This window comes from Collinsella aerofaciens, from assembly GCF_028209625.1.
Classification (GTDB): Bacteria; Actinomycetota; Coriobacteriia; order Coriobacteriales; family Coriobacteriaceae; genus Collinsella; species Collinsella aerofaciens_AM.
Genome location: NZ_JAQLDU010000007.1, coordinates 1 through 56,624 on the forward strand (window position 1 = coordinate 1; position 56,624 = coordinate 56,624).

Here is a 56,624-nt window from a genome sequence, read left to right on the forward strand (position 1 = left end):
TGCGCCAGCGCGTAGTAGTAGGTCGACCTCCTGAGCCCCGAGCACTCCAGCAGGTGGCGCAGGGAGTGCCCCTCCGCCCGCAGCGCCCCCACCGCCTCGGCCGCCGCCCTGGTCAGAGCCCGTCCCGCTCGACCAGGGCGCGCAATTTTTTTAGGTAGGCGACCTCGGCCTCGAGCCTGCGGCAGCGCTCCTCGAGCTCCTGCTCGCGGGTGCGGGCCCGGGGTTTCGACCTCGACCCCCTCGGTCTGCCCTTCGGGCGGGGCCGCAGCGCCTCGGCGCCGCCCTCGCGGTAGAGCCTGCACCAGCGCTCCAGCGGGGATTTCGACCTGATCCCGAACTCGGCCATGGCGTCGGCCTTCGCCATCCCGCCGTCGACCACGGCCGACGCCGCGGCGACCCTCTGCTCGAATGTGTAACTGGATTGTTTCCCGTCCATGGACAGCAGCGCCTCGCTTCCGAACGCCCGGTATACCCACTGCCATTCTCTCACGGTCTCGCGGGGGACGGACAGGGCCTCGGCCGCCGGCTTGCAGCCGACGCCGGCGTCGAAGAGCTCGACGGCCCGCCTCCTGGACTCCAGGTCGTGCTTCACCCTGAGGTCTATACTCATGGAAAACCTCCCATTTCCCGATGTCCAAGAAATGGGAGGCAGTTCACTGTCCCCTTTGTGGTGGTTTGAGCGTTAAAAGTGAACGTATCGCTACTTGGAGAGCTCGTCAGCGAGGGCCTCGATCTGAGCGCGCGAGGCGTCGTTGAGCGAACCCAGGACGGTCACCTTGTTCTGCGTCAGGGTGATGTCCTTCATACCCTCGAGCTCCTTGGTCATAATCTTGGCAGCTGCGGGCGCCCAGGAGCCGCCCTCGACGAGCGCCACCGTACGGTTCTGATAGGCATGTTCGGCGAGCGTGTGGATGAAGGTGCTCATGAACGGGAAGATCTCGCCCTGATAGGTAATGGAAGCGAGTACCAGACGGTCATAGCGGAACGCGTCCTCAACGGCCTCGGCCATGTCGTCGCGAGCCAAGTCAAAGACGGAAACCTTCTGGCCGCGAGCCTCGAGCGCAGATGCAAGCTCCTCAACGGCAGCCTTCAGATGGCCGTAGACGCTCGCGTAGGCAATGGTGATGCCCTCGTCCTCGGGCTGATAGCTCGACCAGGTGTTGTAGGTGTCGAGGTAGTAGCCCAGGTTCTCGGTCAGCACGGGGCCGTGAAGCGGGCAGATGATCTGGATGTCCAGGTCGGCGGCCTTCTTGAGCACGGCCTGCACGAACTTGCCGAACTTGCCGACGATGCCAAAGTAGTAACGGCGCGCCTCGCAGGCCCACCCTTCCGGATCTTCGATGTCGTTAGCGCCAAACTTGCCAAAACCGTCAGCACTAAAGAGCACCTTGTCGGTGACCTCGTAAGAGAACAGTACCTCGGGCCAGTGCACGTTGGGAGCGCCGACAAACGTTAGGCTATGACTGCCCAGATCGAGCACGTCGCCCTCTTTGACGACCGTCTTGCGCTCGGGATAATCGGTACCAAAGTAGTTGACCATCATGCGGAAAGCGCCCATACTGGCCACAATCTGCGCCTGGGGATAGCGCTCCATAAAGGCGACGATGCCTGCAGAGTGATCGGGCTCCATGTGATGGACGACCAAGTAGTCGGGCGTACGGCCATCGAGCACGGCCTCGATGTTGCCGAGCCACTCGTCAACAAAACCGCCATCGACCGAATCGGCGACAGCGATCTTCTCGCCCAGGATGACGTAGCTGTTGTATGCCATACCATTCTCGGACACGTCGTACTGGCCCTCGAACAGGTCAATGTCGTGATCGTCGACGCCAACGTAGCGGATATCCTTGGTGATCTCCATCAGGCAAAGCCTCCTTGATAGACAAAAGAACCCGTCTATCATAGCACTCGCCCGCATCCCAACAGCTATCTGCCAGCATCCTTACCGATTGTTATTGATATGCAACGTTGAGCCGTTGACCTGTGAAAACTATGCGCGCGGCCTTGCTGTGGTATGTCGGACGATAAGCTGGCCGGGAATGCGAATGGCGACGGTTTTGCCCGACGTCCCCGCTTTGGGAACCGCATGCTCGAACACCTCGCGTCCGCGCTGATGTAGATCGAATCGCACGGTCGTGAGCTCGTTGTGCGCGACAAAGTCGTCGAGTGAATCGTCGACGCCCACCACGCTCACGTCCTCGGGCACGCGCAGACCGCTATCACGCAGCGCGGCAATCGCGCCATTTGCCATCTGATCGTTTGCCGCATAGATCGCCGTCATGGTGCGGTCATGCTCGGCCAGGTACCTGCCGGCTTCGTAACCGCTGTTGGCAGACCAGTCGCCCTCGAGCGGTTCAGCCATTTTGATATGCCTGCGCTCGAGAGAATCTCTCCAACCAGCCCGGCGGAACTGTTCGTCGACCGAGAAGGACGGACCACCGATAAAGCGAATTTGCTCGTGGCCCAGCTCAAACAGATGATCCATAAGCAGTAGAGAGCAGCCATAGTGGTCAGAGTCGACCGTGGTTACCCGCGGGTGAGCATACATGGTGACGATGACCGTGCCAATACCCGGTAGCGGATCGAATGTCTCAAAATCAGGCGCCATACGGCTCATGCCGATAATGATGCCGTCCACGGGCAGCGCGGCCATGCGACGCGTTGCCTCGGCAAGCGAGAACTCCTCGGTCTTGGACATCTCGACCAGCGTGATGGCGCAGCCGCGCTCGCGGGCCGCGCTGGCAATGCCGTCGATCATCGTAAGGTTACCAAACTTGGTGACATCGTTGATGCAAAGGCCGACCGAATGGTAACGGCCGTCACGCAGCGAACGGCCGGCATAGCTCGGACGGAAACCGAGCTCCTGCATGGCTGCCTGCACGCGCTGACGCGTCTGCTCGTTCACGTTGGGCAATCCGTTGGCAACGCGCGAAACCGTCTGCTGCGAAACACCGGCAGCGCGGGCAACGTCGGCCATGGAAACCGGACGCGAACCCGTGTCGTTGGAAGGGCGCCTTGCCATAAAGATCACCTTCGCTCCTGTAAGAAGCCTAAATACCCCATGCGAAATTGCAGATCACACAGGAGGCTTTGTTGTCTATCGATAATGTTAACGTACTCTACTATACCTATCAGCAGTTATGCAGCGCCCTCAACACCACCTGAATACCGTTCACGGCTTATTTTCGACCGATTGCAGGAAAGCGAAGAAGTCAGTGGTTCCAGGCTATGAGTACGTTAACATATGACGCAAACACACCGATACCATGACGGCCTGCGCTCCGGGCGCTCAGGCCATGGCGTCGTATTCGAAAGGACGCTCATGATTACCACAACTCCGTTCGGCACCGCCCCCGGCGGCTCGCCGGTTACGGTCTATAACCTTGTTTGCGCAGGTGCCCGCGTGCGCGTCATGGACTATGGCGCGACCATTCTTGGCATCGAGGTTCCCGATGCCTCAGGCGATGTTGCCGACATCGCGCTCGGCTTCGATGCCCTCGATGGCTACTTCGACAATCCGGCGTGCTACGGCGGAACTATTGGCCCTTCGGCCAACCGAACGGATAAAGGCCAAATCGAGATTGCCGGCACGGTCTATCAGATGGCACGCAACGATGGTCCTGACAAAGCCAATAATCTGCACACCGACCTTGAGCATGGCCTTCATAAGCGCGTGTGGAACGCCACAGTCGACGAGATTACCAACACGGTGAGTTTTACATGCAAGTTGGCCGACGGCGAACTGGGCCTCCCGGGCAACCGCACCTTTACCGTTGCCTATGTCCTGCAGGCGGGGCCAACGGGTGCCGCAGAGCTCACCTGCACGCAAAGCTGCGTTACCGATGCCGACACCTTCGTCAACATGACCAACCACACGTACTTCAACCTTGCGGGGCACGATGCCGGCACGGTTCTGGACCAGGTCGTGACTATCGACGCCGAGGCTTTCCTCCCCCAGCGCCAGGACAACGTCTCTTTTGGCGAGGTTCGCCCCGTGGCCGGCACGCCATTCGATTTCCGCGCACCCAAGGCGCTCGGCCGTGACATCGATGCGAACGACGAGCAGCTCAAGATTGCACGGGGCTTTGACCATTGTTTCTGCCTGGATGGCTTCACCCCCGACGCCGACCCGCGCCACGCACTGCACTTGCAAGATCCAAACTCGCGCCGCACGCTCGACATCTTCGTAACCGCACCGGGCGCACATCTGTATACCGGCAACTGGCTCAGCGATATCGACGCCAAAGACGGCTGCAGCTACGGTCCTCGCGACGGCGTCGCATTTGAGCCCGAGTTTTGGCCTGACAACAACCATCACACAGATTGGGCGCATCCCGTCTGCACACCTGACCACCCGTTTAGCTCGACGATCGTCTACCGATTCTCGACCGTTTGTTAACCCACCCTCGTCGAGGTGCGAGGGAGCAGCGTTATGACCCCCGCTTACTCCCTTGCACCTTGATATGTTTACGTACTCATAAGCAAAGCCCGATAACTCGGGATAACCAAGAAAGGAAGACACCATGACCGCCCCCGACGATAAAATGCTCGCCACGCTCACCAAGCTGTTTGAGGAGGAGTTTGGCCCCATCGGCGACCGCCAGGTGCTCTACGTGCACGCGCCCGGCCGTTCCGAGATCAGCGGCAACCACACCGACCACGAGGGTGGCCACGTTATCGCCGGCTCGCTCGATGTCGCCGTTGACGGCATCGCCGTGGCAACCGACTCCAACAAGATTCGCGTCGCCGACGAGGGCTATCCTACGTTTGAGATCACGCTCGACACGCTGGATATTCAAGAGTCCGAGAAAGGCACGTCCGCAAGCCTCGTGCGTGGTATGGCCCACGAGGTCGCAGCGCTTGGTGTTGAGCCCCAAGGCTTCGACTTCGCCTTCACCTGCTCCGTTCCCTCGGGCGGCGGCCTTTCCAGCTCCGCTGCCGTCGAGGCCGCATACGGTCGTGCCATGGAAACCCTCTGGGGCGCGCCCGCCATTGAGCCCGTCGCGCTTGCGCAGATGAGCCAGCGCACCGAGAACAACTACTACGGCAAGCCCTGCGGTCTGATGGACCAAGCCGCCGTGTGCCTGGGCGGCCTTGCCTACATGAACTTTGAGGATCAGGCTCAGCCTAAGACCCAGAAGCTCGAGCTCAACTTTGAGGATCACGGCTATGCGCTCGTGCTCGTTAAGGTCGGTGCCGACCACGTAGCCGCCACTGACGACTACGCCGCCGTTCCGCGCGAGATGCAGGACGTCGCCGCCGAGTTTGGCAAGGCGCGCCTGTGCGAGGTCGACGTCGCCGACTTTGACGCCAAGCTCCCTGAGCTGCGCGCCAAGCTGGGCGACCGCGCCTGCCTGCGCGCCGTTCACTACTGGTACGAGAACGGCCTGGTCGACAAGCGCTGGGCAGCTCTGAACGCCGGCGACATTGACCAGTTCCTGGTCCTGACGCGCGAATCCGGCGCCAGCTCCGCCATGTACCTGCAGAATGTTGTTGCCAAGCTGGGTTCCGAGCAGCCTTCCATGTATGCCTTGGCACTGGCCGAGCACGTGCTCGACGGCCGTGGCGCCGTTCGTATTCACGGCGGCGGCTTTGGCGGTACCATCCAGGCCTTCGTGCCGCTCGATCTGGTCGACACCTTCATTGCCAAGATGAACAGCTGGCTGGGCGAGGGCTCTGCCCGCCACTACGCCATCTCTGACAAGGGGGCTTACGCGGCATGGCTGTAATGACTGACGTGCGCGAAGCCGCGCAGAACCTGATCGAGTACGCCATTCATCGATCGATGATCGGCCAGGACGATCGCATCTGGGCATACAACACCATTCTGGAGTGCATCGGCGCTACGGGGCCGGCGCTCGATATGGCCTGGGCGCTCCAGGTTGAGAAACTCTCGCTCTTGCACCCCGACACTCTGCCCGACTTTGACCTGGAGGGCACGCTTGCCGCGCTTTCCGAGGCTGCCGTTGCCAACGGTGCTGCCGAGGACACGGCATCGGGCCGCGACCGCATCGCCATGCGCATCATGGGCGCGCTCATGCCGAGGCCTTCGGTTGTAAACGAGGAATTCAATGGGCGTATGGGCGTCAACGAGCCCCGCGCCGCAACCGACTGGTTCTACGGCCTGTGCTGCGATGCCGGCTACGTGCGCCGTGCCGCCATCGCGCGCAATATCAAATGGAGCACCCCCACCAACTGGGGCGACCTCGAGATCACCATCAACCTGTCCAAGCCCGAGAAGGACCCGCGCGATATCGCTGCGGCAGGTGCAGCCAAGAACACGGGCGAAAAGTACCCCGCCTGCCAGCTCTGCATCGAAAACGAGGGCTATCCCGGACGCTCCGCCGCAGCCGACGGTGGCGCTCACCCCGCCCGTCAGAACCTACGCGTTATTCCCATTCAGCTTAATGGCGAGCGCTGGGGCTTCCAGTACAGCCCGTACGCCTACTTTAACGAGCACTGCATTGCCATGAGCTCCGAGCATCGCCCGATGCACGTCGACCGTAAGGGACTGACCTGCCTGCTCGATTTTGTGGACCTGTTCCCGCACTACTTTATTGGCTCCAACGCCGACCTGCCCATCGTGGGCGGCTCGATTCTTTCGCACGACCACTTCCAGGGCGGCGCGCACGAGTTCCCCATGATGCATGCCGCCGAGGTCTCGCAGTTTCGCGTGCCCGGCTTTGACGGCGTTACGGGTGCCGTGCTGCAGTGGCCGCTTTCGGTGCTGCGACTGCGCTCGCACGACCGCGCTCAGCTGCTCGATGCCACCGAGAAGATTATCCTCGCCTGGCGCGAGTGGACCGATGAGTCGGTGGGCGTCATCGCGCACACGGCCGACGGCGTGGCGCACAACACCGTGACGCCGGTCATCCGCCGCGTCGACTCCCGCGGCAATGCCGGCGGCGAGATCTACGAGGCCTACCTGGCGCTTCGCTGCAACATCACGACCGACGAGCATCCGCTGGGCGTGTTCCACCCGCATGCCGAGTATCACCACATTAAGAAGGAGAACATCGGCCTGATCGAGGTCATGGGCCTGGCGATTTTGCCGCCGCGCTTGGTTCCCGAGCTCGGCGCTGTCCGCGAGCACCTGCTGGCGGCCAAGGCCGATGCCAGCTACGACCTTGCCAGCGCGCTCGAGGGCGACGACCTTTGCCACAGCCACGCCGCATGGGCCGAGGACGTTTTTGCTCGCCGCGCCGACGATCTTACGGCGGATAATGCCATCGACATCCTGCACGAGGAGGTCGGCGTGGTGTTTGGCCACGTACTCGACAACGCCGGCGTCTTTAAATGGGACGAATCCGGCCGCGCCGCCCAGCAGCGCTTTATCGACTCACTGTAATGATCCCCTGGGGACGAAGGAAAACGGATCATTTCGTCTTCAAGACAACGGCGCCCGCCGGCAACATCGCCGACGGGCGCCGTTTTTGAGTTTAGCCATTGGGGACGTTCTTAAACGACCAGTCATTAAAGAACGTCCCCAATGGCTACCCCAAGTGACAACCACGGCGACGCCGATGTTTTGGCAACGACAGCGAGCGGGCCGCATTTGAGACAAGGTGACGCGAAACGAAAGGGCGCTGACCTTCTGGTCGCGCCCTTGAAGTTGAACGTCAGATTGTCCAAATGCGGCCCGCGCAGCGTCGAGCCGTTACGGCGTTTGGTAAAACGCCGTAACCTTAAAGCTCCGTTACTTCAACGCTGTTGTAGATCTCGTCCCAGCGGTCCATGACCAGGTGGCCGGTCTTGGGATCCATGGCGTTGAGCTTGCCGCAGGTATTGGCGGTCTTGAGCACCGTGACGTCGTCGGCACCAGCAGCAATGGCATGCGCAAAGCCGGCGATGGTCGAGTCACCGGAACCCGTCGCGTTCACAGCCGCAATCGCGGGCGTCTTGGCGCGGAACGCGCGGCCCTCATGGAAGCCCACCGAACCGGCAGCGCCCATCGAGACGACGACCCAGGGAATACCGGCAAAGCGGCCATCGGCGGCAAGCGCCTCGCGCAGGGCATCGACATCATCGGTCGTAAAGGACGTACCCAGCAGGCCGTTAATCTCGGTCAGGTTGGGCTTTACGAGCTCAGGCTTAGCATCAGATTCCAGCGCGGCCTCCAGCGATGCATCCGAAGTGTCGAGCAGCACCTTGGCGCCCGCCTCCTCGGCAATCTTGACGAGCTCGGCATAGTAACCGGCATCGACGCCACGCGGCAGCGAACCCGAAAGCGTCACGACGTCCGCCTTCGCTGCAAGCTCGGCGAACTTGGCCGTAAAGGCCTCAAGCTCGGCAGGCGCAATCTGAGGGCCGCTCTCCAGCAGCTCGGTCTGATTACCCTCGTGCAGAATATTCAGGCAAATGCGCGTCTCACCGGCGATGGGCACAAAGTCGTTCTTGACGCCGTCGGCATCCATAAGCTCGGCCATATAGGCACCCATGTGGCCGCCGAGCAGACCGGTCGCGAGCACGTCGTCGCCCAACTGCAACAGCACACGGCTCACGTTGAGGCCCTTGCCGCCAGCGGTCTTTTCGGGCGTCACGCGGTTCACGTCGTCGATAATCAGCTTGTCGAGTTGATAGCGCGTATCGATCGACGGGTTCATGGTAACGGTCAGAATCATGTTGAACTCCTGTTCCGGGGCGGCATGACCCGCCCCAAACATACGATAGCTCGTTAAAGGATCTCGATCTCAAAGCCGCGGATGACGGTCTCTCCCGGCTTGGCCACCAGGCAGCCACGCTTGTGCTCCAGAATATCGTCCTCGTCGGAGCAGGTGGACAGACCGCCCCACGGTTCGACAGCCACAAAGTCCCCCTCGGGCTTGCTCCACACAATCAGGTACGGCATATCGGGGAACGTCAGGCGCACGCCCTTGTCCTCGGTTTTCTTAGTCAGCGTAACCACGCGGCTCTCGAGCACGTCAAAGATGGTCTCCGCGAAGTCGAAGAGTTCGTGGGTAAGCGGCAGGTTCTGGCCGATCATGGGGTTCTTGCTGCGATGCTCAACATCAATCAGGCCAGTCGAGGGAACGGCAGTACAGAGCTCGGTGGCCTCACGCTGCTCAAAACGAAGCTCATAATCGTCATAGGACTCGCCCTCGTCGAGCGGGCACTTAAAGCCGGGGTGACCGCCCACAAAGAATGGCATATCCTCGGTGCCCTCATTGGTCACCTCGTACGACACGGCCACCTTAGCCGCATCGATCGTGTAGCGCGCGACGATCTTAAACGGATACGGATACTGCTCGAGTAGCTCGGCGTGGTCGGCAGAGCTTAGGCTCAGCGCGACCATGCTGTCGCCCTGCTCCTCGAGCTTCCACTCCTGCTTGCGGGCAAAGCCGTGGCGGGCAAGCTTGACCTCGCGGCCGCCCATGGTCATCGCGCGGCCGTCACGAAGGCCGCCGCAAATCGGAAAGCAAATGGGTGCCTGGCCCGACCAGACCGCCGGATCGCCCTGCCACAGGTACTCACGGCCGTTGGCCGCAATAGAAGTGAACGACCCGCCCGCCGTGGTCAACGCCACACGAATCAAACCGTTATCAAGAACAAACTCCATAGGAGCCTTCCCTTTCTTACGACAGCCCGCCAAGTCAATAGGGCTGATAGAAAACCGGCCCGCGCCCCCTCACAGAAACGCGAGCCGTCAATTGAAAAGCTGCAGAATGCCGGGTACCGCCAAAACGAAGCACACAAGCTCGGCAAGCAAACGTGTTATCGGAGCAACTTGCCATACCAGAACGCTTCGCAACAACAGCGGTAACCCCACAGGCCACTCAGACATCAGCGAGAAGCCAGCTGGCGAGGCAAGGTGCCGTGAAGCGAGACGGCATTGACCTTCTGGTCATGCCGTCGAAGCTGAGCGGCAGATTGCCCGCCAGATGGCTTCGCAGCGTCGACCGGTCCGGCGTTTGTTAAAACGCCGGAACCCCCTTAGTCGTGATACTCGCCGCGGTCCCACTTCTCGAGGAACTCGTCAAAGAAGTGCGGGTCAGCCTGAGCCTCAGCGTCGACCTTATTGCAGGCATCGATCTTGGCAATCAGGGCATCGTGCTCGGGGGTCTTCTCGTAGGGCTCCTCCAGGAAGGCAAGCATGATATCGGCCATCAGGAACTCGCCGGTGATCTTGCCGCCAAAGCCCACGATGTTGGCGTTGAGCTCGCGACGGGCATACAGGGCGGAGGTCATGTCGCGAACCAAGGCGCAGCGAGCGCCGGGAACCTTGTTGACGGCGTTGGTGATGCCGATGCCGGTGCCGCACAGGGCCACGCCAAAGTCGGCCTTGCCGCTGGCAACAGCCTCGCCCACGGCCTTACCGTAGATGGGATAGTGCGTACGGGTGTGGCTGTAGGTGCCGCAGTCGAGCACCTTGTAGCCAGCCTGCTCCAGGCGGTCGGCCAGATAGATCTTCTCGTCCGTAACGATATGGTCGCAACCGATTGCGATGGTCTTCTTCATCAGAACGTCCTTTCGTCTGAATTCACAAGTTGAGGTAGAAGTTCGAGTTCTCGGTGGCTCTCGTTAGGCCATCTTGTTGAGCATGTCGACACGGATCTGGTGACGGCCGCCGGCGTACTGGGCGCGCAGGAACTCGCGGGCGATCTTCTTGGCGACCTCGGTGCCCACAACGCCCGGGCCCATGGTGACCATGCGCGAGCCGTTGTGCTCGCGGGTCATGTAGGCGGAACGCTCGTCGGAAATGTTGGCGACGACCATGCCCTTGATCTTGACGGCGGCCATATAGGATCCGACGCCGTACTTATCGAATGCGAAGCCCTGGGAATCCTTGTGCTCCAGCAGGTCCTTGGCAACGGCGGTCGCGGAATCGACAAAGTCCGCGGCAGGGGTCTCGGAATAGTCGACGACCTCGTGACCGTCGGCGATGAGCATCTCCTTGATGGACTCCTTCATCGACATACCGTCGGCATCGGAAGCGATTACAACCCTCATGACATCCTCCTTGAGAGATACGCAGGTGCGTAGTTTCTGTTTGGAAGTGTTGAATCGCGCTCAGGTCCGGGCATCTGAATGTGCGGTTCTTCACTGTTCATGTTTATTTGAACACATTCGAACATCGACTGCAACAACTATTTGTTTATCTTTGTTCTTTTTTGAACAAATGCCGTTCACGGATGATTGTTGAACGTTTGGGCCCGGCACGGACGTAGCGACCATGTGTCCAACAAACAAAAGGGCGGCCGAGAACGTGTCTCGGCCGCCCTTCTTGCGGTTGATCTTCCAAAGATCGCGTTGCCGCCTACTCAGACCGCCCGCTCTTCTTGGCATGTTTGGACGGAGCGCTCAGAAAGCGACCCGTCAAATAGTTCGCCGGGCCGGAAATATCAATCCCCAGTAGCACGTGCCCCAGCCACAAAAACGCCGCGAGCACCAGCAATGGAATCACGCACGAGGTCACGATCATCACGATGACACCTTCGATCAGATCGGTCACCTGCTGCACAATTTCATCGGTCATCTGCTTGGCACCGCTGGTCACCGATGTGACGAGACTCGAGGCGCCGTCGGCAAGCTGCTCAAGCACATTCTTGGACTCTGCGGACTCGGTCTTTTTCTTGCTTGCTTTGGAGCTGTCGCTATCTGCCGCACCCGCAGCGTCGGCCGCCTTTTGCTCGGCCACCTCGATGCTCACTCGATACGTTTCGTCGACCTTTTGCGACACCCATACGCTTGCAGGCACCAAGGCCATTCCGATCATGGCGACCACCAGCACGCGAGTCGCCACGCGGCGCAGGACGGCGCTCGTGCTCCAGCGCCCGTGAATGCCGAGCGACACCGCAAAGAGTACCAGCGCAAACGGGATCAGGATGCCCAGGCCAACCGACCACAAAATGGTCAGCAGGTATTTCTCGAGGTAGAGCACGGCAAGCACGATGCCCAAGTTACCCGAAAGCTGCGCGAGCTGCTCGGCAACCGGCGTTCCCGTATCACCCGGCAGCGCGGTAATGCCCGCAGACAGCGCCACGCACGAGGTCGTGAGCGCCAGTACGTTGCCTTTCTTTTGATCGATGACCTCGATGGTGGAGTCCCATGTTTTGGTATCGGCAAAATGCGGACGAGCCACAAAGCCCGACAGCAGCGCCAGTACCACGAGTGCAACGATAAAGCCAATCTGCAGCTTTTTGTTTGCGCACACGACATCGGACAAGCTGGGCTGCAGCTCGGTTACCGTCGTGTGCTCGGTTATCTGGACAGGACACCCATGAGCCATCTCGCGCGCATCTCTTTTTTGTATTGACCCGTTATCCGGCATTTGGATACCTCCTCAGTCCGGTCTGTATTGCGGATGGAAGTATACCCACCCAGTAAAAAACCGAACGGGAGGACAACGGAGCGCACCAAGACTGTCCCCAATGACTATTTCGGGATGAGTTGCGGTGGAATAGGGATTGTTTTGCGCCCGCCGGTCCCTATTCAGTCCCTATTTCACCGCAACTTGGAGGAGTGCAGAAAAAGCCCTGCCGCGGGTAGCGGCAGAGCTTTTGGAAGGGGGCTTGGTTGTGAGAACTCGTTAGGCGAGCTTGGCCTCGAGCTCAGCGATGCGCTTGTAGGCATCGATGGTAAAGCGGGCCTGCTTCTCCAGGATCATAGTGGTCATGAGAGTGTCCTGAGCGTGGGCCATGATGAAGGTCATCTCCATCTCGCCGCCGCCGGCCTCCTGCGCAAGCAGCTTGGTCTGCGTGTCGTGGGCGCCGATAAGTGCATCGCCGGCATCCTTGTGCAGCTGCTCGGCCTTCTCAAAATCACCCTCGCGAGCAGCATCGAGCGCTGCAAGCAGATCGGTCTGGGCGTCGCCCGCGTATGCGACAATCTCGAATCCAACCATCGAGATTTCTTCTTTGGTTGCCATATTGCGTTCCTTTCACATATGAACCAACGGAGAGCATCGCGTCCGGGCATACGCGCTGCGCTGTGTATGGCAGGAACATTAACATTCAAACAAAAAAGAACAGCGCAAAACGTTATTTCGAGCTATGAACGGTTGTTTTTCACCCGTGAACGGTTTTTAAACCAATCTGAACATTCTCAAACACAATTAGCGGCAACCCAAACAGGTCCGCACCCTAGCGTACATCGCGCACCGTATCGCCCTCGACGAGCACGCCCGGAAACAGCATGTGCTCCACACCGGGTGCAGCGCCCTCGGCGCCGGCAATCTTGTCGACCGCCCACATGCCGACGCGCTTGTTGTCAAAGCGCACCGTAGTCAGGCGACGATCGGGCACGATATCGCCCAGACTATCGTCAACACCCACCACACTCACGTCCTCGGGCACGCGCTTTCCGCGCGACTCGAGCCCGCGAATGCAGCCGTAGGCCATGGCATCGTTGGAGGCATAAATGGCCGTGCAGGTCGGATCGTCCGCAAGCACCTGGCCGGCGGCATATCCGCTCTGTGCCGTCCAATCCCCACGGACGAGTCGCGGCGGCTCAATACCATGCGCGCGCAATGTCTCGCGCCAGCCCTCCTCGCGACGCATGCCCGAAAGCGAGCGCTCGGGGCACGAGATAAAGTGCACGGTCTTGTGCCCCTGCTCCAGCAGGTACTCGACCACCTGGCGCGAGCAATCGAACTGGTCGTTATCGACTGTTGAACAGAGCGGGTGCTCCAGCATGGTAACGAGCACCGTCTGCATACCGGGCAGCGGCTCGAAGGTGCCAAAGTCCGCCGGCATGCGGTTCATAATCACAACCATGCCGTCCACCGGCAGTGCGCTCATGCGCGACGATGCGCTCTCGAGGGTATAGGGGTGTCCGTCTACTTTAGTAAGGGTGATGGCATAGCCGTGTTTGTCGGCAGCGGCGGCAAAGCCCTCCATACGGTCGAGGTTGCCGGTGCCGGTAATGTTGAACATGGCGACGCCGACAGTCTTAAACTTGCCGCGGCGCAGCGATCGACCGGCAAAATTGGGGCGATACCCCAGCTCGCGCATGGCGGCACGCACGCGCTCCTTGGTCTCGGGGCGCACGCTGGGCGAATCGTGCACCGTACGCGAGACTGTCTGCTCCGAGACGCCCGCGAGACGCGCCACGTCCTTAACGGAAACCGATTTTTTAACAGCGGCCATAGGTCGATCTTTCTATGTCAACGATGCCATCGCGGGCATCCCAACAGACAAAATGAACGCCTCCAAGTATATCCAACGCCTCTCCTGCCATACGCTCACCACCCAAAACCTACCGTTCACCGACAATCTTGCTTCCCCGAACGGCTTTTGTCGATCAAATGTTAACGTTGCCATTGTGCAAACACAGAGCCACCGGGCGGCTCAAACGTTTACGCGCAAGGAACCGACGGTTCGCAGGCACAGGAACCATCGGTTCGCGTCTTTTTTTGTGTCGCAAAATGGCAACGTCAACATTTTGGCAACCGAACGCCAAAAGATACCATCGTTGCTAACCCACCGACTCTTAGGAGCATTGCATGGAGCAACTCATCGCCATCATCGAAAAGGGCCAGCCCTTTTTCAACGCGATCGCCCGCAACAAGTACCTCAAGGCGATCCGCGACGGCTTTATCTCCGTCATCCCCATCATCATCTTCTCGTCCATCTTCTGCCTGGTAGCCTCGGTCCCCAACATCTGGGGTTTCTACTGGCCCGATGACATCAACAACGCCCTGTGGAAGTGCTACAACTACTCCTTGGGCATCCTGGCCATCGCCTGCGCCGCCACCACGGCCAAGCACTTCGCCGACGCCCAGAACCGTGATCTGCCCAAGAACAACCAGATCAACTTCATCTCGTGCATGTGCGCGGCCATCATCGGCTTCTTGCTCCTTTCGAGCGACACGATCGCCACGGACGCCGCCAGCGGCTTCAACACCACCTACCTTGGTTCCAAGGGCCTGCTGACCGCCTTCATCGCTGCGTTTGTGACCGGCATCATCTACAAGTTCTTCATTAAGCGCAACATCACCGTCAAGATGCCCGAGCAGGTTCCGCCCAACATTTCGCAGACCTTTAAGGACATCATCCCCTTCTCCGTCTGCATCACCGTCTTTTGGGTCTTTGACATCGTCTTCCGCGCTGCCTTTGGCTTCTGCTTTGCCCAGGGCGTCATCCAGGTGTTCCAGCCCCTGTTCACCGCCGCCGACGGCTACATCGGCCTCGCTGTGATCTACGGTGCCATGAGCCTCTTCTGGTTCGTCGGCGTCCACGGCCCCTCGATCGTCGAGCCCGCCATCGCCGCCGCCCTTGTTGCCAACATGACCGACAACCTGGCTGCGTTCCAGGCTGGCCAGCACGCTTCCGCTGTCCTGACCCAGGGTGCCCAGTACTTCGTCGTCTGCATGGGCGGCACCGGCGCCACGCTCGTCCTGGTCTTCATGTTCTGCTTCCTGGCCAAGTCTCAGGAGATGCGCGCCGTCGGTAAGGCAGCCATCGTCCCCGTGTGCTTTGCCGTCAACGAGCCGCTGCTGTTCGCCGCGCCTATCGTGCTCAACCCCGTCTTCTTTGTCCCGTTTGTTTTTGCCCCGATCGCCAACATCTGGATCCTCAAGATCTTTATCGACTTCTTGGGCATGAACGGCTTTATGTACACCCTGCCCTGGACCGTCCCCGGCCCCATCGGCACCATCATGGGCTTGGGCTTCCAGCCGCTCGCCTTTGTGATGCTCGCCCTCATCCTGGTCGTCGACTTTGTCCTGTACTATCCGTTCTTCCGTGCCTATGACGCCCAGAAGTGCGCCGAGGAGGCCGAGATCTCTCAGGAGGAGCTCGCCGCCAAGAACGCCGAGAAGGCCGCCAAGCTCAACGACGCCTTCCAGGGCAAGGCTGACGCCAAGAGCGTTGCCGCCGGCGCTGCTGCCGAGGCCGTGAAGGTCGACTCCCCTGCCGCTTCTGCAGCACCCGCTGCCGAGGCAACGACCGCCAGCGACCTCAACGGCAAGCGCGTGCTCGTGCTCTGCCAGGGCGGCGGAACCTCGGGTCTGCTCGCCAACGCGCTGGCCAAGGCTGCCAAGGAGCGCGGCATCAATCTTGAGACCGCTGCCGAGGCATATGGCAACCACGTCGACATGCTCCCCGACTTTGACCTAGTCGTCCTGGCCCCGCAGGCCGCAAGCTACCTGGCCGACCTGCAGAAAGACTGCGAACGCGTGGGCAACAAGTGCGTCGCCTGCCGCGGCAAGCAGTACATCGAGCTCTCCCAGAACGGCGACAAGTCTCTCGCCTTCGTAAGCGAGCAACTCTCGAAGTAAGTAACGCTCAGTGCCAGCCGACTATCCAAGATCGGCTGGCCCTTCGATTTAAACGATTGGATCATCATGTCCGTTAATCCCGCCAGCGTCACCAACCCGCCCGCGCAGTTTCCCGAGGACTTTGTCTTTGGCGGCGCCACCGCTGCCTACCAGGTAGAGGGCGAGACCCGCACCCACGGTAAGGGCAAGGTTGCCTGGGACGACTTCCTGGAGGCCCAGGGGCGCTTTTCCCCCGATCCCGCTTCGGACTTCTACAACCAGTACCCCGTCGATTTGGAGCTGTGCGAGGAGTTCGGCATCAACGGCATCCGCCTCTCCATCGCCTGGAGCCGTATCTTCCCCGAGGGCACCGGCAAGGTAAACCCCGAGGGCGTGCAGTTCTACCACGACCTCTTCGCCGAGTGCCACAAGCACCACGTTGAGCCGTTTGTCACGCTGCATCACTTTGACACGCCGCTGCCCCTCTTTGAGAAGGGCGACTTCCTCAACCGCGAGACCATCGACGCCTTTGTGGACTTTGCCACCTTCTGCTTTAAGGAGTATGCCGACCAGGTAACCTACTGGTTCACCTTTAACGAGATTTGGGCCGACGCCTCCAACACCTACATCGAGGGTACCTTCCCCGGTGGCGTCAAGGCGCATCTTGCCGAGGCCTTCCAGTGCGAGCACAACATGATGCTCGCCCACGCCAAGGCCGTGCTGGCTTTCCACAACGGCGGCTTTAAAGGCAAGATCGGCGTCATCCAGTCGCTGGAGTTTAAGTACCCACTCAACGAGAACGACCCCGCCGACATCAAGGCCGCCAATAACGAGCACGTGCTGCAGAACCAGTTTTTGCTCGACGCCACCTTCCGCGGGGACTACGCGCCCGACACCCTCGAGTGCGCCAACCGCCTGGCTGCGGTCTCGGGCGGCACGATCGAGATCCGCGAGGAGGACCTCGATATTATGCGCGAGGCCGCACTCTACAACGACTACCTGGGTGTCAACAACTACCAGTGCCGCTTCCTCAAGGCCTATGACGGCGAAAATGACCTGCACCACAACGGTACGGGCGAAAAGGGCACCGGCCGCTGGCGCGTCAAGGGTATTGGCGAGCATGCGAACAAGCCCGGCATCCCCACCACCGACTGGGACTGGATCATCTATCCCGAGGGTCTGTTCGATCTGCTCGTCTACATTAAGCAGCGCTACCCCAACTACAAGCAGATCTTCATCACCGAGAACGGCATGGGCTACAAGGACCCCTACAAGGACGGTTTTGTGGACGACCAGCCGCGCATCGACTACATCGAGCAGCACCTGCGCTGGCTGCTCAAGGCCATGGAGGTGGGCGTCAACGTGGGCGGCTACTTCCTGTGGAGCCTGCAGGATCAGTTCTCCTGGACCAATGGCTACAACAAGCGCTATGGCTTCTTCTACGTAGACTTTGAAACCCAGAAGCGCACGCCCAAGGCAAGCGCCTACTGGTACAAGCACGTGGCGGAGACTCGTCGTCTGGACTAATGGCCTGCGGTTAGCGTCTGGCGGAATTGCCCCGCTCACATAACCTGTCCCCATTTCTCAGCCGGGGGCGGCACGTCACACGGCGCGCCGCCCCCGGTCTTTATGTTTTTGGACGGGTCGTCGAGGGCCGTTTGTCTCGATCTGTAACATCTAGCCGAGTTTTTCGGTCCTACCTGTTACAGATCGAGATGAACCGGGGAGTCCGAGCCGGATTGTCTCGATCTGTAACACTAAACCCGGTTTTTGATGTCCAGTTGTTACAGATTTAGATAAACTCACCGGCCAATCCTCTCAATCTAAATCTGTAACATCTGGCCGAGATTTTTGATCCCAGCTGTTACAGATCGAGACAACTTAACGGTACCGATTTTTTGATGCGCCGTGGTACAATTATGTCCCAACGCAAAGGAGGTACCTATGCCCACCTGCGTGCCCGTCCGAGACATGAAGGACACCGCTGCATTTACCGCGCTTGTTGAGTCCGAGCGCGACGTCACCGTAACCAAGAACGGCTACGAGGCCATGCACTGCATCAGCAGCGACCAGTATCACCTCATGCAAGAAGAAATCGCCAAAGCCAAGCTGCTGTCTCGCATGATGTTGGCAGAAGACGAGATATCGCAAGGCGACTACAGCGACTACGACTCCTTCGCGTCCGCGATACGAGACAAATATGACCTATAACGTCGCAATACTCAAAAGCGCGCGATATGAGTACGAGAGTATCGTTGGATACCTTGCCCAAATCCTCAAGAATCCGCGCGCAGCGGGCAATTTTGTCGCTGAGTTTGAATATCAGCTTGATTTGCTTCGCGAGCAGCCGCTCCTACGACCTCTCTCACACATACGAGAGCTGGCGGCACGTAATTACCGATCGTTTCCCGTCAACAACTACACCTGTCTTTACAAGTTTGAGCACGATACGATCTATATCGCCCATGTCTTTCACCAGTCACAGGACTACGCCCGCCTGATCTAGCCCCGCGGCATCGGCTAGCAAATGACCTGCGTGTGTTCCTCGATGGCGGCGCGACCGCATGCCATCGATCAGATAAAGATCGTCATATACAGAGGAAGATATATCCTATGCCCTTCAGCCCTGAGCTGTTTTGGGTGAAGAACTATCTCCTCTCCGACTCGTCGTTCAAATCTTCTGCCGAAATCGTCAAGTGAGATTGTTGAATACGATTTGGAAGATTTAACTTCAACAGGAGTGACCCGCGGTTTTCTAGCCGCATCTTCAAAGCCGCGCGAAACAAGAAAATCAATCTCACGCGTTCTGGGACGACTCCCCTCCGTTTTGGAAGGCTCCTGCCAGCTGTAATAAAAAAGCGAATGCCCCAGACTCTTGAGCTGCTGTGCCACGATATTCTCGATCAACATTCCTTTATTAATCGAAATTCTTCCAAATTGAATGTCTCTATGAACATCCATAAGGTCCGGACCATCATCAAACGCCAAGCTCACGAGCAATCCCGTGTCCGCCATATAGCATTTAAGCGAAGACGCGTCCTCGTGCAGGCGGTAACCCACGCTCGGATCACTGCATAAATAGCAACGGTTAATCAGTCGCGCATCCTCAAGCCAGATTAACGCCGACTCATATGTCTCAAAACGGGACCCCTTCTCCAAGCTGTCAAATTTGAACCGTTTATTTGCCGCAGATAATTGACCCGGAATATCGTCATAAACCGCCCGCGCACGTCTAGCGTCCGAACCTCCAAACTTGGCAATGTCCTCCCTGTACAGTGCGATAATCTGCCGTTTAACCCTGTCGCATCCTCTAAAATCATTCTCTGCCACAAAGGAGTCGACCGACTGAGGCATACCACCGACAAGCATATACTCATCAAATAATCTCATGCACGTCGCATGAACGCCGTCCGGAAGCGCGGTCCGAGATTCGCACGCTTTACGGATCTCTTCTGCATAAAGATCTTTTCCGGTCGCCCAAAGATACTCCTCAAAATCGAGGGGCTCGAGAGGGATTCTTTCTTCCTCTGACGGTATGACAATGCTATCGACATTCTTTTTGATGGAGACAAGAGAGCCTGTCTCGATGTAATCAAATCTGCCGTCTTCTACAAGATGCTTTATGTATTCGCGCGCGATGGGAAACCGCTGCACTTCATCAAAAATGACCAGCGACTCTCTCGGTTCGAGGGCCTTACCATACTGCAGCTGAAGCATGCGTAAAAAAAGATCGACATCTTCACGATGGTTCAGAAATATATCGAGCGTGGCTTTGCTAGCAGCCGAAAAGTCAATGTACAGATAATCCTTGTATTCATTTTGCGCGAAGCACTTGACGAGCGTCGTTTTGCCAACGCGTCTTGCACCCTCAATAAGCACCGCAGTGCGCCCTTGCGAGCGTTCTTTCCACTCCTTCAGACGATCATATGCCTTTCGTTTAAACATAATCTCACCTCAGCATAATTTACGTGCGAGTTTACAAAAATACCGACCTTTAGATATATCTAATAATACAAAAATACCGACCTTTAAATGAGCTTATAGCTACAAAAATACCGACTATTGCATTGGTCTAAACATACAATAATACCGAGCTTCATGTATAACGGATGCTATGCCGAGCCGTCTCGATCTGTAACACCAAACCCGATTTTGGGCGTCTATCTGTTACAGATCAAGACAATTCAACGATGCCGACTATTCGATACGGCGTGGCACAATTATGGCCCAACGCAAAGGAGGTACCTATGTCCACCTGTGTGCCCGTCCGAGACATGAAGGACACCGCTGCATTTACCGCGCTTGTCGAGTCCGAGCGCGACGTCACCGTAACCAAAAACGGCTACGAGGCCATGCACTGCATCAGCAGCGACCAGTATCGCCTCATGCAAGACGAAATCGCCAAAGCCAAGCTGCTGTCTCGTATGATGCTGGCAGAAGACGAGATATCGCAAGGCGACTATAGCGACTACGACTCCTTCGCGACCGCGATGCGAGACAAATATGACCTATAACGTCGTAATACTCAAAAGCGCACGATATGAGTACGAGAGTATTGTCGGATACCTTGCTCAAATCCTCATGAATCCACGTGCAGCGGGCAATTTTGTTGCCGAGTTTGAATATCAGCTTGACCTGCTTCGCGAGCAGTCGCTCCTACGGCCCCTCTCCCACATACGGGAACTGGCGACACGCAATTATCGATCGTTTCCCGTCAACAACTACGCGTGCCTTTACAAGTTTGAGCGCGATGCGATCTATATCGCCCACGTCTTTCACCAGTCACAGGACTACGCCCGCCTGATCTAGCACGGCGGCACTCGCTAGCAAATGACCTGCGTGTGCTCCTCGATGGCGGCGCGGTCCTCGTCGGCAATATCCGGCTCGCACACCACGGCGTCCAAGCTGTCCAGGCGGCAGAAGGTGTAGAAGTCGCGCTTGCCGATCTTGCTGGAGTCGGCGATCAGGTAGCGCGAGTCGGCCTTGCTAAAGGCGAGCTGCCGGATACGGCCCTCGTCCATGTTGGACGTAGACACGTCACCGTCCAAGATGCCGTTGGCGCCGATAAACGCCGCATCGATGCCCAGCGCGCGCAGGGTATCCTCGGCCGTTGGTCCCACAAAAGCGGCGGTGCGGCGACGGTACATACCGCCCACGAGGCACAGCTCGCAGTCTTCGCGCGCCTCGAGCAGGTTAAACACCGAAAGCGAATTGGTCACAATGCGTAGGCGAAACGTCGGCAGCATCGAGGCCATCTGCTCAACCGTGGTGCCCGTGCCCAAAAAGATGGTCGAGCCCTCCTCGATAAGCTCCACAGCACGGCGCGCAATCTGCAGCTTTTCCTCGGCATGCTTAGTGCGCTTTTCGCTGTGCGAATACTCATGGCGCAACATAGCGTGCGGACGGCTCTGTGCACTGCGGGCTCCGCCGTGCACGCGCTCAATCTCGCCTAGGCTCGCAAGTTCTTCGAGGTCGCGGCGAATCGTCATGTCCGAAACGCCCAACGCATCCGAAATCTCTTTGACCGAGACCGTGCCCTGCTCCTCGAGCAGCTGACGAACCTTATCCTGTCGCTCTGCCTTAATCACGATGAATCCTCGCCGTTCTTTGCGCGCATATCATTCAAACAGTAACGAACAAATTGTATCAGACTCGTACGCGTCAAAAATGAACGCCCGCACAGCTCCAATCATCACTTTTTTGAGAAAAATACCCCCAGCTTTAGTGGGGTGTAGTGATAATCTCGCCTGTTCGCGCTACAGTTTGTCGGAAATACCTCGATGTTAGGAACCAAATGATCACTTCCGAGCTTTTCGGCACCGCGCCGTGCGGTACCCCCGTTCATCGTTACACCCTCGACGGGCCCGAGATCTGCGTTCGCATTATGGACTATGGCGCCACGGTGCTTGGTATCGATGTGCCCGACATTCCCGGCAACGTGCGCGATGTGGCGCTGGGCTTCGATAAGCTCGAGGATTACTTTGACAACCCCGCCTGCTTTGGCGCGACCATCGGCCCTGTGGCAAACCGCACCGCTGGCGCCACGATCGCCATCGACGGCACGGACTGGCATATGCCCGCCAACGAGGGCGCCAACAACCTGCACAGCGACCTTGAGCACGGCCTGCACAAACGTGTGTGGGATGTTGAGCTCGACGAGGTCCATAACGCCGTGCGCATGACCACCTCGCTTAAGGATGGCGAGCTGGGCCTGCCCGGCAACCGAACCTTTACGGCCGTGTTTACCGTTACGCGCACCGGCGTCTTCCGCATCGATTATGGCTGCGAGAGCGACCGCGCCACCTACGTGTCCATGACCAACCACACGTACTTTAACCTTGCAGGCCATAACGCCGGCATGGACTGCGAACATTTCTTTGTCGCCAACGCCGCCCACTACCTGCCCATTAACGAGCAGAACATCCCCACCGGCGAGATCGCTCCGGTCGAGGGAACACCGTTTGACTTTCGCGAGCTTCGCCCCGTCGCACCCGGCATGGAGGCCGACGACCCGCAGATCAAGCAGCCCCGTGGCTACGATCACTGCCTGTGCATCGATGGCTATCAGTACGGCCGCAACCTGCGCCGCGCGATGCACGTCGAGGAGATGTGGACCGGTCGTGAGATGGACTACTACACCACTGCCCCGGGCGTGCAGCTCTACACCGGCAACTGGCTGGGCGACGAGCACGCCAAGGACGATGCCAACTATGGCTGGGGCGCCGGCTTTGCCCTCGAGGCCGAGATGTACCCCGACACGCCGCACCAGCCTCTGTTCCCGCAGGGCATTGTGGGCCCGGGTCATCCCTATAGCAATGTGATCGAATATCACTTTATGAGGCACTAAGCCCACAACGCGACATATCGCACAGCAACGCCCGCCGGCACCACCGCCGACGGGCGTTTTTTCATCCTTTGGCTCATTTTCGCTGTGACTGTATGAGTGACATATCAAAACTATGCCCATTTACTACGTTTAGCCCGGGATGCTCGACCATGCACCGGTTTTTGTTAAATTCGCAAGCCGTCTACCTGCGGTTTTGTTTTTCTCAAATTCGACATGCTCGGCGATAGCCGACCAAACGTAGTAAATGGGCATAGTTTTTGACAGGCGGCATCGCGCGCATCCCTCGCAAGGGCAAAATGATCCGTTTTCCTCCGTCCCCAAGGGATCAGTTGAACAGATTGCCAATGGGGTCGGGGGCGGAACTGGGGAGATAACGGATTTCTAGCTCTATGCCGAGCTTTTGCAACTCTTTGAAGGCGGCGATGTCCGTATCGCCTACGGCAATGGCAGGCGTTGCAGAGCGCTTGCCCTCCCTCGCCCGCATATGGCCGATGCTGATCTTGGTTATTGGCACACCGCCCTTAACCAGCGCGAGTGCATCCGTGGGCGACGCCACCATGATGAGAATCCATTGGCGCGGCGTTGCGGTATAAATGATGTCGATGGTCCTTTGCACCGAGAAAAACCGCGTCCAAACGCCTTCTGGCGCCGCCACCCTCATGGGTGCCCATTGGCGCGAATCCGCCGCGATCTCATCGTTGACGATTAAGACAAGATTGGAACCCACGGCTTCGTTCCACAGCTCAACGTCTTGCCCGTAAATGAAACGGTCATCGATACGCGTGAGAAGGATCTTGGGTTGAGCCATGGCTGCCCCATTCTGTTTGAGACCCATACGAGCGGGACGTCGGCCACCAACTCAACAGCAGGTCAAGTACCAAATGGGCACTGCAGACATCACGCCTCTAATATTAGTGCATTTAAAGTGAGAAAAGCCGTCAGAACACTTGCGCGGATGTGCGATGTCCCGTATCATAGACAGCCGTTGACGCCTCAGTTGCGTCATCACATGGCCGCCAGCGTAGCTCAGTTGGTAGAGCACCGCTCTCGTAAAGCGGGGGTCACCGGTTCGAGCCCGGTCGCTGGCTCCATTGCTCAAGATAGCCGCCTTCGGGCGGCTTTTTTGTTGCCGATTTTGAGTGCGTGCGCGCCAATCCAAGCATCGCCACGTCAACAGCGGCCCACTCGGTGGACTTCGGGTTTAATGCTTAGGGGCGGGGATTTACCAAAGTGAAATCTTAATGAAAAGAAACCCAGCTGCAACAATTGCCATGGTGAGGGCTCGAATTGGCCATATAGATCTAAAATAGTCACGATATACAAATGTCGAGAGACGTTGGGGATATAGATGAAAAGAACTAAGGGTTTTCTTTTGTTGGTGTTGATGCTGCTCGGACTGTTCTGCCTGAGTGGCCCTTCTTGGGCCAAGGCTGTCTGTCCTGAAGGTGAGCCTCAGCAGTCTTATACGGGCAGTCTGCTGATAACTGCTAAGGAGGGCGATGCCGACTCTCAGTCTTGGGTAAATCCCCTTGCCACTTTTGAGGGGGACGGCGGAACGGTCAAGCTTGACCATATTGGTAGCGGGATTTTGAGGTGGCAAGTTCTTCCGGACAAAATTGCGAACGATCCCTTCTCTTTTGCTGGAACGATATATCTATACAAGGTTGTGAGCGGAAAACAAAAATACGTCGATTGCTATCCGACAAACGGGTCTGGAATTGCATTCACCGGCATTTCGGGGCAGATTGATACACATGTACGAAAGGGAACCTATGTGGTGCGTTGGGTTGGAGCTGCTGCAGGCCCGATATGGATTGCGGTCTTGCGCCCCGATGTCCAAATAGGTTTCTCTCTCTAGACGGGAAGTTGCTCATGAACGCCATATACGACGGGGATGACTGGGTCGATCATTATACTTGGCGCCTGGTCGGCTCGAACGACAATGGGGATGTGGTGTTTGATGGACTATGTCCAAAGCATCTCCATCCTTTTGTCTCGTCGTTAATTGAGAGTTCCGCTCGTGTTGCCCCCTACAGCTCGGCATCGCTTCATGATACGGACGTTTTGAAGACCATAAGGGAGTCAATTGACGAGGGCACGATGAGCGGCCCGCTGTTTTCTCGGCTTGTGGGGCTAGATGAGATTGGCTCGAAACGACTGCTTGCGGGCGAAAAAGTGGAACTCACTTATCGGTCGATGATTTCAATCCTGCGGCTAGCCGATGTTCTTCGCAAATAAATGAGGCTTCCCTATTCAAAACAGAAAACCCCGCCAAACGTGATTTCCCTAGGGAAAACCCGTTTGGCGGGGTCCTAGCGTGATTTCCCTAGGGGAATCACGCCATCAGACGAACAGCTCAGCCGAGCAGTTCGCTACTCCTCCCAGTAAGCATCTGCAAGCAGCTTAAAGCAGATCTTCTTGACCGGCTGCGCACCATCGCCCGGGAACTCGAGCGTGGGCATGTGAGGCTCGCCGGCAACGAACAGCGCGAACTTGTCGTCGGCAAGATCGCCGGCGATCGAGGCGTCGGAATCGACCAGATCGTAGTCGTCCTTCTCGTCGAACTCCTGGACCAGCGTCAGGCTGCCCGTGGCGACCTTGAAGGCCTCGCGACCCTCGACATCGATCTGCAGGTCGTGATAGCGCTGATGCGTCTCGTAGTGAGCCTCTGCCTCGGGACGCGTCGTGGGAGCCATGACGTTCGCAAAGACCTTGTCGCCCAGAATCGGATGGCTGCCGACCTCGAGCTGCGCCGGGTCGTTCTCCTCGAGCCAGTCGATCAGCACGTCGAGGCCCTTGAGCATTCCGCGGTACTCCTCGATATCGCCCAATGCACCGTAAATCATCTAAATCCCCTCTCGGATCGCTTCTTTGGCGGCTAATCGGCAAACGCATTGCCGACGCTGTTGCCACCCACATACGTCTCGACCAGGGTAAGGTCGGGATTGAACACGACAGCATCGGCGTCGCGCCCCGGCATAATGCTACCGCACTTGCCGTCAACTCTAACCACAAGCAAGCAACCGATGCCGGGGGCGGCGCACAAGCTCCTACAGCTCGGTCACGACAACGCCGTTGTAAACCTCGTCCCAACGATCCATAACCAAGTGGCCAGTCATGGGATCCATGGCATTGAGCTTGCCGCAGGTGTTGGCGGTACGCAGCACCGTCTCGTCATCCGCGCCAGCAGCAATCGCATGTGCGAAGCCGGCAATGGTCGAATCGCCAGAGCCCGTAGCGTTAACGGCGGGGATATCGGGGGTCTTGGCGCGGAATGCACGGCCATTATGGAAGCCCACGGAGCCGGCAGCGCCCATGGACACGACGACCCAGGGGATATCGGAGAAGCGGGCATCAGAGGCGAGCGCGGCGCGGAGCTCGTCCACATCGTCGGTGGTAAAGCTCGTGCCCAGAAGGCCGTTAATCTCGGTCAGGTTAGGCTTGACCAGCTCGGGCTTAATTTCGGACTTAAGGGCGGCCTCGAGCGAAGCACCCGAGGTATCGAGCAGCACCTTGGCTCCGGCGTTCTCGGCAATGCCCGTGATCTTGGCATAGTAGCCTGCCTCGACACCGCGGGGCAGAGAACCCGAAATGGTGACAACGTCGGCCTTGCCCGCAAGCTCAGTAAACTTGGCGGTAAAGGCATCGAGCTCCTCGGGGGCAATTGTCGGGCCGCTCTCGAGCAGCTCGGTCTGGTTGCCGGCGTGGAGGATGTTGAGGCAAATGCGAGTCTCGCCCTTGATGGGCACAAAGTCGTTGTTAATACCGTTGGCGTCCATAAGCTCAGCCATGTAGGCGCCCATGTGGCCGCCGAGCAAACCGGTTGCCACAACGTCGTCGCCCAGCTGACCCAGCACACGGGCCACGTTGAGGCCCTTGCCGCCGGCGGTCTTTTCGGGCGTCACACGGTTGACGTCGTCGATAACGAGCTCATCGAGCTGATAGCGCGTATCAACAGACGGGTTCATCGTAACGGTGAGGATCATTTTTAGCTCCTTATCTCGCAGGCTCCTTGTGCCTCGCGATACGAGTCGACAAAACGGAATTACAGAATCTCAATCGTGAACGAGCGAACGACGGTCTCCTTGGGCTTGGCGACAAGGCAGCCGCGCTTATGCTCAAGCACGTCGTCCTCATCGGAGCAGGTCGAAAGGCCGCCCCAAGGCTCAACCGCCACAAAATCGCCCTCGGGCTTGCTCCACACAATGAGATATGGGAAGCCATCAAAGCTCAGGCGGACGCCCTTGTCCTCGCCCTTTTTGGAAAGCGTGACCTGACGGCTCTCGAGCACGTCAAAGATGGTCTCCGCAAAATCGAAGAGCTCGTGCGACAGGGGCAGCGTCTTTCCCACCATGGGGTTCTTGGAGCGGTTTGCCACGTCAATCAAGCCAGTCGAAGGGACAGCAGTGCAAAGCTCCGCAGCCTCGTCTTTCTCAAAGCGCAGTTCGTAGTCCGTATAGGCCTCGCCCTCATCGAGCGGACACCTAAAGCCGGGATGACCGCCGATAAAGAACGGCATGTCCTCGGTGCCCTCGTTGGTCACCTCATAGGAAACGCGCACGGCAGCGTCCTCAAGCGCATAGCGGGCGACAAGCTTAAACGGGTAGGGATAATCGCTCAGCAGTGCCGCGTTATCCTCCGAATCCAGGCACATCGCCAGCTCGTTCTCGCTCTGGCTCAGCAGCTTCCACTCCTGTTTGCGCGCAAACCCGTGGCGAGCGAGCTTTACATGATGCCCGGCAAACGTCATGGCGTTGTTGTCACGCAAGCCTCCGCAAATCGGGAAGCAAATCGGCGCCTGGCCGGACCACACGGCGGGATCGCCCTGCCACAAATACTCGCGACCGTCGGCCTCAATCGAGGTAAACGAGCCGCCGGCCGTGGACACCTTAATAGAAATCGAATCGTTAGAGAGAGCGTATTCCATTGCCCATCCTTTCGAACAACTGCTTTTGCTCGCAAGTACCTGTCTCGGCCCTGACCAAAGGACAAACTCGCACGTTCATCGATGCGTCCGGTATCCCGGCCATGCAACGGGGTACCATACAGACATTGAAGCAATTACGGCTGAAAGGCCTTCTTATTCGAACCATCATCCTCTACGCCTCGCGCCATCACGGCAATACGAAAAAGCTCGTGGACGCCATCGTTGAGGCACACCCCGAAATCGATACCCTCGACGTGAAGTCACTCGGTAAAAACGAGTACCCCGACCTGCACGAATACCATCTGATCGGCGTCGCCACGGGCATTTATTACTCCGAGATCGACAAGGATATGGCACGCGTGCTCACGAACGTGCTGCAGCCGCAGGACAAGGTGTTTGGCCTTATGACCTACGGTGGCAAAAACAAGTGGTACAGCAAGGATATCGATGGTATCTGCCGCATGAGGCAGGCCATCTTTATGGGCGTCTACGGCTGCCCCGGCTTTGATACGTGGGGGCCGTTTAAACTCACCGGCGGTGTCCAAAAGGGGCACCCGACCGCTGAGGAAATTAAGGGCGCCATCGACTTCTTCGACAAGATCGAAGACGAGTATGGCGACATCATCGTCGAAGAGTACGCCAAGCGCGAGAAGCGTCTAGCCTACGAAAAGGAGCGTCCTGCGGGAGGTCTTGTGGCCGGCGTCAAGCGCACGGCAAAGAAGATCGCTAACAAGCTGTAATTGTGAAGGTACTTTTGAGCGTTTAACCCATACGGCGGGTCCGAGCAGATTCGGGCCCGCCGTCTTTTTCTATCGTTACTCGGTAAAGGCGTTGCCGACGCTCTGGCCGCCAACATACGTCTCGACGAGGGTAAGCTCATGGTCGAACACGACAAAGTCGGCGTCGCGACCCGGCATGATGCTGCCGCACTTACCCTCGATGTGCGCGGAGCGTGCCGGCACCTCGGTTGCCATGCGAATGGCGATATCGGCGCTGGCGATGCCCCAGTCAACGATGTTCTTGACGCCCTGGGCAAGCGTGAGCACCGAGCCGGCAATGCTCTTGCCGTCGGCGAGCCAGCACAGGTTGTCCTTCATGATGACGTCCATGCCACCACTGGTGTAGCTGCCCTCGGGCATGCCGCCACAGCCCAAACAGTCAGTGATGAGCACCGTGTGTTGCCAGCCCTTTGCCTGCAGCAGCGCCTTGATGGCGGCAGGGTTAACGTGCTTGCCGTCACAGATGATCTCGGCGTAGGTCTCGGGCGTGGACATGGCAGCACCCACGACACCGGGCTCACGGTGATGCAGCCCGCGCTGACCGTTATAGGTATGCGTAAAGCAGCTGGCACCGGCGTTGATGGCGGCGATGCACTCATCGTAGGTGGCGTCGGAGTGACCGATGCTGGTCACCACACCCTTGGCATTCAGAGCAGCCGCATAAGCAGCGGCACCGTCGCGCTCGGCCGCCATGGCGCTCTTGACGATGCGACCACCCGCAGCCTCCTGCCACTGATCGAAAACCTCCTCGGAAGGATCGATAAGATAAGCGGGGTTCTGCGCGCCCACGTGCTTCATGGTAAAGAAGGGGCCCTCCAGGTAGATGCCCTGAATGCGAGCACCGCAGAAGTCGGGGCCGCGACCCTCGTCCGCCTGAGCGATGGCGGCGCAGGCGTCCTTGATCTGCTCGACGCCATCGGTGAACGTCGTGGGCAGCCAGCTGGTGGTACCGCGACGGGCGAGCTCGGTCGAGCTGATATCGATGCCCTCGGGATCATTATCGGTAGTCGAGTGGTTGTAGAAGCCATGGATGTGAGTATCGACCATACCCGGTGCGATCCACGACCCCGTGTAGTCCTTAATCTCGCAAGAGGGCTCGTCGGCCTGCCAGGCGCCAAAGACGCCATCCTCGACCATAAGATAGCCGCCCAGTTGCGGACCTGCCGGCAAGAAGAACTTGTCAGCCTTAATTGCGTACGTGCTCATATGCACTCCTCGCTTTAAAGCAGTTGACTGTGGTGATGCTATACCCAGCTCAGGTAAAACAAAAAGCGCCCGCCCGCCGTTATGAGCGGACGGGCGCCCTTACAGAGGGACGCGATTAAGCGGTGAAGGGGTGAATCGTCACGCCCTTGACCACGCGGTTGACCGTGCCGGTGGGGCTCGGCGTATCGGGCGTGTTGCCCACGCGCACGGAGTTGAGCAGGCTGATGGCCTGGGCAAACATCACGAACGGCAGAGCGAGGTAGCCCTCGGGAAGCGCTTCGTAGCCCTTAAAGGTGAAGGACTCACCCTCATAGACGGTAGCACCTTCCTGCTGAACGGCGACGGTGTGCTGAGCGATCTCGTCGCCGCCGATCTCGTTGAGGATGTCGATATCGTACTGACGGGTATAGGCGTCGTTATTGACGAACACGAAGACGAGCGTCTTATCGTCGACGAAGGACTTAGGTCCGTGACGATAGCCCATGGAGGTGTCGTAGGAAGTAGCGACCAGACCGTGAGCGAGCTCGAGGATCTTGAGCTGGCTCTCCTGGGCAAGGCCACCGAAGGAGCCAGAACCCAAGTAGGTCACGCGGTTGAAGTCGCCAGCCAGGTAATCGGCGATCTCAGGCTCACGAGAGATGACCTCCTCGCCCATCTTGGCAATCGTCTCGACCCACTCGGCCTTCTGCTCGTCAGAGGCCGTATCGAAAATAAGGGTAGAGAGCAGGGTCATGCAGGAATAAGAACCAGTCATGGCGAAGCCCTTGTCGTTGGCGCGCGGAATGAGCAGCGTCAGCGCGTTGGGATCATCGGCAGACTCAACGGCGAGCTTGCCCTCGGGAGCGCAGGTGATGTTGAGGAACTTGACGTTGTGGACGAGCTCCTTGGCAACGGCAACGGCGGCAAGGCTCTCGGGGCTATTGCCAGAGCGGGCAAAGGAAACCACGAGCGTGGGATCCTCGGCGCGCAGGAAGTCGCGCGGGGCGCTCACGATGTCGGTCGTGGCGATGGGCTTAAAGTCGTAGAGATCAGTGTTGCCAGCGTGACGCAGGTACGGGGCGCAGGTATCGCCAACGTAGTCGGACGTACCGGCACCGGTGAAGACAACGGACAGACGACCCTCGCCCATAGCGCGAGCCTCGGCCAGGAAGACCTCGATGGCCTCCTTGTTCTCGCGATAGATGTTGAGCGTATCACGCCAAAGCTCGGGCTGCTGAGCAATCTCGGCCGTGGTGATCTGGGCGCCGAGCTCGGTGAGCTCCTCGACACTCTTCTCGAACATTTCTAATACTTCTTTCTTTACTAAATTGTCTGATATACAAAGACTCAACCTGAAAAGTCAAATCGAGTAGTAGTCATAGGCTGTTTTTCTTTCGTTAGCACTCGTATCCGATCACACAGTATCTCGATAGTGAGAGATTCTGTACTTGAACTTGTCCGCGCGAGCCACCGAAAGCGTGAACTCGACAACATCATTTTGGGTGTTGTGAGTAGTTCGGACTATGTCCAGAACTGGCGCACCCTCACTAATACCTAGAAGCCGAGCGTCACATGGACGTGCTATACCCGCAGAGAACTCCTCATCCGCTACTCGAATTTTCTGCTGATAATCCTGCTCAATGACATCGTAAAGGGGCTTCTGTTCGAGTAGAGGACGCTTGAGTGAAATAAAGAGCCTTGCTGGAAGATAGCTACGCTCAACCATCATAGGTATACCATCTGCCATCCGTAAACGTTTGAGTTTTAATACCTTTTCACCCAAACGAATCCCCATTTGTATCGAGAGCGTTTTATCTGCTTCCATTTCACAGAACTCTAAGATGGTTGTTCCTGGCCGCCGGCCCATCGCTTTCATCTGTTCAGTAAAACTGTACGATTGGGTAAGATTTGTTGCTTGAGCCAGTCGATCGGCAACAAACGTACCGCGACCTTGTTTTCGTACAATCCGACCAAGATACTCAAGTTCCTGAATTGCAAGCCGGACAGTCGACCGCGAAAGCCCGAAACGTTCGGCAAGCTCACGTTCGGACGGAATCAAATCACCTGGCTGATATTCATGATCAATTTTTTCGATCAGAATATCTACGAGCTGGTCATATAGCGGTTGTCTGTGCCTCGTGCACGTCATGATATTCTCCACGTAATGAGCAATTGACCAATACTTCAGCCTTCAGGTAACGCACCAACATGTCCAATAAATGGGCTAATAGCGACACTACATCTCATCGTCTTCATCAATGTCAGCACTCTCGAGTTTCTTGAGATCGACTCCCTCACGACCAACGACCCGTGCGCGTTCGGCAAGTTCATCAAGCGTTGGGTCTCCAAACGCACGCGTCATAACGAGCTCCACCAGCATAGGTAGATTTGTTCCGGTGACAACGGTCACGTTATCGAGCTCAGTCGTCATTGGGATAGCTTGATTGAACGGAGTACCGCCAAGCAAATCAACAAACACCAATACGCCATCACAAGCTTGACGCATCTTGGCAATGCAGGTTCGCAAATCATCACCAAAAGTAACCGCCTCCGAGCCCGCAAAAGGAACTACCTCAAAATTAGGTTGTTCGCCGGCGACCATATCCACAGCGCTTTTCAAACCTGGTGCAAACTGACCGTGACCAGTTAGTACAAATCCAATCATTCTATCTACCTTTCTACCGTTCGCTTTCTCTAGCCAAAGAACCCCACAAAAGGGCTCTTACGACCACTGCATCATTAAAGTTTAGTGAGTATTTTGTTTTATCGTGGGAGGTCTGTGAGCGTCTCTAAGCTGCTTTTCAAGGTTGCGATATCTAAGTGCTTCGCCCTTGTTCCCGCTGCTCTCATATTGATATGAAAGCAGCAGATAGAGCTTTCCGCGTAACCCAAGGTCGCTCGTATCCAGCATAGCTTCCATCTCATCGATCTTATCATGCCGACGGCAAAAGACTATGTCGTAGGTTAATTGACTGTCCGCCAAAATGCCCTTCGACACGATGGGGCGCATCTCTTCCAACATGGACGCCGCCCGCTTCCGGTCACCCGTCTTGATATAGAAATTAAAGGCGCGAACCGCAAGCTGTCGACGTTGTTTGTCGCTGCACGGCATCTCCAGCAAGTGGTCAAGCATTCGATCTGCATATGCGTCCATATCAGCAGCTTCATAGATCGTGAAACGCAGGTAATACTGCTTATACGTAGACATTACTATGCGCGCAAGTTTGCGATCGAGCAGGTCTATGCAATCTTGGTATAAGCCCAAGTTAAACAATACCTGCAATTTCATATCGAAGTATTTTTTCGCTCCTTCGGTCACAGCGAAATAAGCCACGACAACACAAATAAACAGGACGATCCAAAATGGCATTGCACTATATTCCCTTCAAGGCAGCCTTAAGGAATTAATCGAACACGATGACTGCATAACCGCCTATGAACAGCGGTGTCCGACAAAACAAAAGAGGCGCACACTCCAGGGGATATGGCGATAAAGTCGCCTTGGAGGTGTGCGCCACGTCTCAATTGAGGCTCAAATGCCGTGACAATATGGGGTATTTAGCCCTTGCAAATGATACCGAATGCACCCAAGGCAATGGACAGAACCAAGACGATAAAGATGGCCTTCGTCGAGGTCATGCCCTTCTTACCGAGGAGCCAGTATACGAAGCCGACGAGTGCGGCAGGAACCAGCTTGGGGCAAATCATATTGCAGATGTTCTGCAAGTCAACGGTAACGCCGCCGATAACAGGCTTCGCCGCAATAACGATACCGACATTGGTTGCGACCAGAGCACCGACCATAAAGACACCCATTACGGAGGCCGCGTCGGTCAACGCATTCAGGCGATCGCTCATGGTGGTGACGAGCTTCATACCCTGCTCATAGGCCATGTGGGTCTGCTTGCAGCGGAACCAGTCAACAAGGATGTTCACGGCGACCCAGATGAAGATACCCAAGGGGTTGCCGTTCATGGCCATATTGGCAGCCAGAGCGCCGAAAATGGTCGGGAGCAGCGAACCGAAGATGGAATCGCCGATGGAAGCCAGCGGTCCCATGAGACCAGTCTTGAGACCGGCAACAGCCTCGAGGCCCTCAATGCCCTCCTCTTCCTCGATCGCCAAATCGATACCGGTGATGATCGTGTTGAGGAAGTTTGAGGTGTTGAAGAACGGTGCGCACTGGGCGCGGCAGGCTTCCTTTAGCTCCGGCGTGCCGTCACCGTACAGCTTGCGCAGCGTGGGCAGGATAATCCAGAGATAACCAGAGTGCTGCATGCGCTCGTAGTTCCAACCATCCTGGAAACCAAACAGGTTACGACGGTTGATCTGCGCAAGGTCGTCCTTGGTAATCTTGTAGCCAGTGGTGCCATTGGCGAGTTTCTCATTAGAGCTCATCGTCGTCTCCCTCCGCAGCGCCAGCAGCAGCGACGGGACGCTGGTTGTTCTTGTAGTACAGCAAAGACAGAGCAAAGCCAATAATAGCGATCGCCAGCATCGACATGTTATTGAACATACCGACCATATCCACGGCGCCCTTACCAAGCGCACCGTTCACAGCGACGATGTTGGCGTTGAGGTTCATGATGCTCGTGAAGGCCGTACCAAACAGGGCGGCGACTACAAAGCCGAGCAGCAGGTAGGCGACGTGCTTTTTGACCGGCAGGTAACGGAGCAGGATGGCGAAGCCAACGGCGGGCAAGGCACCGCCAGCAACAGACAGACCGTCACCCAGCCACTTCCAGTCGCCGTTAAGGGCGGTGGTGATGCCCTCGACCACGCCCTGGCCAAATGCGAGAGCCAGGAAGACCGGAATCATGCGGGACAACATCCAGGAAACGGCACCGAGCAAGTAGTGTACGTTGTAGGCGCCCCAGTTCATCTTCTCGATATCGGCATCGCACATGTGACCGAAGAACGTGTTGGCGAAACGGCCGGCGATATCGGTGTAAACGAGAATGGCAGCGACAGGTACGCCGATGGCGGCAAGAGCCGTCTCGGGATTCATGCCCGCACCCACGGCAAAGGCAGTGGCGACCAGAGTGCCGGAGTTGGCATCGATACGAGAGGCGCCGCCAAAGGTACCAACGCCCAGGACGGTGAGCTGCATGCTGCCGCCGATAAACAGGCCAGTCTGCAGGTCGCCCATAATCAAACCGGTAATCATACCGGAGAAGACGGCTGAGCCGGCACAGGTGTACCAGTTCAGCTCATCCATAATCTGATAACCCGCATACAGGGTTAACAGAAGAATCTGCCACCAAGCAATCATGGTAAACTCCTTATTTAAGGTGTAACAGTTTCTACAATACCAATACGCTTATATAAACCGTGCATCCCCCTTCACGGCCTAGCGTTAATTCGACTAGAGCGTGAGAGCCTCTGGGTTATCCTGCGGCGTCAGCTGAATGACAATAGGAAGATTATCGGCCTTGAGTTTGGCAAATGCGTCAAGGTCCCCCTGGTCGCAACTAATGTTGCGATTCAGCTTCTTGACCGGCTCCATTGTCGTCATATTACCGACGATGAGCTGCTCAAGCTTAACACCTTGTTCCAAAAGTCGAACGTAGACCTCAGGCTTTTTCGCAACAATGAAGAGACGTTGCGCATCATATTTGCCAGCAGTGATGTTGGCAGCGGCCTTGTCGACAGGAAGCACGGACAACTTCACAGTTGCCGGGCAAGCCATGCGAAGAACCTGCTTTTGGGTAGCATCTTGCGATACCTCGTCGTCAACTACCATGAAGCGGCTTACCTGACGGGCGTTAGACCAGAGGTTTGCCACCTGTCCGTGAATCAAGCGAAAGTCGATTCGTGCGCCTACAATCATTTCTACTCAACTCCTTCTTGTTCAAGTGTACGGATAACGGGCTCAGAGCGAAGGGAGATTTTCGCATCATACACGCCCTCTGTTTCGAACATAACGAGTTCATTGGTACCAGGGTGTAATAAACCGTGCGGAACATAGAGCGTCATGATGGGACCCTTATCCCAAAAACGTCCGACATTCGTTCCGTTTACGAATGCCACACCCTTTCCAAAACCCGTAGTGTCGATAAAGGTATCAGCCGGCTCAGATATATCAAACTTTGCGCGATAAAAGGAAGGTTGCCCCTCTACCCAGCCGGCGGAATAATCAAGATTATCGATGTTATCGAGTGGCAGACAACGCATCTCCCAACCGGTAACAAAGTGAAGATCAACGCAAACTCCTGTCCTAATGCCCTTATGCTGCGTATCAGCGAGCAATTTGTGACCATAATTGACGCGACCCATATCCTCGGTCAGAACATCCAGGCGGTTGTGTTCACAGGGAAGAACGCAGTGAATATCTTCCCCGATGTGCTCCTGATACTGCGTCGCCACCTTGTCACCGTTCACAAACACCTGAGCGCGGTCGCGGGCGTCAATAACCCGAATACGCTCTTCATCTGCACGGTCACGCTCGACAGTCGTGGTATATAACGTATATCCATACGACTGACCCATCTCTTCCATGGGCATAGGATATTGGGCTTCAATCGGCTCCGAAAGAATATCGAGCACATTAAAGAGACTTACGCGCTCACTCACCGAAATATCGGGCATGGAAAACGCCTTTTTTGTTAACGGCTTGCTTTGCGCGATATCGGGATACAGCTCGTGAACTGTCCTTTGAATTGCGAAGTATTTCTCGGTCGGGTTGCCCTGTTCGTCCAATGGAGCATCGTAGTCATATGATGTCACCTGGTGCAGGTCATGCGTATGGCGTGCAGAACATCCGTTCATAAATCCAAAGTTGGTGCCTCCATGAAACATGTAGAGGTTTAAAGATCCTCCAAGCTCGAGCACCTCGCGAACGCAAGAGGCAAGATCTTCGGGATCGCGTCTGATGACGTTCTCCCCATAGCGATTGAACCAGCCGTCCCACAACTCCATGCACATAAGAGGCCATTGTTTTCCATGCTCCTTGTGAAAAGCAGAAAGAGCCTCAAAGTTCTCCTTTGCATGAGAACCAAAGTTGCCGGTGCACAACACATCATCGTCAATGAGCGTACCGGCACGAAGGCACCCACGCCACGGGCCATCGGAAGTACAAAGGGGCACGGAAACCCCACGCTCGACCATAAGGCGACGAATCGCGCGAAGATAGTCCTTATCCTCGCAATATGATCCATACTCGTTTTCAACCTGCATCATGATGATATTTCCGCCCTTGTCAATCTGACGCGAGACGAGTATCGGCATGAGATGGTCGTAGTACTGCGCAACGTGAGCAAGAAATTTGGGGTCGCTGCTACGCGGCCTCATATCATGTTCGCGCAGCAGCCATGCTGGCATGCCGCCAAATTCCCATTCTGCACAAATAAACGGAGAGGGCCGAACAATTGCATACAGACCGAGCGATGCTGCCTCATCAAGAAATGCCGCCAAATCGATTGAGCCAGAAAAATCGAAGACGCCAGGCTTTGGCTCATGAAGATTCCACGGTACATACGTTTCGACCGTATTAAACCCAAGAGCCTTAAGGTTATAGAGCGAGTGGTGCCAGTCGCTCGGATGAACACGCATATAGTGAATCGCCCCCGACAAGATGGTGAACGGCTCATCATCGAGTAGGAATTGATTGGTGATCTTAAACGAATGCATGCTACTCCCGATCTTCGTGCTCTACGACGCGGATGCCGGTTCCCCGACCCTCAGCTAAACGCCTTGCCTATTATGGACGCATTGACGCAATTATGTAGTCAGAATCTGAAGTGGTCCGTAAACGGTAGCCAAATGACGATGAACGGCTTTAATGAACAAAATATAAACCCGCTGGTAAATTACTTTTTAACTATAGATTTCTAACGATTCTATATTTGAAAGGTGGTATGTACCAGCTATCCACTATTTCATACTAGTTACATTATGCTCCAATCGCATTTCTTCAAATGCTTATCTACTTTGTTGTTGCCGATTTGAGTGCGCGTGCGCCAACCCAAGCATCGTCACGGCTTCAGTTCCCCTATTCATAAACATAAAACCCCGCCAAACGTGATTCCCCTAGGGAAAACACGCTTGGCGGGGTCGTGGCGTGATTTCCCTAGGGAAATCACGCCATCAGGCGAACAACTCAGCCGAGCAGCGCGTTACTCCTCCCAGTAAGCGTCTGCAAGCAGCTTAAAGCAGATCTTCTTGACCGGCTGTGCGCCATCGCCCGGGAACTCGAGTGTGGGCATGTGAGGCTCGCCGGCAACGAACAGCGCGAACTTGTCGTCGGCAAGATCGCCGGCGATCGAGGCGTCGGAATCGACCAGATCGTAGTCGTCCTTCTCGTCGAACTCCTGGACCAGCGTCAGGCTGCCCGTGGCGACCTTGAAGGCCTCGCGACCCTCGACATCGATCTGCAGGTCGTGATAGCGCTGATGCGTCTCGTAGTGAGCCTCTGCCTCGGGACGCGTCGTGGGAGCCATGACGTTCGCAAAGACCTTGTCGCCCAGAATCGGATGGCTGCCGACCTCGAGCTGCGCCGGGTCGTTCTCCTCGAGCCAGTCGATCAACACGTCGAGGCCCTTGAGCATTCCGCGGTACTCCTCGATATCGCCCAATGCACCGTAAATCATCTAAATCCCCTCTCGGATCGCTTCTTTGGCGGCTACTCGGCAAACGCGTTACCGACGCTGTTGCCACCCACATACGTCTCGACCAGGGTAAGGTCGGGATTGAACACAACAAAGTCGGCATCGCGGCCAGGCATAATGCTGCCACATTTATCCTCGACGTGAGCAGAACGCGCGGGTACCTCGGTCGCCATGCGAATGGCGATATCGGCGCTCGCAAGACCCCAGTCGACGATGTTCTTGACGCCCTGCGCGAGCGTGAGCACCGAGCCGGCGATAGCAGAGCCATCGGCAAGCCAGCAAAGGTTGTCCTTCATAATAACATCCATGCCACCGCTGGTGTACTTTCCCTCGGGCATGCCGCCGCAACCCAGGCAGTCGGTGATCAGCACCGTGTGCTGCCAGCCCTTGGCCTGCAGCAGGGCCTTGATAGCAGCGGGGTTCACATGTTTGCCGTCGCAGATGATCTCGGCATAGGTGTTGGGCGTGGTCATAGCGGCCCCGACGACACCGGGCTCACGGTGATGCAGACCGCGCTGGCCGTTGTAGGTATGCGTAAAGCAGCTGGCGCCAGCATTGATGGCGGCGGCGCACTCATCATAGGTGGCATCGGAGTGGCCAATGCAGGTCACGACGCCCTTTGCGCTCAAAGCCGCGGCGTAAGCGGCAGCGCCATCGCGCTCGGCCGCCATGGCGCTCTTGACGATACGACCGCCGGCGGCCTCCTGCCACTCGTCAAAAATTTCCTCGGACGGGTCAATCAGATAAGCGGGGTTCTGGGCGCCCACGTGCTTCATGGTAAAGAACGGGCCCTCCAGGTAGATGCCCTGAATACGAGCACCGCAGAACTCGGGTCCACGCTCTTCTTCCGCCTGTGCAATGGCGGCGCAGGCGTCCTTAATCTGCTCCACGCCGTCGGTAAAGGTCGTGGGAAGCCAGCTGGTGGTACCACGACGTGCGAGCTCGGTCGAGCTGATGTTGATGCCCTCGGCATCGTTATCGGTCGTGGCATGGTTATAGAAGCCATGAATGTGGGTGTCCACCATGCCCGGCGCAATCCATGTACCCGAATAATCTTTGATCTCACAAGCGGGCTCATCGGCCTGCCAAACGCCAAAGACGCCGTCTTCGACCATGAGGTAGCCGCCCAGCTGCGGCCCCGCCGGCAAAAAGAACTTGTCGGCCTTGATAGCATACGTGCTCATCTATGCTCCCGTACCCGCAGTGCATTTTAGGGCGGATCAAAAACCACTGCATTGTTAATTCGAGCGATTGTTCGTTGCCTTCTACCGCTTGGTATAATTTGCACCCGCCGCAAAACACGCCAAGCCGTTTATACCCAATAACTCTAGACTGCGCGGTTGTGGTAGACCTTGTACTTAAACTGGTCGGCACGCGCAACCGAACGCGTATACTCGATAACCTCGTTGTTCATGTCATATGTGGTACGAATCAAATCCAGCACCGGCGCGCCTTCGGTAATCTCGAGCAGACGAGCGTCGGAATGGCGGGCGATACTCGCGTAGAATTCTTCCTCTGCCACGCGAACTTTCTCGTGAAAGTCCTGCTCAATCATGTCGTACAGCGATTTGTTCTCGATCATGGGGCGCTTAAGCGCAAAGAACTTGCGACTTGGCAGATATGTACACTCAATCATCAGCGGTACACCATCGGCTATACGCAGGCGCTTGATCTTGTACAGACGCTCGCCCAGGCGCGCGTTCATCTCTACGGCAATATTCTTGTCAGCCTCGACCTCGGTAAACTCAAGAATCGTCGTCTTGGGCACACGGCCGATCGCCTTCATCTGCTCGGTAAAGCTATAGGTCTGCGTGAGATTTGCCGTTTGCAGAGAGCGGTCGCACACCATGGTTCCACGGCCGCGCTGACGAACCACCAAGCCTAGGCGCTCAAGCTCCTGTAGGGCAAGGCGAACCGTCGTACGCGAGAGCCCATAGCGTTCCGACAGGTCACGCTCAGACGGCAAATAGTCGCCGGGTCGAAGTTCGTGATCGATTTTATCGGTCAGCAAATCGACGAGCTGATCGTACAGAGGTTGTTTGCGCGCTCCCATTGCCATAATGATACCTGCCGGATAAATGACTCGAAATTGGTTGTAACCAGACACCACGTACTATAGCAGTTTTAATGGAATAACAGCAGGTCAACCAGCATATTTCAATATTGTTTGCCGGTTGATAGCCTGCACACTGTAATACCAATTACATCACTGCATCAAGTATCGAGGTAGCAAAAAGGGCCGCCCCCACGGAGCGGGACGACCCTTTGTAAGACAGATACGTCTTTAAGGCTTAGAGAAGCTTCTTGAGCTCCTCGGCAACAGCCTGGACCTGCGTGCCGATGATGACCTGGGTAGCACCCTTGTCCATCTTCATGACGCCCAGAGCGCCGGCCTTCTTGCAGGCGGCCTCGTCGACCAGCTCGGAATCGCCAAGCTCAAAGCGCAGGCGAGTAGCGCAGCAGTCAACGGTCTTGACGTTCTCCTTGCCACCGACGGCAGCGAGAACAGCAGCGGCCAGGGCGGCGAACTTGTCGTCGCCAGCGGCAGCGGAAGCGGAGGTCTCCTCGACATCCTCATCCTCGCGACCAGGGGTCATGAGGTTGAACTTGGTGATGGCGAAGCGGAACACGAGGTAGAAGACCAGGAAGGCAGCGATGCCCAGCGGGATGATCATCCAGGTGTTGGCAGCAGCCGGGAGGCTAGCGGAGAACAGGAGGTCGGTAGCACCAGCGGAGAAGCAGAAGCCAGCACGGAAACCAACATAGTAGGTGACGACGGTGAAGATGCCGTACAGGGCAGCGTACACGACGTAGAGCGGGAAGCACAGGAACATGAAGCCGAACTCGAAGGGCTCGGTGACGCCGCAGACGAAGGCGCAGATAGCAGCGGAGACAACCAGGCCGATAGCAGCCTTCTTGTTCTTAGCGGTCTGAACCATAGCCAGGGCAGCGCCCGGGATACCGAACATCATGCAGGGGAAGAAGCCGGACATGTACATACCGAGGCTCCACTTGACGTCAGCAGAGGTCTCGCCAGCCCAGAAGTGGGTCAGGTCGCCCAGGCCGATGGTGTCAAACCAGAACACGTTGTTCAGAGCGTGGTGCAGACCGGTCGGGATGAGCAGACGGTTGAGGAAGGCGTAGATGCCAGCGCCGATACCATCCATGGCGGCGATACCCTCACCAAGAGCAACAAGAGCACCGAAGATGAGCGGCCAAGCAAAGAGCAGGACGACGGAGACGACGATGCAGATGACGGCGGTCATGATGGCGACGCAACGCTTGCCGGAGAAGAAGGCCAGCCAGTCGGGAAGACGAGTGTCCTTGAACTTGTTGTAGCAAGTGCCACCGATGACGGCGGACAGGATGCCGATGAAGGAGTTACCAGCGATCTTGGAGAACGCGATGCCCTCGGTCGTGGCAAGCCAAGCGGTCTGAGCATCGGCGTCCATACCACGAATGGTGCCAACAACAGCGGGGTTCAGGAGCTGCTGGATCATCAGGAAGGCGACGAGGCCAGCGAGGCCAGCGGTGCCATCGTGATCGTCGGCAAGGCCGACAGCGGCGCCGACTGCGAACAGCCAGGCCATGTTATCGATAAGAGCGCCGCCTGCCTTGATGAGCAGGAAACCGGCGGTATAGGCAAAACCGGTAGTGTCACCGGCAGCACCCATGACTGCGGGAGCGAGCAGGTAGCCCACGCCCATAAGAATACCTGCGACGGGAAGCATCAGCGCTTTGCCGAGCTTCTGGAGGTACTTCATCATATGGTATCTCCTCCAACCTTTCTTTCGTTGTTCACCAACGAGTTCCATGTCCGCGCCTTGTGCATACCGGCTTCTCCGCTTGCCGGCATTGATGCGCAAACTTAGACAACCCAGTCCCTATTTGGGGTTGCTGGTATGTACGGCAGCACACACTCAATTCAAACGTCCACCACATTTCGTTCAAATTACTATATCGTTGCCAAACGGTTATTTTTGGCCCGTAAACGGTAATTTACGCAGGTAGACATGGTGCGTTTCTTTCATTACCAAACTAATTCTTAGCAATTTCCATTCGATTTCGTCTCAAAATTGGTTACTACCAGATGAACAGTGGTACCACATTGTTACTACCAGTTTAGCCGAAATCGTTTTCACTTTATATGAATAAAGTGTCCCAAAATTTGCATACAACCACCCCCTCTCATCGCCCTCCCCACAGTGCAAAAAGCCCGCTAGAACGATGTCCGTTCTAGCGGGCATATCAGATTTTTGGCTACGTACTCGGCGGCTCGGGCAGCCCTTACGCAAACAGGCCGTAGATGCTGATGTTGGCCTTGGCGTAGAGGCCGTTGGCGTACTCGGTCCACTTGGAGCTGGCGCTCGAAGCCTGCGAGGAGTACTGCTGGTAGGCAGTGTAGTAGGCGGTCATGGCCTGCTTATAGGTGGCGTTATCGGTCGTAAAGGCATCATCGGCAAAGGCCTTGGCATAGGTGCTGTCGGCATCCTTCCAAGTGCCCTTTGAGCTATCCCACTCATCGCCGGCAAGGTTGATGATGTAGTCGGCGTAGTCTTTGCTCGCGGTCTCCTCGTTGCCGTCAGCAGGCTCGGTCGGGGCGGTCGGCATGCTTGCGGAGCTATCGCCCACCTTCTTCTTGTAGAGCTTCTGCAGCGTCGCGGACTGGCGGACGATCTGCTTGGCCTGATCCTTGGACACGCCGTACTGCGTGGCCATGGTCTTGTAGTCGGAGGTGCCGATGGAATCCTCGGCGTACTGCTTCATTTCCTTGGAAGAGACGGTAATGCCCTCGTCCTCGGCAGCGTCCAGCAGAATCTGGTTGCGCACGTAGGACAGGATAACGTCGGCAGACGGAGCGGTGTAGTTGCCGTCATCGTCCTTGACGGTGTCGAGGCTGTACTGGCTCTCGATGGCCTCACGCGCGGTGATGTCGCTCTTCTTGCCGTTGTAGCTATAACTTGCCACGGTCGAATCGAGCTGGTCCTCGGACAGGGTCGCCGAGCCGACGCCCTTGCCGCCAAAACCACCGTTGCCGATAAAGAAGCCGACCACGGCAGCAATCACGACGGCGACCACAAAGGCGGCAATCATCGTCTTCTTGTGCTTGCAAGCGTGGTCGCCCACGTCAGAGTCGTCGTCCTCGTCCTGCTCCTCGGGCATCAGATTCTCGTCAGCGGCATCCGCGGCAATCTGAGCCTCCAGGCGAGCGTCCTCCTCCTCGGCGGTCGTGCCGGCGGCAATATGTTCGGCAGACGTGCCGGCGACCAGGTCGATCTTCTCGTCCTCATCACCGTCGGGGCCTTCGCCGCGTTCGATGATCTGGATGCCGTCGATCTCGTCCTTCTCGTCCTTCTTTTGAATCAGACCCATATCAGTTACTCCTTGTTAGGAAACATAGTCCCCAATAGAATACGCCCGGCAGAGCGCCGGGCGTATTGATTCTTAGGTTATACGCAAACACTTAAGTACTATTTAGGCGTTTGCAGCGTGCATACCTTAGGCCAGGTGCGCGATAACGGCATCGGCAAAGGCCTGCGTGCCCACGGCCCCCTCGACGGAGCCGGTCTGGGCACGACGCACGTCACCGGTAACCTGCTCGCCCTCGTCGAGCGTGGCAGATACGGCGGCACGAATGCGATTGGCAGCATCGTTCTCGCCCAGATGATCGAGCATCATAGCCGCAGATAGAATCTCGGCCGTGGGGTTGGCGATATCCTGACCCGCGATATCGGGCGCGGAGCCGTGCGTTGCCTCAAAGATGGCGCAATCGGCACCGATGTTGGAACCCGGAGCCATACCCAGGCCACCCACCAGGCCAGCGCACAGGTCGCTGACGATATCGCCGTACAAGTTGGGCAGCACCAGGACATCGAAGTCATTGGGGTTCTGGACCAGACCCATGCAGGTGGCGTCGACGATCTTGTCGTTGAACTCGATATCAGGATAGTTGGCGGCCACCTCGCGCGCCACGCGCAGGAACAGGCCGTCGGTCGCCTTCATGATGTTGGCCTTGTGCACGGCCGTCACCTTTTTGCGGCCGCAGCGGCGGGCATACTCAAAGGCATACTCCACAATGCGACGGCTCTTGGCGATAGAGATCGGCTTAATCGAGATCGCGGAATCGGCGGCGAAGGTCTTTTGACCCGAACGCTCAACGAGCTGCGAGAGCTCCTCGACCTCAGCAGCGCCCTCATCGAACTCGATGCCGGCGTAGAGATCCTCGGTGTTCTCGCGCACGATGACCAGGTCGACGTCGCGGAAGCGCGAGCCGTCGCCCGGCTGCGACAGGCAGGGGCGCACACAGGCGTACAGGTCAAAATGCTTGCGCAGGGCCACGTTGACGCTGCGGAAACCCGTGCCGACCGGCGTGGTGATGGGACCCTTGATGGCAACCTTGGTCTCGGCGACCGCATCGAGCACGTGCTGGGGCAGCGGCGTGCCAAACTCGTCCATGACGCCGGCACCGGCCTCCTGGACGTTCCAGTTGATCTGAACACCAGTGGCCTCGACCACGCGGCGCATGGCCTGCGTAATCTCGGGACCGATACCGTCACCGGGAATCAGGACTACATCGTGCGCCATAATCTGTTACTCCTCGTCTTCGGCGTCGTCAGATTTTTTAACGCTAGCACGCTTCTTCTTTTTGGAGAGATCCAGGCCAAAACGTTTAACAAGCATTTCGCAAATCTCGCTCGAACGGGCCTTGAGATAGCTGCCCTTGCCGTTCTCGGCGTCGAACTTAAGGCGCAGCGCGAGCTTCTCGGCAACCTCGGCGTCGATCTCGCCCTGGCAAAACTCGTACAGGCAACCGAGCATGTCGCGATACTCAAGGTCGCCGTGGTAGCACTGGATGGCCTCGTCCAGGATGGGCCAAGCCTCGCGCGAACGCTCGACGTTCGTGGCACCCCACACGCACAGCAGGCGGAAGGCGGCATAGCGCAGCGTGGAGGAGATCTCGTCGAACAGCGCAGTCTCGGCGCCCTCAAAGGCATCGCCCAGCTGCTCGGGGCAGGTGGTAGAGAGCGCCGTCAGGGCATCGAGGGCCTCCCAGCGGGTCTGCGCCTCGGGGCGGTCGAGCGCCTCGATCAGCGCGGGCACGCAGGGCACGACGCGCTGCGGATCGCGCTCGGCAAGCAGGTGCAGCACGCGGGCGGCAAACTGGCGGATGCGGCGCGTGGGGCAGCCGAGCTCCTTGACCAGACGGTCGACGGCGTTCTCGTTCTCCTCTGCCAGCTGAAGCTGTGCCAGCTCCTCGTCGGTGAGCTGTTCGTCTTTGTTTTCTGCCATAGTTACCTCTTCTTACTATTTCTTAGCGTGCTTGCCAGCACCCTTGCTGTCATCGGTGACCGAGATGAGCTGTCGGTCGGCCGCGCCATTGCGACGCGCACGGCGGCGTTCCTCGGCGTCGCCCGCGTCGGCGGCGGCGCGATGAGCCTTGTTGACGTTAAAAACCTCGTCGTGCTTGCGCCATGGACCAACGGACTCGCCAAAGCTCATCTTAAGACCGGCGATAAAGCCGCCGAGCCAGCCGATCGGCGCAAACTGCACCAACGGAAACAGCGAAAACACCCAGGTCAGCAGGACGACTGCCGCCGCTCCTGCAAAATTGGCGATCCAGTAGTCGCGCTTGGTGATCACGCGCTTTTCGCACGCCCACTGGCCGCACAAAAAGCCAATGTAGATCGCAAAGAGAAAGAGCACCAGCGCAAGCACCACGAACGTCCAGTTCATGGGCGCTACTCCCCGTGATGATGGCCGCAGCAGCACTCGTGGCCGTCGTCATGGCCGTGGCCGCCGCAGCACTCGTGGTCCTCGCCGTGATGGTGGCCGCAACCGCACTCATGGTCGTCGCCGTGCTCGCCGCAACCGCAGCCGTCCTCGTGAGCGCCATGCTCCTCGGGACGATACTGCGACCAGTCCAGACCGGCGGCGATGGCGTCGGCCTCCTCCTTGTAGAGGACCGTGATGGCCTGGGTGCCCAGCTTGGCGCCACCGATGGCGTCGAGCATGTCGTAGAGCGTAAAGGCCACGTCGGCGCCGGGCAGCGCAAGCTCGCGGTCGTCGGCATAGGCGAGCGCCAAGCGCAGGTCCTTAATGAAGTGCTCGACCATAAAGCCGGGCTTGTAGTCGCCGTCGAGCGCCTTGGGGGCCAGGCTCTCCATAGCACCGGACTTACCGGTGCCGCCCAGGATCATCTGGCGGGTCTTCTCCAGGTCAAGGCCGCTCAGCTCGGCAAATGCCATGGCGTCTGCCATGCCGACCATGCAGGCGCCCAGCGACACCTGGTTGGCGAGCTTGGCAGCCTGGCCCTTGCCGGCGCCGTCGAAGCAGCAGATGTTGGCCGCAAAGGTGGCAAGGATGTCGCGGACCGGCGCGATGTCGTTCTCGGTAGCGCCCACGATAGCCGTGAGCGTACCGGCGATAGCGCCCGACTCGCCGCCGGTGACGGGGCAGTCAAACGCCATGCGACCAGAAACCTGGGCGGCCTCGGCAATGTCACGGGCAAGCTCGGGCGAGCTCGTGGTGAGGTCGATCAAGACCGCACCCGGCTTGGTGCACGCGAGCAGGCCGTCGCCCGCCAGGTAGAGTTCCTCGACCTCGGAGGGATAGCCCACCATGGTAAAGACGACATCGGCGTTCGCCGCGGCATCGGCCGGCGTATCTGCCCAGACGGCGCCGCGCTCGATAAGCGCCGCCGCCTTGGACTTGGTGCGGTTGTTGACCGTGACGGGATAGCCGGCGTCCAGAATGTGGCCGGCGATGGGGGCACCCATGATTCCGGTGCCAATGAATGCGACGGAGAGCTTGTTTGCCATGAAACCTATCCTTTTGGGTTGGGTGTTGTTACCAGGTTGAATACTCGGTGCCAGCGTTTGGGCTGTGAGTCGAGGGCGATTACGGACGCAGCGCTTGCCTACTGACCGCGCACGCGGCGGGCGATACGGTCGGAAAGCGACGCCTTGTCGGCGCGGTTCTTACCCCAAAACGCGCAGCCCACCATGCCGGGGCCCACGTGCGAGCCGATGGTGGGACCCACGGAGCCGCGAATGATCGTGACGTCGGCGCAACCCTCCTCCTTGCGGATGGCGGCTTCGAGCCAGTCACCATCCTTTTCGGCATCGGCCGTCATGATGGCGATGGGCATGGTGCGATCGGGCACGTAGTTCTCGCGGAACGACTTGAGGATGGACTTGAGCGCCTTCTTGCGGCCGCGGTTGACGCCGATCAGCGACAGCGAGCCGGCCAGGTCGTAGGAGAGCTCGGGCTTGACATCGAGCTTTGCCGTGAGCTGCGCCGCCGCGGGCGGAATGCGGCCGCCGGCAGCCAGTGCGTCGAAGCTCTCGAGCGTAAAGTAGCCGTGGACGTAGGTCTTTGCCTCGTTTGCCCAATCGACCAGCTGCTTGGCGGTCAGTCCCGCCGAACGCTGGCGCACGGCCTCGAGCGCCAAGAGCGCGCCGGTCGCGCAGGGCAGAGCGTTGTCGACCACGTAGAGCTCAAAATCGGGATACTCGGCACGCACGGCGTCCGCCGCCTGGCACGCGGAGTTGTAGCTCGACGACAGCGCCGAGGTAAAGCACAGGTAGACCGTGGGCGTGCCCTCTTTGGCGCACTCGGTAAAGAACTCGATATAGCGACCGAGCGACACAGCCGAGGTGGACACGCGGGCACCGGCGCGCATGCGGTCGTAAAACTCCTTGGGCGTGATGCTCGACCAGATGTCGTCTGTGCGCTCCTCGCCATCGATAATGAAGGGGAAACCCAGGATATCGACATCGAGGTTCGCGGCGACCTCGGGGCTAAAGTCGCAGCAGGTATCGACGACGATGCGGCAACGGTCCGAATGACCGGTAGATGCGGCCTTGTCCATCAAAGCGACTCCTTACGTAAAAAGGCGGCCACCCGCATGGGATGGCCGCCAACCGTTAACTCATGCAAGTTAACGTATTTTACTCGTCAAGTGTTTCGATACGGGGCTTGATGATGCCATATCCACCATTCTTACGGTGATACACCACATTGATGAGGCCAGTCGTCGCGTTCTCGAACACGTAGAAGTCGTGGCCCAGCAGATCGGTCTGCACCAGCGCCTGCTCCTCAGTCATCGGGGTGACATCGATGACCTTCTCGCGGACGAGCAGGTCGTCGTCCTCCTCGGGCAGCAGCAGGTCGGCCAGATCCTCGACACGCTCGACCGGTGCAACATCCGCTGCGCTGGCACCACCCTGGCGGTTGTCCACGACCTTGGTCTTGAACTTGCGCAGCTGGCGGGTGACCTTATCGGCGGAGAGGTCGATGGCGGCGTACATATCTGCACCGTGCTCGGCAACGCGAATCACCGAACCGCGGGCGCGAACCGTAACCTCGACGATTGCCGGGTTGGGGTTCGAGGGGTTCTTCTCATAGCGAAGTACAACGTCGACCGTCATGGGCTCGATATCGAAAACCTTGAGCGCCTCGCCGATCTTCTCATCCACATGCGCACGCAGAGCATCGGTTACCGTCGTCTTGCGTCCAGAAACCTTGATATCCATACGTGGCTCCAATCTGCCTCGGGGACTTACTGTACTGGCTATGTACCCATTGCCGTGCATTTAATCACGCGGATTCCCAAAGACCCGAATAACGATTGCTTGATACCGCATACCGAAGTCTCGCACTTTTCTGTGGCAAAGTGCGCTATGGAAGAGCGACGGCGACTTTGGTTTTGCACCTAAAAAATGTCTTTGACCTGCTGGTTTTATGGAAACGAAAAAGCCGGGCTCCCCTGTTGGGAGAGCCCGGCGATGCGTGTTGAAACCGTGAAGAGGCGTCCCTCCTAGCGCATAGGAGACGCCACCCCTAGCAATAACTAGCTATTGAGCTTGTTAATGTCGTCGTCGGTGATAGTGCCCTCCTGGCTGGACGATTTATCCTCGGAGGATGCACCATCGCTGCTCGAATCGGAGGATGCGGACTCGCTGGATCCGGTGTCGGTCGGCTGCACGTCGGCGCCCGAGACCGTCTTGGTGGTGAGGTCATAGGGCATCGTGCCGTACCAGACGGAGTGGACCGCCTCGAGCGTGCCATCGACCGTGATACCGTCGAGGGCATCGCTCACGGCACGGCATAGCTCGTCGTTGGCCGCGAGGCCCGCGACGCCGAGCGTCGAGGGCGTCTCGAGCGTGCCGACGTAAGAGACCTGGCTCATCAGGCGCGCAAGGTAGCCGCCGGCCGTGGAGTCGCAGATCACGTAGTCGACCTCGCCGGACTCGAGTGCCTCAAAGCACTCGTTGATGTTGGAGAAGGTCTTTTGGTTGGCCGTGATGCTCTGCTTGGCGAGCGCTTCCTGCGAGGCCGAGGAGGTCTGAACGCCCAGGGTAGCGGTGTTAAGCGTTTCGGTGGAAACGCTCAGCGACTCGCCGTCGCTCGTCTTTCCGAATACTGCCGCAGCGTCGTACAGGCAAGTACCAAGCGTGCTGATGTCATCATCCGTGGAATTGATATCGCCAATGAAGATGTCGGCCTTTTTGTCGCCAAGCACGGAATCAGCAGAAGACGCATCGACGAAGGCAACTTTAAGGCCCATACGGCTTGCAAGGGCGCGGGCAGCGTCGACCGCATACCCCGTGAGCTCGCCGTCGGTGCCCTGCATGGCCTGCGGCGCATCGGAAGTATCGAGGGCGACCGTCAGGGTACCGGGGGTGAACAGGGCATCATCCGACACCGTGGGCGTGACGGTCTCGTACTCGATCTGGTCGATCGTGGGAGTCGTGAACGTAGACAGCGGGTTGAACGCGCATCCGCTCAGACCCAAAACGGCGATGACCGCTGCGGTCCCAGCACCTAACCGAGCCGCGTGCATCAAGCTGCCCCTCACCATGTCCACTACCCTGCCTTCTGTGTCGTATACGATCCGTGCGATGCGCGGAATATCAGATTGTTCCCACCAGCTGACCTGGTATTTGACCCCACACTTGCGCACCGGGGTGTTTGCTCGGGAGGCCGCAGCCACCTTCACGACTGGCCCGCTCGCCCGCGAGGCGGTATTGCCCCAAAGAAAGTAGAACGGACGGTGCGGCTTACATCTAGGACGCGCCATGATCGCGCCGCGCGCACGCGGTCGCTTACGTGGATCCCTTTGACCGCGTCTGTCTTGGACTAGGACGGGCATTTCGTCCGTCCGCAACCACAGCCTGGTAGGAACGTAGCGCATTATAGCTAAGTTCAAGCTAAAGTTTAAGGTTAGGGGCGTCATTCGCATCGCGAGTACAGATTTCGCAGGTCGGAGTGGGCTATTCGTGCCCCTGTGAAGCCCGGAGCTCCCCTATGGGGAGCTCCGGGGCACCCTTCCTAGGGTGCTGTGGCCAAAAAATGGCAAATATGAGTACTGTCACCAATTTAGTAACAGGCAGTTTTAGCCTCTCGGACAGATTTTGCGCTCAGTGTCGCCAACCTGATGCTTAGTTATTCTACATTTGTTTATTATCTTCTTACTTTATGACGCCTCCGAGTCCTAAATTCCTTGATTTTGCTGTTACTGATTTAGTGACAGTACTCATATTTGCCATATTTTGGCCAGGGCATATGATTAACCCCCTATTTTCGACGTGAATTAGACCGGCTTAAGCCCAAAACACGCCCGCAGCGTGTTAAGCAACGCCTCTTGCTTCTTCCTGCGGGCATCGACACGATTCCGGTACCGCTTTCGCATACGCTGGTGCATGCGCCATGCGAGCGCTTCCATCGCTTCCATGTCACAGAGCATTTCGTTGTTGACCGTCGCGACCTCGATTCCCATAGTAATCAAGCCCGTGTTGCGCTTTTCATCATGGATACGTCCCCTCCGAGAGGAATGGCCCAGCTCACCGTTGTATTCCAGGTCAAACCGGGCTGCCTCCTGATATGCATCGCAAACTGCATGGGGCATCCCCGAGATTGCCTGCGCACGGTCATCGAACTCGATCTTGTAGTCGGTCTTAAAAGGTCCGCAGGCAAACCCGCCATAGGAAAACGGAAGCGAAAACAGGGCGAGCATGATGCACTCCATGGGCGAGAGCAGGTTTTCCGAAAGATAGGGACACAGACGCAGCAGCTGTTTGGCCACATTCCCCTTGCATGCCGCAAGGTAATCTGCCAGACGATCGGGCATCAGCACCGGCTCGACTTCAAAGTAGCCCACGTCTGCTGGCTGGTCCTTGTCCTTTGCAAGTTTATTCGTAACAGGCGAGGTGTAGGGAGGCAGATACTTCCCGCGGTCGCTCAGTGAAATCTTAGAGCACAGCTCCTGGGCCAGGGCAAACGCCTGGATGCAGCCGACCTCACGCGCAACGGCAACACAAAGGGCCTCGGGAGATAGGCTGTACACCCCCGGTTCCACCTCTAGAATCGAGCCGGCGGGCAACCCGGAACACACGGACCAGCCTACGCCAGGCATGCGGCGGCGCTGCGCCGCAGATCCCACCAACAAGCACAGATCTTCCTGCACCTCGCCACTTTTGGCTCCAATTCGCACCAAGTCAGGAAGATAGATATCCTCGGTCGAGGGCGACGACGTGCGCAGCACACGGCGCTCTTCATCGGGATTAAGGTCCTTCCAGCTGATATAGCCCATCTGCCGGCGCTCGGCGCGCATCATGCGAAGCGCCGAGGCACCTGTTAGGATTACGGAAGCCGCTAGCTGTTCGCCTGTCGGCTCGTTGCGCCGCTCAATCTTCACTGCCACAAAACCACCCCTACCAAACACGTGCGATAGCAATGCCATCGACTGCCGCAGCGCCGGCGCGCTTGAGTTCCGCCGAAGCCGTGGCCATCGTCGCGCCCGTGGTGATAACGTCATCGATCAGCAGCAGGCGGCGGCCGTGCACGTCCTCAACCGTCTCGTACATGCCTTGGGCACGCTCGCGGCGCTCCTCACGACCGAGTTCGCGCTGGTCGCCATGCCCGTACTTGACGAGAGCATCGAGCAGGGGAACACCCGACAGCTCGCAAAATGGGCGCGCAATAGCCTCCATATGATCAAAACCACGCCGCCGAAACGCTGCCGCCGTCGCAGGCACAAACGCCACCGCATCCGCACCGGACAGCACACCTCCTAAGCGTTCGGGCGCTACGACCTGGGCATGCAGGGCGGTGTCGTAAAGCAGCTCCGCCAGATACGGAGCCAGACGTCGCTCGCCCGCATCCTTGTACGCTTTAATGATGCGCGGCAGCGGATGCGCGTAGACGGCGCACGCCAGGCAGCGGTCGAGCGCCTCCGACATTGCCGAGGACGTGCCCTCGACCGAACATTCAGTGCACAGCAAATCCCCAAACGGGGCGCCGCATCGGGTGCAGCTATGACGTGGGTCGATGAGCGTGAGCGCAGCCAGGCAGTCTTGGCAAATAAGCGCACCGGCGCGCTCGCAGCCGGCACATCGTGTTGGCGACAATGCCTCGAGCGCCTCGCGTGCCACCCGCTCGGCAAACGGTAGCAATTCGTCCGCAAACGGTAGGGCGCCGGCACCCTGCAGACGGCTCAATATGTTCAGATGGCTCTTCAAGACACAACCCTCCCTACGTTCGGTCGCAGGGAGGGTTGTTGATTCAGCGCTATGATACCCCGATGCGCTCGGGGCAAGGCGAGCTAAATCCGCTCGCGGGCGTTATTCGCCGGCGGGCGGTTGTGGTGCAGACGAAGACAGGGTCGAGCCCTCGCCACCATCCTGGCGCGGCTTGCGGGAACGGCGACGGCGACGGCGCTTTTGACCCTGGTCGGCCGAGCCCTCGCCACCGCGATCCTCGCGCGGCTCGCGCTCGTCGCGAGCCGCGCCACGCGAAGCCTTGGCAGCAGCCCCCCCGCCATCTCCGGGACGGCGGCGCGTGACCTTGACCTCGCCATCCGAGACCTGATCGGCCACGGAGGGCACTGAAGGCTTCTGCTGCGCGCCCGAGGAATGGCGACGGCGCGAACGCGGCGCGCGCTCCTCCTCGCCACGTGACTTGCCGCCCTTGTCGGCAGGCGCGTCGGAGGCCGAGGCGCCCTTGGAAGCGGCACCAGCCTCGCGAGCAGCTGCGGCGCGGAAGGCGTCCTCGCGCTCCTCGCTCGACAGATGACGGCGGCGACGTCGTGTGGGGTTCATGCCACCGCCGCGATTCTGCTGCTGGGGCTGTTGAACCTCGCGCTCGCGAGCGCCGTTCTTGCCGGCGGCTGCGGCCTCGCCGGCATCGGCAGAGCCCGCACGCTTGCGGCGGCGACGGCCGCCAGCGGCCTCCTCGGCCTCAGGCGTTGCGGCATTGCCACGGCCCTTTCCGCGGCCACGGCTCTCGCCCTGGCTCTGACCGGCGCGAGCATCGGATTCGGCATCGCGACGACGACGCTTGGGCATCGACGTGCCAGCAAGACGGTCGGCGCTCGACAGGCCATCGCCCACGTCGACGCCGTTCTCGCGGTCGAGCTCCATGAGCGCCAGGCGCATCTCGGGCGACTCGATGCGCTCGAGCACATCGCGCGTCACGCAGTCGGGGCGGCAATTGCAGCCCTGCTCGGCAGCCTTCTTCTTGCAGCCCTCCGAGCAGGTCATATCGGCCAGGTTGACCTTAAAGACTTTGCCGTTCTCTAGGCGCAGCACCAGCTGCTCACGCGGCGTGTCATATTCCTGAATACGCGCCTTGCCGAGCGGCGTATCGATGAGCGTCTTCTTTTTGGGCGCGCGGCTCTTAAAGTCCTTGTAGGCCTCGAACTCGTAGCGCAGGCAGCACATCAGGCGGCCGCACACGCCGCTGATCTTGGACGAGTTGAGCGGCAGGTCCTGCTCTTTTGCCATGCGGATCGAGACGGGCTCAAACTGTCCGCCAAAGCGCGTGCAACAGAGCTCCTGTCCGCACTGGGCATAGCCGCCCACCAGGCGGGTCTCGTCGCGCACGCCGATCTGGCGCATGTCGACGCGAATGTGCAGCGTCGAGGAAAGGTCCTTGACGAGCTGACGAAAATCGACGCGCTCCTCGGCCGCAAAATAGAACACGGCCTTCTCGCCGCCAAACAGGTACTCCACGCCGACCGGCTTCATCTCGAGGTCGAGCTCCTTGACCAGGCGACGGAAATCGACCATGGCCTCGTCGCCCTGGATGGCCAGATCATCGGCAAGCTGCAGGTCGATGTCGCTCGCCACGCGCAGCACGGGCTTGAGCGGCTGGCCGATCTCGTCCTGCGGTACCTCGAAGGGATCGGCCGTGACCAGGCCGATCTCGGTTCCGCGCTCGGTGGAGCAGATGGCATAATCGGCCTCGAGGATATCCAAATCCTGCGGGTCGAACCACAGGTCGCGCGAGGCGTAGGTAAACTTAACGGGTACGACTAACGGCATTTCAGTGCCTTCCTGATATCGAACAGCATGACCTCGATGGCCAGCTGGGGAGTAACGTTTCTGGCGATGTTGCGCTCGGCGGTTGCGACCGCTTCGAGCGCCTGGGTGGCACCCGCAACATTGGTCGCGGCGGCAAGCCGACCGATCGTGTCGCGCACATCCTCGTTCACGACGTCGGCCGCCTCATCCTGAAGCGTCAGCAGCACGTCGCGCATGAGCGTCCGCGCGCTCGCCAGCGCTTCCATGATACCCGAACGCTCGCGCGCGTTGAGTTCGCGCTTGTTGCGGTCCTCAAGCTGCTTCAATGCTCCACGCGACAGGTAGTCGGCATTTTGCTCGAGCACCTTTTCCTGCGTGGACTTGACCTCGGCCAACGGCGCCTTGACGGCGACGATGAGCGACTTGGCACGGCTGAGTACATCGGCCTCGTCGGCGGCAATGAGTGAGTCGATGGCACGGATCATCTGGCGACGGGCGTCCTGGCGCTCGGCGCTCTTGAGGAACTCGATACCACGCGTGGGGCTTCCCGCCACGGCGACGGCCATGCGGCAGCGCGCGGGATCCTGCCCGGTGGCGCGGCTCACGGCCTGCGCGGCCACGGTGGGAGACACCAGCCGAAACGGCACACACTGGCAGCGGCTCACGATGGTGGGCAGCATCACGTCTGCCGAGGTACCCAACAGGATGAACATGACGCCCTCGGGCGGCTCCTCGAGCGTTTTGAGCAGCGCGTTGGCGGTGTTGGCGCGCAGCTGCTCAGCACGGTCGATGATGTAGACCTTTGCCTTGGCGCGGATGGGCGCCAGCGGCACGTCGTCGAGCAGCTCGCGGGTCTGGGCGATGAGGTAACCCGTGGCGCTCTCGGGCGTGTAATAGTGCACGTCGGGATGCGTATGTCGAGAGACGCGCACGCAGCTGTCGCATGCGCCGCAGCCGTCCTGCTCGCACAGGAAGGCTTGGGCGAGCGCCCACGCGGCGTCGAGCTTGCCCGCGCCGGGCGCGCCCAAAAACAGGTAGGCGTGCGACGCGCGACCGCTAGCGACGGCATTGGTCAAAAAGTCGCGCACGCGCTCTTGGGTGTCGAGCCTGGCCAGCAGGCTTGCCTGAGCGGGGGCCATGTTACTCGGCCTCCTTGGCAAGCGCGGCGGCAACGGCTTCCTGCGGAATGTCGAGACCATACGCGCGAACCTGCTCGACCGTCTTCTCGAAGACTTCCTCGACGGTCGCAGTGGCGTCGATGAGCTTTACGCGGTTTGGCTCCTCGGCAGCGATTGCGCAAAAGCCCTGGTAGACACGCTCCTGGAATGCCACGCCTTTTGCCTCCATGCGATCTGCCGCGCCACGGGCTGCCATGCGCAGCGCCGCCTGCTCGGGCGCGATGTGATAGACGAGTGTGAGCGCCGGGTGCGTACCCGCGACGGCCAGGTTGTTGGCGTCGCGCACTATCTGGCGATCGAGGCCATCGGCAAACGCCTGGTAGCAGGTCGTGGAATCGTAGAAGCGATCGCACAGGACCACCTTGCCGGCAGCGAGGGCGGGCGCGATGACCTCGTGCACCAGCTGGGCACGCGCAGCCTCGTAGAGCAACAGCTCGCAGGTATCGCCCATCGTCGTGTTGGCAGGGTCGAGCAGCAGGGCGCGAATCTTTTCGCTGATGGCAGTGCCGCCCGGCTCACGCAGGGTCACAACCTGGTAGCCGGCAAGGTCGAGCGCACGGGCAAGCAGGCGCGCCTGCGTGGACTTGCCGGCACCGTCGACGC

The 56,624-nt window shown here is 58.4% G+C and carries 55 protein-coding genes and 1 tRNA gene (1 of these 56 running past the window's edge); 14 read left to right on the forward strand and 42 right to left on the reverse strand.

Annotated features, from left to right (window positions below):
* Window positions 1-112 precede the first annotated feature (112 nt).
* From PMW70_RS04505 to PMW70_RS04515, 3 genes are all read right to left on the reverse strand, one after another.
* A complete protein-coding gene (locus PMW70_RS04505; protein ID WP_271743999.1) occupies window positions 113-610 on the reverse strand; it encodes a helix-turn-helix domain-containing protein in 498 nt (165 codons plus the stop codon).
* A gap of 90 nt (window positions 611-700) precedes the next feature.
* Complete coding sequence (locus PMW70_RS04510) at window positions 701-1,861, reverse strand: FprA family A-type flavoprotein (RefSeq protein ID WP_271744000.1); 1,161 nt, start codon at window positions 1,859-1,861, stop codon at window positions 701-703.
* Between the two features lie 129 nt (window positions 1,862-1,990).
* Window positions 1,991-3,022 carry a LacI family DNA-binding transcriptional regulator gene (locus PMW70_RS04515; protein ID WP_271744001.1) on the reverse strand — a complete coding sequence of 344 codons (1,032 nt, stop codon included), beginning with the start codon at window positions 3,020-3,022 and terminating at the stop codon, window positions 1,991-1,993.
* Window positions 3,023-3,322: 300 nt separating this feature from the next.
* Here PMW70_RS04515 and PMW70_RS04520 point away from each other — a divergent pair, with 300 nt between their 5' ends.
* From PMW70_RS04520 to PMW70_RS04530, 3 genes are all read left to right on the forward strand, one after another.
* On the forward strand, window positions 3,323-4,399 hold the full coding sequence (locus tag PMW70_RS04520; protein ID WP_271744002.1) for an aldose epimerase family protein: 1,077 nt from the start codon (window positions 3,323-3,325) through the stop codon (window positions 4,397-4,399).
* Between the two features lie 124 nt (window positions 4,400-4,523).
* Window positions 4,524-5,729, forward strand: coding sequence for a galactokinase (locus PMW70_RS04525; RefSeq protein WP_271744003.1), 1,206 nt, complete (start codon window positions 4,524-4,526; stop codon window positions 5,727-5,729).
* Window positions 5,720-7,348 (forward strand): UDP-glucose--hexose-1-phosphate uridylyltransferase, encoded by a 1,629-nt coding sequence (locus tag PMW70_RS04530; RefSeq protein WP_233540577.1) that lies wholly within the window; start codon window positions 5,720-5,722, stop codon window positions 7,346-7,348. The genes PMW70_RS04525 and PMW70_RS04530 overlap by 10 nt, the downstream gene beginning before the upstream one ends.
* A gap of 337 nt (window positions 7,349-7,685) precedes the next feature.
* Here the strand turns inward: PMW70_RS04530 and PMW70_RS04535 are convergent, their stop codons facing one another.
* The 7 genes from PMW70_RS04535 to PMW70_RS04565 all read right to left on the reverse strand — a co-directional run bounded on the left by PMW70_RS04535 (window position 7,686) and on the right by PMW70_RS04565 (window position 14,084).
* The gene (locus PMW70_RS04535; RefSeq protein WP_117786016.1) at window positions 7,686-8,621 is read right to left on the reverse strand and encodes a hexose kinase; all 936 of its coding nucleotides are present in this window, start codon (window positions 8,619-8,621) and stop codon (window positions 7,686-7,688) included.
* A 53-nt stretch (window positions 8,622-8,674) separates the two neighbouring features.
* Complete coding sequence (locus tag PMW70_RS04540) at window positions 8,675-9,556, reverse strand: aldose 1-epimerase family protein (RefSeq protein ID WP_117785936.1); 882 nt, start codon at window positions 9,554-9,556, stop codon at window positions 8,675-8,677.
* Window positions 9,557-9,930: 374 nt separating this feature from the next.
* Window positions 9,931-10,455 carry a galactose-6-phosphate isomerase subunit LacB gene (gene lacB, locus PMW70_RS04545; RefSeq protein WP_117785937.1) on the reverse strand — a complete coding sequence of 175 codons (525 nt, stop codon included), beginning with the start codon at window positions 10,453-10,455 and terminating at the stop codon, window positions 9,931-9,933.
* Window positions 10,456-10,518: 63 nt separating this feature from the next.
* Entirely contained in the window at window positions 10,519-10,947 is a 429-nt protein-coding gene (lacA, locus tag PMW70_RS04550) for a galactose-6-phosphate isomerase subunit LacA (protein ID WP_006234830.1), read from the reverse strand.
* Between the two features lie 307 nt (window positions 10,948-11,254).
* Complete coding sequence (locus PMW70_RS04555; RefSeq protein WP_271744004.1) at window positions 11,255-12,226, reverse strand: hypothetical protein; 972 nt, start codon at window positions 12,224-12,226, stop codon at window positions 11,255-11,257.
* A 300-nt stretch (window positions 12,227-12,526) separates the two neighbouring features.
* Window positions 12,527-12,865: a PTS lactose/cellobiose transporter subunit IIA gene (locus PMW70_RS04560; RefSeq protein ID WP_271744005.1), complete on the reverse strand. Its 339-nt coding sequence runs from the start codon at window positions 12,863-12,865 to the stop codon at window positions 12,527-12,529.
* Window positions 12,866-13,079: 214 nt separating this feature from the next.
* Window positions 13,080-14,084 carry a LacI family DNA-binding transcriptional regulator gene (locus tag PMW70_RS04565; protein WP_117564767.1) on the reverse strand — a complete coding sequence of 335 codons (1,005 nt, stop codon included), beginning with the start codon at window positions 14,082-14,084 and terminating at the stop codon, window positions 13,080-13,082.
* Between the two features lie 356 nt (window positions 14,085-14,440).
* Between PMW70_RS04565 and PMW70_RS04570 the strand changes: the two genes are divergently transcribed.
* From PMW70_RS04570 to PMW70_RS04585, 4 genes are all read left to right on the forward strand, one after another.
* Complete coding sequence (locus PMW70_RS04570; RefSeq protein WP_271744006.1) at window positions 14,441-16,216, forward strand: lactose/cellobiose PTS transporter subunit IIB; 1,776 nt, start codon at window positions 14,441-14,443, stop codon at window positions 16,214-16,216.
* Between the two features lie 66 nt (window positions 16,217-16,282).
* Window positions 16,283-17,722 carry a 6-phospho-beta-galactosidase gene (gene lacG, locus PMW70_RS04575; RefSeq protein ID WP_271744007.1) on the forward strand — a complete coding sequence of 480 codons (1,440 nt, stop codon included), beginning with the start codon at window positions 16,283-16,285 and terminating at the stop codon, window positions 17,720-17,722.
* 417 nt (window positions 17,723-18,139) lie between these two features.
* Window positions 18,140-18,406 (forward strand): type II toxin-antitoxin system Phd/YefM family antitoxin, encoded by a 267-nt coding sequence (locus tag PMW70_RS04580; protein ID WP_271744008.1) that lies wholly within the window; start codon window positions 18,140-18,142, stop codon window positions 18,404-18,406.
* Complete coding sequence (locus PMW70_RS04585; RefSeq protein ID WP_117799772.1) at window positions 18,396-18,701, forward strand: type II toxin-antitoxin system RelE/ParE family toxin; 306 nt, start codon at window positions 18,396-18,398, stop codon at window positions 18,699-18,701. The genes PMW70_RS04580 and PMW70_RS04585 overlap by 11 nt, the downstream gene beginning before the upstream one ends.
* Window positions 18,702-18,769: 68 nt before the next feature.
* Here the strand turns inward: PMW70_RS04585 and PMW70_RS04590 are convergent, their stop codons facing one another.
* Complete coding sequence (locus tag PMW70_RS04590) at window positions 18,770-20,140, reverse strand: ATP-binding protein (protein ID WP_271744009.1); 1,371 nt, start codon at window positions 20,138-20,140, stop codon at window positions 18,770-18,772.
* A 302-nt stretch (window positions 20,141-20,442) separates the two neighbouring features.
* On the opposite strand from PMW70_RS04590, the gene PMW70_RS04595 reads away from it, so the two are divergent.
* Window positions 20,443-20,709 carry a type II toxin-antitoxin system Phd/YefM family antitoxin gene (locus PMW70_RS04595; protein ID WP_271744010.1) on the forward strand — a complete coding sequence of 89 codons (267 nt, stop codon included), beginning with the start codon at window positions 20,443-20,445 and terminating at the stop codon, window positions 20,707-20,709.
* A complete protein-coding gene (locus PMW70_RS04600) occupies window positions 20,699-21,004 on the forward strand; it encodes a type II toxin-antitoxin system RelE/ParE family toxin (protein WP_271744011.1) in 306 nt (101 codons plus the stop codon). The genes PMW70_RS04595 and PMW70_RS04600 overlap by 11 nt, the downstream gene beginning before the upstream one ends.
* Window positions 21,005-21,018: 14 nt before the next feature.
* Here the strand turns inward: PMW70_RS04600 and PMW70_RS04605 are convergent, their stop codons facing one another.
* Window positions 21,019-21,783 carry a DeoR/GlpR family DNA-binding transcription regulator gene (locus PMW70_RS04605; protein WP_271744012.1) on the reverse strand — a complete coding sequence of 255 codons (765 nt, stop codon included), beginning with the start codon at window positions 21,781-21,783 and terminating at the stop codon, window positions 21,019-21,021.
* 206 nt (window positions 21,784-21,989) lie between these two features.
* On the opposite strand from PMW70_RS04605, the gene PMW70_RS04610 reads away from it, so the two are divergent.
* A complete protein-coding gene (locus tag PMW70_RS04610) occupies window positions 21,990-23,042 on the forward strand; it encodes an aldose epimerase family protein (protein WP_271744013.1) in 1,053 nt (350 codons plus the stop codon).
* Between the two features lie 325 nt (window positions 23,043-23,367).
* Here the strand turns inward: PMW70_RS04610 and PMW70_RS04615 are convergent, their stop codons facing one another.
* Entirely contained in the window at window positions 23,368-23,850 is a 483-nt protein-coding gene (locus PMW70_RS04615; RefSeq protein ID WP_117766463.1) for a PTS sugar transporter subunit IIB, read from the reverse strand.
* Between the two features lie 207 nt (window positions 23,851-24,057).
* Between PMW70_RS04615 and PMW70_RS04620 the strand changes: the two genes are divergently transcribed.
* The 3 genes from PMW70_RS04620 to PMW70_RS04630 all read left to right on the forward strand — a co-directional run bounded on the left by PMW70_RS04620 (window position 24,058) and on the right by PMW70_RS04630 (window position 25,280).
* Window positions 24,058-24,133: transfer RNA gene (locus tag PMW70_RS04620), tRNA-Thr, on the forward strand.
* A 257-nt stretch (window positions 24,134-24,390) separates the two neighbouring features.
* Window positions 24,391-24,900 (forward strand): hypothetical protein, encoded by a 510-nt coding sequence (locus tag PMW70_RS04625; protein WP_117766461.1) that lies wholly within the window; start codon window positions 24,391-24,393, stop codon window positions 24,898-24,900.
* Window positions 24,901-24,914: 14 nt separating this feature from the next.
* Window positions 24,915-25,280, forward strand: a complete 366-nt coding sequence (locus PMW70_RS04630; RefSeq protein ID WP_117766459.1) for a hypothetical protein — start codon at window positions 24,915-24,917, stop codon at window positions 25,278-25,280.
* A 134-nt stretch (window positions 25,281-25,414) separates the two neighbouring features.
* Here the strand turns inward: PMW70_RS04630 and PMW70_RS04635 are convergent, their stop codons facing one another.
* From PMW70_RS04635 to PMW70_RS04645, 3 genes are all read right to left on the reverse strand, one after another.
* Window positions 25,415-25,888, reverse strand: coding sequence for a NanQ anomerase/TabA/YiaL family protein (locus PMW70_RS04635; RefSeq protein WP_117654927.1), 474 nt, complete (start codon window positions 25,886-25,888; stop codon window positions 25,415-25,417).
* A 204-nt stretch (window positions 25,889-26,092) separates the two neighbouring features.
* Window positions 26,093-27,028, reverse strand: a complete 936-nt coding sequence (locus PMW70_RS04640) for a hexose kinase (protein WP_195543938.1) — start codon at window positions 27,026-27,028, stop codon at window positions 26,093-26,095.
* A gap of 59 nt (window positions 27,029-27,087) precedes the next feature.
* On the reverse strand, window positions 27,088-27,969 hold the full coding sequence (locus PMW70_RS04645) for an aldose 1-epimerase family protein (protein WP_271744014.1): 882 nt from the start codon (window positions 27,967-27,969) through the stop codon (window positions 27,088-27,090).
* 125 nt (window positions 27,970-28,094) lie between these two features.
* On the opposite strand from PMW70_RS04645, the gene PMW70_RS04650 reads away from it, so the two are divergent.
* On the forward strand, window positions 28,095-28,709 hold the full coding sequence (locus PMW70_RS04650; protein ID WP_271744015.1) for a flavodoxin domain-containing protein: 615 nt from the start codon (window positions 28,095-28,097) through the stop codon (window positions 28,707-28,709).
* 75 nt (window positions 28,710-28,784) lie between these two features.
* Here PMW70_RS04650 and nagA (PMW70_RS04655) read toward each other — a convergent pair whose 3' ends face one another.
* The 26 genes from nagA (PMW70_RS04655) to tmk all read right to left on the reverse strand — a co-directional run.
* Window positions 28,785-29,954, reverse strand: coding sequence for an N-acetylglucosamine-6-phosphate deacetylase (gene nagA / locus PMW70_RS04655; RefSeq protein WP_271744016.1), 1,170 nt, complete (start codon window positions 29,952-29,954; stop codon window positions 28,785-28,787).
* A 115-nt stretch (window positions 29,955-30,069) separates the two neighbouring features.
* Window positions 30,070-31,236: an AgaS family sugar isomerase gene (locus tag PMW70_RS04660; protein WP_271744017.1), complete on the reverse strand. Its 1,167-nt coding sequence runs from the start codon at window positions 31,234-31,236 to the stop codon at window positions 30,070-30,072.
* Between the two features lie 111 nt (window positions 31,237-31,347).
* Window positions 31,348-32,082, reverse strand: coding sequence for a GntR family transcriptional regulator (locus tag PMW70_RS04665; protein ID WP_271744018.1), 735 nt, complete (start codon window positions 32,080-32,082; stop codon window positions 31,348-31,350).
* 87 nt (window positions 32,083-32,169) lie between these two features.
* Window positions 32,170-32,598 (reverse strand): PTS sugar transporter subunit IIA, encoded by a 429-nt coding sequence (locus PMW70_RS04670; RefSeq protein ID WP_040360084.1) that lies wholly within the window; start codon window positions 32,596-32,598, stop codon window positions 32,170-32,172.
* Between the two features lie 81 nt (window positions 32,599-32,679).
* On the reverse strand, window positions 32,680-33,303 hold the full coding sequence (locus PMW70_RS04675) for a hypothetical protein (protein WP_099432211.1): 624 nt from the start codon (window positions 33,301-33,303) through the stop codon (window positions 32,680-32,682).
* A 188-nt stretch (window positions 33,304-33,491) separates the two neighbouring features.
* Window positions 33,492-34,331, reverse strand: coding sequence for a PTS system mannose/fructose/sorbose family transporter subunit IID (locus PMW70_RS04680; RefSeq protein WP_099432212.1), 840 nt, complete (start codon window positions 34,329-34,331; stop codon window positions 33,492-33,494).
* Window positions 34,321-35,205 carry a PTS mannose/fructose/sorbose/N-acetylgalactosamine transporter subunit IIC gene (locus tag PMW70_RS04685; protein ID WP_271744019.1) on the reverse strand — a complete coding sequence of 295 codons (885 nt, stop codon included), beginning with the start codon at window positions 35,203-35,205 and terminating at the stop codon, window positions 34,321-34,323. Before PMW70_RS04685 ends, PMW70_RS04680 begins: the two co-directional genes overlap by 11 nt.
* Window positions 35,206-35,298: 93 nt before the next feature.
* Window positions 35,299-35,763, reverse strand: coding sequence for a PTS sugar transporter subunit IIB (locus PMW70_RS04690; RefSeq protein ID WP_006236263.1), 465 nt, complete (start codon window positions 35,761-35,763; stop codon window positions 35,299-35,301).
* A 2-nt stretch (window positions 35,764-35,765) separates the two neighbouring features.
* Complete coding sequence (locus tag PMW70_RS04695; RefSeq protein ID WP_195543932.1) at window positions 35,766-37,562, reverse strand: glycoside hydrolase family 35 protein; 1,797 nt, start codon at window positions 37,560-37,562, stop codon at window positions 35,766-35,768.
* A 485-nt stretch (window positions 37,563-38,047) separates the two neighbouring features.
* Window positions 38,048-38,521 (reverse strand): NanQ anomerase/TabA/YiaL family protein, encoded by a 474-nt coding sequence (locus PMW70_RS04700; protein ID WP_117654927.1) that lies wholly within the window; start codon window positions 38,519-38,521, stop codon window positions 38,048-38,050.
* A 32-nt stretch (window positions 38,522-38,553) separates the two neighbouring features.
* Entirely contained in the window at window positions 38,554-39,723 is a 1,170-nt protein-coding gene (gene nagA, locus PMW70_RS04705; protein ID WP_195543930.1) for an N-acetylglucosamine-6-phosphate deacetylase, read from the reverse strand.
* A 143-nt stretch (window positions 39,724-39,866) separates the two neighbouring features.
* On the reverse strand, window positions 39,867-40,598 hold the full coding sequence (locus PMW70_RS04710; RefSeq protein WP_195543929.1) for a GntR family transcriptional regulator: 732 nt from the start codon (window positions 40,596-40,598) through the stop codon (window positions 39,867-39,869).
* 232 nt (window positions 40,599-40,830) lie between these two features.
* Entirely contained in the window at window positions 40,831-42,306 is a 1,476-nt protein-coding gene (locus PMW70_RS04715) for a PTS transporter subunit EIIC (RefSeq protein WP_271744020.1), read from the reverse strand.
* Window positions 42,307-42,826: 520 nt separating this feature from the next.
* Window positions 42,827-43,912 (reverse strand): hypothetical protein, encoded by a 1,086-nt coding sequence (locus PMW70_RS04720; RefSeq protein WP_271744021.1) that lies wholly within the window; start codon window positions 43,910-43,912, stop codon window positions 42,827-42,829.
* A 126-nt stretch (window positions 43,913-44,038) separates the two neighbouring features.
* Window positions 44,039-45,124, reverse strand: coding sequence for an isocitrate/isopropylmalate dehydrogenase family protein (locus PMW70_RS04725; protein WP_022094615.1), 1,086 nt, complete (start codon window positions 45,122-45,124; stop codon window positions 44,039-44,041).
* 6 nt (window positions 45,125-45,130) lie between these two features.
* Window positions 45,131-45,829 carry a HEAT repeat domain-containing protein gene (locus tag PMW70_RS04730; RefSeq protein ID WP_271744022.1) on the reverse strand — a complete coding sequence of 233 codons (699 nt, stop codon included), beginning with the start codon at window positions 45,827-45,829 and terminating at the stop codon, window positions 45,131-45,133.
* 15 nt (window positions 45,830-45,844) lie between these two features.
* The gene (locus tag PMW70_RS04735) at window positions 45,845-46,273 is read right to left on the reverse strand and encodes a hypothetical protein (protein ID WP_271744023.1); all 429 of its coding nucleotides are present in this window, start codon (window positions 46,271-46,273) and stop codon (window positions 45,845-45,847) included.
* Between the two features lie 5 nt (window positions 46,274-46,278).
* A complete protein-coding gene (locus PMW70_RS04740; RefSeq protein WP_138340216.1) occupies window positions 46,279-47,358 on the reverse strand; it encodes an NAD(P)-dependent oxidoreductase in 1,080 nt (359 codons plus the stop codon).
* Between the two features lie 98 nt (window positions 47,359-47,456).
* Complete coding sequence (locus PMW70_RS04745) at window positions 47,457-48,410, reverse strand: DegV family protein (protein ID WP_271744024.1); 954 nt, start codon at window positions 48,408-48,410, stop codon at window positions 47,457-47,459.
* Between the two features lie 79 nt (window positions 48,411-48,489).
* Window positions 48,490-49,074 carry a ribosome hibernation-promoting factor, HPF/YfiA family gene (hpf, locus tag PMW70_RS04750; protein WP_055285508.1) on the reverse strand — a complete coding sequence of 195 codons (585 nt, stop codon included), beginning with the start codon at window positions 49,072-49,074 and terminating at the stop codon, window positions 48,490-48,492.
* 317 nt (window positions 49,075-49,391) lie between these two features.
* A complete protein-coding gene (locus PMW70_RS04755) occupies window positions 49,392-50,402 on the reverse strand; it encodes a substrate-binding periplasmic protein (protein ID WP_233547255.1) in 1,011 nt (336 codons plus the stop codon).
* Between the two features lie 732 nt (window positions 50,403-51,134).
* Complete coding sequence (locus tag PMW70_RS04760) at window positions 51,135-52,244, reverse strand: hypothetical protein (protein WP_117629900.1); 1,110 nt, start codon at window positions 52,242-52,244, stop codon at window positions 51,135-51,137.
* 10 nt (window positions 52,245-52,254) lie between these two features.
* Window positions 52,255-53,061 (reverse strand): double zinc ribbon domain-containing protein, encoded by an 807-nt coding sequence (locus PMW70_RS04765; protein WP_271744025.1) that lies wholly within the window; start codon window positions 53,059-53,061, stop codon window positions 52,255-52,257.
* Between the two features lie 102 nt (window positions 53,062-53,163).
* Window positions 53,164-54,864: a PSP1 domain-containing protein gene (locus PMW70_RS04770; RefSeq protein WP_117757650.1), complete on the reverse strand. Its 1,701-nt coding sequence runs from the start codon at window positions 54,862-54,864 to the stop codon at window positions 53,164-53,166.
* Complete coding sequence (locus PMW70_RS04775) at window positions 54,855-55,982, reverse strand: DNA polymerase III subunit (protein ID WP_271744026.1); 1,128 nt, start codon at window positions 55,980-55,982, stop codon at window positions 54,855-54,857. The genes PMW70_RS04770 and PMW70_RS04775 overlap by 10 nt, the downstream gene beginning before the upstream one ends.
* A 1-nt stretch (window position 55,983) precedes the next feature.
* Window positions 55,984-56,624, reverse strand: partial view of a dTMP kinase gene (gene tmk, locus PMW70_RS04780; RefSeq protein ID WP_117772884.1) — the 3' portion only. Its footprint extends 43 nt past the window's final position; only the last 641 of its 684 coding nucleotides appear in the window; its start codon lies off the right edge, out of view — the gene reads right to left on this strand; it ends in the stop codon at window positions 55,984-55,986.

Excerpts from the sequence above, each read along its gene's own strand:
- PMW70_RS04505 (WP_271743999.1), bottom strand. The coding sequence starts at position 610 with ATGAGTATAGACCTCAGGGTGAAGCACGACCTGGAGTCCAGGAGGCGG.
- PMW70_RS04510 (WP_271744000.1), bottom strand. The coding sequence starts at position 1,861 with ATGGAGATCACCAAGGATATCCGCTACGTTGGCGTCGACGATCACGAC.
- PMW70_RS04515 (WP_271744001.1), bottom strand. The coding sequence starts at position 3,022 with ATGGCAAGGCGCCCTTCCAACGACACGGGTTCGCGTCCGGTTTCCATG.
- PMW70_RS04520 (WP_271744002.1), top strand. The coding sequence starts at position 3,323 with ATGATTACCACAACTCCGTTCGGCACCGCCCCCGGCGGCTCGCCGGTT.
- PMW70_RS04525 (WP_271744003.1), top strand. The coding sequence starts at position 4,524 with ATGACCGCCCCCGACGATAAAATGCTCGCCACGCTCACCAAGCTGTTT.
- PMW70_RS04530 (WP_233540577.1), top strand. The coding sequence starts at position 5,720 with ATGGCTGTAATGACTGACGTGCGCGAAGCCGCGCAGAACCTGATCGAG.
- PMW70_RS04535 (WP_117786016.1), bottom strand. The coding sequence starts at position 8,621 with ATGATTCTGACCGTTACCATGAACCCGTCGATCGATACGCGCTATCAA.
- PMW70_RS04540 (WP_117785936.1), bottom strand. The coding sequence starts at position 9,556 with ATGGAGTTTGTTCTTGATAACGGTTTGATTCGTGTGGCGTTGACCACG.
- lacB (WP_117785937.1), bottom strand. The coding sequence starts at position 10,455 with ATGAAGAAGACCATCGCAATCGGTTGCGACCATATCGTTACGGACGAG.
- lacA (WP_006234830.1), bottom strand. The coding sequence starts at position 10,947 with ATGAGGGTTGTAATCGCTTCCGATGCCGACGGTATGTCGATGAAGGAG.
- PMW70_RS04555 (WP_271744004.1), bottom strand. The coding sequence starts at position 12,226 with ATGGCTCATGGGTGTCCTGTCCAGATAACCGAGCACACGACGGTAACC.
- PMW70_RS04560 (WP_271744005.1), bottom strand. The coding sequence starts at position 12,865 with ATGGCAACCAAAGAAGAAATCTCGATGGTTGGATTCGAGATTGTCGCA.
- PMW70_RS04565 (WP_117564767.1), bottom strand. The coding sequence starts at position 14,084 with ATGGCCGCTGTTAAAAAATCGGTTTCCGTTAAGGACGTGGCGCGTCTC.
- PMW70_RS04570 (WP_271744006.1), top strand. The coding sequence starts at position 14,441 with ATGGAGCAACTCATCGCCATCATCGAAAAGGGCCAGCCCTTTTTCAAC.
- lacG (WP_271744007.1), top strand. The coding sequence starts at position 16,283 with ATGTCCGTTAATCCCGCCAGCGTCACCAACCCGCCCGCGCAGTTTCCC.
- PMW70_RS04580 (WP_271744008.1), top strand. The coding sequence starts at position 18,140 with ATGCCCACCTGCGTGCCCGTCCGAGACATGAAGGACACCGCTGCATTT.
- PMW70_RS04585 (WP_117799772.1), top strand. The coding sequence starts at position 18,396 with ATGACCTATAACGTCGCAATACTCAAAAGCGCGCGATATGAGTACGAG.
- PMW70_RS04590 (WP_271744009.1), bottom strand. The coding sequence starts at position 20,140 with ATGTTTAAACGAAAGGCATATGATCGTCTGAAGGAGTGGAAAGAACGC.
- PMW70_RS04595 (WP_271744010.1), top strand. The coding sequence starts at position 20,443 with ATGTCCACCTGTGTGCCCGTCCGAGACATGAAGGACACCGCTGCATTT.
- PMW70_RS04600 (WP_271744011.1), top strand. The coding sequence starts at position 20,699 with ATGACCTATAACGTCGTAATACTCAAAAGCGCACGATATGAGTACGAG.
- PMW70_RS04610 (WP_271744013.1), top strand. The coding sequence starts at position 21,990 with ATGATCACTTCCGAGCTTTTCGGCACCGCGCCGTGCGGTACCCCCGTT.
- PMW70_RS04615 (WP_117766463.1), bottom strand. The coding sequence starts at position 23,850 with ATGGCTCAACCCAAGATCCTTCTCACGCGTATCGATGACCGTTTCATT.
- PMW70_RS04625 (WP_117766461.1), top strand. The coding sequence starts at position 24,391 with ATGAAAAGAACTAAGGGTTTTCTTTTGTTGGTGTTGATGCTGCTCGGA.
- PMW70_RS04630 (WP_117766459.1), top strand. The coding sequence starts at position 24,915 with ATGAACGCCATATACGACGGGGATGACTGGGTCGATCATTATACTTGG.
- PMW70_RS04635 (WP_117654927.1), bottom strand. The coding sequence starts at position 25,888 with ATGATTTACGGTGCATTGGGCGATATCGAGGAGTACCGCGGAATGCTC.
- PMW70_RS04640 (WP_195543938.1), bottom strand. The coding sequence starts at position 27,028 with ATGATCCTCACCGTTACGATGAACCCGTCTGTTGATACGCGCTATCAG.
- PMW70_RS04645 (WP_271744014.1), bottom strand. The coding sequence starts at position 27,969 with ATGGAATACGCTCTCTCTAACGATTCGATTTCTATTAAGGTGTCCACG.
- nagA (WP_271744016.1), bottom strand. The coding sequence starts at position 29,954 with ATGAGCACGTACGCAATTAAGGCTGACAAGTTCTTCTTGCCGGCAGGT.
- PMW70_RS04660 (WP_271744017.1), bottom strand. The coding sequence starts at position 31,236 with ATGTTCGAGAAGAGTGTCGAGGAGCTCACCGAGCTCGGCGCCCAGATC.
- PMW70_RS04665 (WP_271744018.1), bottom strand. The coding sequence starts at position 32,082 with ATGACGTGCACGAGGCACAGACAACCGCTATATGACCAGCTCGTAGAT.
- PMW70_RS04670 (WP_040360084.1), bottom strand. The coding sequence starts at position 32,598 with ATGATTGGATTTGTACTAACTGGTCACGGTCAGTTTGCACCAGGTTTG.
- PMW70_RS04675 (WP_099432211.1), bottom strand. The coding sequence starts at position 33,303 with ATGCCATTTTGGATCGTCCTGTTTATTTGTGTTGTCGTGGCTTATTTC.
- PMW70_RS04680 (WP_099432212.1), bottom strand. The coding sequence starts at position 34,331 with ATGAGCTCTAATGAGAAACTCGCCAATGGCACCACTGGCTACAAGATT.
- PMW70_RS04685 (WP_271744019.1), bottom strand. The coding sequence starts at position 35,205 with ATGATTGCTTGGTGGCAGATTCTTCTGTTAACCCTGTATGCGGGTTAT.
- PMW70_RS04690 (WP_006236263.1), bottom strand. The coding sequence starts at position 35,763 with ATGATTGTAGGCGCACGAATCGACTTTCGCTTGATTCACGGACAGGTG.
- PMW70_RS04695 (WP_195543932.1), bottom strand. The coding sequence starts at position 37,562 with ATGCATTCGTTTAAGATCACCAATCAATTCCTACTCGATGATGAGCCG.
- PMW70_RS04700 (WP_117654927.1), bottom strand. The coding sequence starts at position 38,521 with ATGATTTACGGTGCATTGGGCGATATCGAGGAGTACCGCGGAATGCTC.
- nagA (WP_195543930.1), bottom strand. The coding sequence starts at position 39,723 with ATGAGCACGTATGCTATCAAGGCCGACAAGTTCTTTTTGCCGGCGGGG.
- PMW70_RS04710 (WP_195543929.1), bottom strand. The coding sequence starts at position 40,598 with ATGGCAATGGGAGCGCGCAAACAACCTCTGTACGATCAGCTCGTCGAT.
- PMW70_RS04715 (WP_271744020.1), bottom strand. The coding sequence starts at position 42,306 with ATGATGAAGTACCTCCAGAAGCTCGGCAAAGCGCTGATGCTTCCCGTC.
- PMW70_RS04720 (WP_271744021.1), bottom strand. The coding sequence starts at position 43,912 with ATGGGTCTGATTCAAAAGAAGGACGAGAAGGACGAGATCGACGGCATC.
- PMW70_RS04725 (WP_022094615.1), bottom strand. The coding sequence starts at position 45,124 with ATGGCGCACGATGTAGTCCTGATTCCCGGTGACGGTATCGGTCCCGAG.
- PMW70_RS04730 (WP_271744022.1), bottom strand. The coding sequence starts at position 45,829 with ATGGCAGAAAACAAAGACGAACAGCTCACCGACGAGGAGCTGGCACAG.
- PMW70_RS04735 (WP_271744023.1), bottom strand. The coding sequence starts at position 46,273 with ATGAACTGGACGTTCGTGGTGCTTGCGCTGGTGCTCTTTCTCTTTGCG.
- PMW70_RS04740 (WP_138340216.1), bottom strand. The coding sequence starts at position 47,358 with ATGGCAAACAAGCTCTCCGTCGCATTCATTGGCACCGGAATCATGGGT.
- PMW70_RS04745 (WP_271744024.1), bottom strand. The coding sequence starts at position 48,410 with ATGGACAAGGCCGCATCTACCGGTCATTCGGACCGTTGCCGCATCGTC.
- hpf (WP_055285508.1), bottom strand. The coding sequence starts at position 49,074 with ATGGATATCAAGGTTTCTGGACGCAAGACGACGGTAACCGATGCTCTG.
- PMW70_RS04755 (WP_233547255.1), bottom strand. The coding sequence starts at position 50,402 with ATGGTGAGGGGCAGCTTGATGCACGCGGCTCGGTTAGGTGCTGGGACC.
- PMW70_RS04770 (WP_117757650.1), bottom strand. The coding sequence starts at position 54,864 with ATGCCGTTAGTCGTACCCGTTAAGTTTACCTACGCCTCGCGCGACCTG.
- PMW70_RS04775 (WP_271744026.1), bottom strand. The coding sequence starts at position 55,982 with ATGGCCCCCGCTCAGGCAAGCCTGCTGGCCAGGCTCGACACCCAAGAG.